Origin of the sequence: Flavobacterium sp., assembly GCF_965277525.1 — a bacterium.
Classification (GTDB): domain Bacteria; phylum Bacteroidota; class Bacteroidia; order Flavobacteriales; family Flavobacteriaceae; genus Flavobacterium.
In genome coordinates this window covers 288,357-344,495 of record NZ_CBDIDC010000005.1, presented here as the reverse complement: position 1 = coordinate 344,495, position 56,139 = coordinate 288,357, and the positions used below count along the sequence as shown (strand labels likewise).

The 56,139-nt window shown below is 34.1% G+C and carries 60 protein-coding genes, 2 tRNA genes and 1 riboswitch (2 of these 63 running past the window's edge); of the genes, 28 read left to right on the top strand and 34 right to left on the bottom strand.

What is annotated here, in order from left to right; genetic code table 11:
* The 4 genes from ACQY44_RS09890 to ahcY all read right to left on the bottom strand — a co-directional run.
* Window positions 1-227 carry the start of a WG repeat-containing protein gene (locus ACQY44_RS09890; protein ID WP_428230196.1) on the bottom strand. Its footprint begins 853 nt before the window's first position, so the window shows 227 of its 1,080 coding nt (coding positions 1-227); its start codon is at window positions 225-227; its stop codon lies off the left edge, out of view.
* A gap of 9 nt (window positions 228-236) precedes the next feature.
* Window positions 237-521: a hypothetical protein gene (locus ACQY44_RS09885; RefSeq protein WP_428230195.1), complete on the bottom strand. Its 285-nt coding sequence runs from the start codon at window positions 519-521 to the stop codon at window positions 237-239.
* 119 nt (window positions 522-640) lie between these two features.
* Complete coding sequence (locus tag ACQY44_RS09880) at window positions 641-1,201, bottom strand: hypothetical protein (RefSeq protein WP_428230194.1); 561 nt, start codon at window positions 1,199-1,201, stop codon at window positions 641-643.
* Between the two features lie 338 nt (window positions 1,202-1,539).
* The gene (ahcY, locus tag ACQY44_RS09875; RefSeq protein ID WP_428230193.1) at window positions 1,540-2,856 is read right to left on the bottom strand and encodes an adenosylhomocysteinase; all 1,317 of its coding nucleotides are present in this window, start codon (window positions 2,854-2,856) and stop codon (window positions 1,540-1,542) included.
* 314 nt (window positions 2,857-3,170) lie between these two features.
* On the opposite strand from ahcY, the gene ACQY44_RS09870 reads away from it, so the two are divergent.
* Window positions 3,171-3,821, top strand: a complete 651-nt coding sequence (locus tag ACQY44_RS09870) for a 4'-phosphopantetheinyl transferase family protein (protein WP_428230192.1) — start codon at window positions 3,171-3,173, stop codon at window positions 3,819-3,821.
* A gap of 319 nt (window positions 3,822-4,140) precedes the next feature.
* Here the strand turns inward: ACQY44_RS09870 and ACQY44_RS09865 are convergent, their stop codons facing one another.
* The 3 genes from ACQY44_RS09865 to ACQY44_RS09855 all read right to left on the bottom strand — a co-directional run bounded on the left by ACQY44_RS09865 (window position 4,141) and on the right by ACQY44_RS09855 (window position 5,501).
* Window positions 4,141-4,539, bottom strand: a complete 399-nt coding sequence (locus ACQY44_RS09865; RefSeq protein ID WP_428230191.1) for a group III truncated hemoglobin — start codon at window positions 4,537-4,539, stop codon at window positions 4,141-4,143.
* On the bottom strand, window positions 4,536-4,823 hold the full coding sequence (locus ACQY44_RS09860; protein ID WP_428230190.1) for a hypothetical protein: 288 nt from the start codon (window positions 4,821-4,823) through the stop codon (window positions 4,536-4,538). The genes ACQY44_RS09865 and ACQY44_RS09860 overlap by 4 nt, the downstream gene beginning before the upstream one ends.
* A gap of 81 nt (window positions 4,824-4,904) precedes the next feature.
* A complete protein-coding gene (locus ACQY44_RS09855) occupies window positions 4,905-5,501 on the bottom strand; it encodes a Crp/Fnr family transcriptional regulator (RefSeq protein ID WP_428230189.1) in 597 nt (198 codons plus the stop codon).
* Between the two features lie 81 nt (window positions 5,502-5,582).
* Between ACQY44_RS09855 and ACQY44_RS09850 the strand changes: the two genes are divergently transcribed.
* The 5 genes from ACQY44_RS09850 (at window position 5,583) to ACQY44_RS09830 (ending at window position 11,868) form a co-directional block, all read left to right on the top strand.
* The gene (locus ACQY44_RS09850; protein WP_428230188.1) at window positions 5,583-6,311 is read left to right on the top strand and encodes a geranylgeranylglyceryl/heptaprenylglyceryl phosphate synthase; all 729 of its coding nucleotides are present in this window, start codon (window positions 5,583-5,585) and stop codon (window positions 6,309-6,311) included.
* Window positions 6,312-6,334: 23 nt separating this feature from the next.
* Window positions 6,335-6,958 (top strand): nicotinamide riboside transporter PnuC, encoded by a 624-nt coding sequence (gene pnuC / locus ACQY44_RS09845; RefSeq protein ID WP_428230187.1) that lies wholly within the window; start codon window positions 6,335-6,337, stop codon window positions 6,956-6,958.
* Complete coding sequence (locus ACQY44_RS09840; protein WP_428230186.1) at window positions 6,919-9,033, top strand: DUF4301 family protein; 2,115 nt, start codon at window positions 6,919-6,921, stop codon at window positions 9,031-9,033. The genes pnuC and ACQY44_RS09840 overlap by 40 nt, the downstream gene beginning before the upstream one ends.
* Window positions 9,033-9,437: an alternative ribosome rescue aminoacyl-tRNA hydrolase ArfB gene (gene arfB / locus ACQY44_RS09835; RefSeq protein ID WP_428230185.1), complete on the top strand. Its 405-nt coding sequence runs from the start codon at window positions 9,033-9,035 to the stop codon at window positions 9,435-9,437. The genes ACQY44_RS09840 and arfB overlap by 1 nt, the downstream gene beginning before the upstream one ends.
* A gap of 256 nt (window positions 9,438-9,693) precedes the next feature.
* Complete coding sequence (locus ACQY44_RS09830) at window positions 9,694-11,868, top strand: TonB-dependent receptor (RefSeq protein ID WP_428230184.1); 2,175 nt, start codon at window positions 9,694-9,696, stop codon at window positions 11,866-11,868.
* A gap of 55 nt (window positions 11,869-11,923) precedes the next feature.
* Here ACQY44_RS09830 and ACQY44_RS09825 read toward each other — a convergent pair whose 3' ends face one another.
* Entirely contained in the window at window positions 11,924-12,337 is a 414-nt protein-coding gene (locus ACQY44_RS09825; RefSeq protein ID WP_428230183.1) for a Rieske (2Fe-2S) protein, read from the bottom strand.
* A 155-nt stretch (window positions 12,338-12,492) separates the two neighbouring features.
* On the opposite strand from ACQY44_RS09825, the gene greA reads away from it, so the two are divergent.
* Both greA and ACQY44_RS09815 read left to right on the top strand, forming a co-directional pair.
* Window positions 12,493-12,969, top strand: a complete 477-nt coding sequence (greA, locus tag ACQY44_RS09820; protein WP_056245179.1) for a transcription elongation factor GreA — start codon at window positions 12,493-12,495, stop codon at window positions 12,967-12,969.
* 69 nt (window positions 12,970-13,038) lie between these two features.
* Window positions 13,039-13,425 carry an HIT family protein gene (locus ACQY44_RS09815; RefSeq protein ID WP_428230182.1) on the top strand — a complete coding sequence of 129 codons (387 nt, stop codon included), beginning with the start codon at window positions 13,039-13,041 and terminating at the stop codon, window positions 13,423-13,425.
* 70 nt (window positions 13,426-13,495) lie between these two features.
* Here the strand turns inward: ACQY44_RS09815 and ACQY44_RS09810 are convergent, their stop codons facing one another.
* Window positions 13,496-14,644 carry a sensor histidine kinase gene (locus ACQY44_RS09810; protein ID WP_428230181.1) on the bottom strand — a complete coding sequence of 383 codons (1,149 nt, stop codon included), beginning with the start codon at window positions 14,642-14,644 and terminating at the stop codon, window positions 13,496-13,498.
* A gap of 163 nt (window positions 14,645-14,807) precedes the next feature.
* Here ACQY44_RS09810 and ACQY44_RS09805 point away from each other — a divergent pair, with 163 nt between their 5' ends.
* From ACQY44_RS09805 to aat, 3 genes are all read left to right on the top strand, one after another.
* On the top strand, window positions 14,808-15,683 hold the full coding sequence (locus tag ACQY44_RS09805) for a flavin reductase family protein (RefSeq protein WP_428230180.1): 876 nt from the start codon (window positions 14,808-14,810) through the stop codon (window positions 15,681-15,683).
* A gap of 29 nt (window positions 15,684-15,712) precedes the next feature.
* Window positions 15,713-16,084: a DUF3127 domain-containing protein gene (locus tag ACQY44_RS09800; RefSeq protein WP_121322382.1), complete on the top strand. Its 372-nt coding sequence runs from the start codon at window positions 15,713-15,715 to the stop codon at window positions 16,082-16,084.
* A gap of 102 nt (window positions 16,085-16,186) precedes the next feature.
* Window positions 16,187-16,828 carry a leucyl/phenylalanyl-tRNA--protein transferase gene (gene aat / locus ACQY44_RS09795; protein ID WP_428230179.1) on the top strand — a complete coding sequence of 214 codons (642 nt, stop codon included), beginning with the start codon at window positions 16,187-16,189 and terminating at the stop codon, window positions 16,826-16,828.
* Window positions 16,829-16,870: 42 nt separating this feature from the next.
* Here aat and ACQY44_RS09790 read toward each other — a convergent pair whose 3' ends face one another.
* The 12 genes from ACQY44_RS09790 to ACQY44_RS09735 form a co-directional block, all read right to left on the bottom strand.
* Window positions 16,871-17,581, bottom strand: coding sequence for a HesA/MoeB/ThiF family protein (locus tag ACQY44_RS09790; protein ID WP_428230178.1), 711 nt, complete (start codon window positions 17,579-17,581; stop codon window positions 16,871-16,873).
* A 67-nt stretch (window positions 17,582-17,648) separates the two neighbouring features.
* Window positions 17,649-18,770, bottom strand: coding sequence for a 2-iminoacetate synthase ThiH (gene thiH, locus ACQY44_RS09785; protein WP_428230177.1), 1,122 nt, complete (start codon window positions 18,768-18,770; stop codon window positions 17,649-17,651).
* Between the two features lie 98 nt (window positions 18,771-18,868).
* Complete coding sequence (locus ACQY44_RS09780; protein ID WP_428230176.1) at window positions 18,869-19,645, bottom strand: thiazole synthase; 777 nt, start codon at window positions 19,643-19,645, stop codon at window positions 18,869-18,871.
* Window positions 19,626-20,264, bottom strand: coding sequence for a thiamine phosphate synthase (locus tag ACQY44_RS09775; protein ID WP_428230175.1), 639 nt, complete (start codon window positions 20,262-20,264; stop codon window positions 19,626-19,628). The genes ACQY44_RS09780 and ACQY44_RS09775 overlap by 20 nt, the downstream gene beginning before the upstream one ends.
* A complete protein-coding gene (locus ACQY44_RS09770; protein ID WP_428230174.1) occupies window positions 20,254-21,009 on the bottom strand; it encodes a hydroxymethylpyrimidine/phosphomethylpyrimidine kinase in 756 nt (251 codons plus the stop codon). Before ACQY44_RS09770 ends, ACQY44_RS09775 begins: the two co-directional genes overlap by 11 nt.
* Window positions 20,976-21,566 (bottom strand): thiamine phosphate synthase, encoded by a 591-nt coding sequence (locus ACQY44_RS09765; RefSeq protein ID WP_428230173.1) that lies wholly within the window; start codon window positions 21,564-21,566, stop codon window positions 20,976-20,978. The genes ACQY44_RS09770 and ACQY44_RS09765 overlap by 34 nt, the downstream gene beginning before the upstream one ends.
* A 57-nt stretch (window positions 21,567-21,623) precedes the next feature.
* Window positions 21,624-23,447 carry a phosphomethylpyrimidine synthase ThiC gene (thiC, locus tag ACQY44_RS09760; RefSeq protein WP_428230172.1) on the bottom strand — a complete coding sequence of 608 codons (1,824 nt, stop codon included), beginning with the start codon at window positions 23,445-23,447 and terminating at the stop codon, window positions 21,624-21,626.
* A 167-nt stretch (window positions 23,448-23,614) separates the two neighbouring features.
* Window positions 23,615-23,821 carry a sulfur carrier protein ThiS gene (gene thiS / locus ACQY44_RS09755; protein ID WP_428230171.1) on the bottom strand — a complete coding sequence of 69 codons (207 nt, stop codon included), beginning with the start codon at window positions 23,819-23,821 and terminating at the stop codon, window positions 23,615-23,617.
* Window positions 23,822-23,886: 65 nt separating this feature from the next.
* Window positions 23,887-23,984: riboswitch (TPP riboswitch) on the bottom strand.
* An 87-nt stretch (window positions 23,985-24,071) separates the two neighbouring features.
* Window positions 24,072-24,632 carry a DNA-3-methyladenine glycosylase I gene (locus ACQY44_RS09750; protein ID WP_428230170.1) on the bottom strand — a complete coding sequence of 187 codons (561 nt, stop codon included), beginning with the start codon at window positions 24,630-24,632 and terminating at the stop codon, window positions 24,072-24,074.
* A gap of 7 nt (window positions 24,633-24,639) precedes the next feature.
* Window positions 24,640-25,092, bottom strand: coding sequence for a lipocalin family protein (locus ACQY44_RS09745; protein WP_428230169.1), 453 nt, complete (start codon window positions 25,090-25,092; stop codon window positions 24,640-24,642).
* 24 nt (window positions 25,093-25,116) lie between these two features.
* Entirely contained in the window at window positions 25,117-25,758 is a 642-nt protein-coding gene (locus ACQY44_RS09740; protein WP_428230168.1) for a hypothetical protein, read from the bottom strand.
* The gene (locus tag ACQY44_RS09735) at window positions 25,755-26,435 is read right to left on the bottom strand and encodes a queuosine precursor transporter (protein WP_428230167.1); all 681 of its coding nucleotides are present in this window, start codon (window positions 26,433-26,435) and stop codon (window positions 25,755-25,757) included. Before ACQY44_RS09735 ends, ACQY44_RS09740 begins: the two co-directional genes overlap by 4 nt.
* Before the next feature lie 168 nt (window positions 26,436-26,603).
* On the opposite strand from ACQY44_RS09735, the gene ACQY44_RS09730 reads away from it, so the two are divergent.
* Complete coding sequence (locus ACQY44_RS09730) at window positions 26,604-28,724, top strand: M3 family metallopeptidase (protein ID WP_428230166.1); 2,121 nt, start codon at window positions 26,604-26,606, stop codon at window positions 28,722-28,724.
* Between the two features lie 275 nt (window positions 28,725-28,999).
* On the opposite strand, the gene tsf is transcribed toward ACQY44_RS09730, so the two are convergent.
* From tsf to ACQY44_RS09700, 6 genes are all read right to left on the bottom strand, one after another.
* Window positions 29,000-29,962 (bottom strand): translation elongation factor Ts, encoded by a 963-nt coding sequence (gene tsf, locus ACQY44_RS09725; RefSeq protein ID WP_089353103.1) that lies wholly within the window; start codon window positions 29,960-29,962, stop codon window positions 29,000-29,002.
* Between the two features lie 138 nt (window positions 29,963-30,100).
* Window positions 30,101-30,904: a 30S ribosomal protein S2 gene (gene rpsB, locus ACQY44_RS09720; RefSeq protein WP_428230165.1), complete on the bottom strand. Its 804-nt coding sequence runs from the start codon at window positions 30,902-30,904 to the stop codon at window positions 30,101-30,103.
* Window positions 30,905-31,080: 176 nt separating this feature from the next.
* Window positions 31,081-31,467 carry a 30S ribosomal protein S9 gene (rpsI, locus tag ACQY44_RS09715; protein ID WP_428230164.1) on the bottom strand — a complete coding sequence of 129 codons (387 nt, stop codon included), beginning with the start codon at window positions 31,465-31,467 and terminating at the stop codon, window positions 31,081-31,083.
* A complete protein-coding gene (rplM, locus tag ACQY44_RS09710; protein WP_007808911.1) occupies window positions 31,467-31,922 on the bottom strand; it encodes a 50S ribosomal protein L13 in 456 nt (151 codons plus the stop codon). Before rplM ends, rpsI begins: the two co-directional genes overlap by 1 nt.
* Before the next feature lie 192 nt (window positions 31,923-32,114).
* A complete protein-coding gene (locus ACQY44_RS09705) occupies window positions 32,115-32,927 on the bottom strand; it encodes a ferritin-like domain-containing protein (protein ID WP_428230163.1) in 813 nt (270 codons plus the stop codon).
* A gap of 26 nt (window positions 32,928-32,953) precedes the next feature.
* A complete protein-coding gene (locus tag ACQY44_RS09700) occupies window positions 32,954-33,700 on the bottom strand; it encodes a ferritin-like domain-containing protein (protein WP_428230162.1) in 747 nt (248 codons plus the stop codon).
* A 497-nt stretch (window positions 33,701-34,197) separates the two neighbouring features.
* On the opposite strand from ACQY44_RS09700, the gene ACQY44_RS09695 reads away from it, so the two are divergent.
* Window positions 34,198-35,226: a LacI family DNA-binding transcriptional regulator gene (locus ACQY44_RS09695; protein ID WP_428230161.1), complete on the top strand. Its 1,029-nt coding sequence runs from the start codon at window positions 34,198-34,200 to the stop codon at window positions 35,224-35,226.
* Window positions 35,227-35,273: 47 nt separating this feature from the next.
* Here ACQY44_RS09695 and ACQY44_RS09690 read toward each other — a convergent pair whose 3' ends face one another.
* Complete coding sequence (locus tag ACQY44_RS09690; RefSeq protein ID WP_428230160.1) at window positions 35,274-36,416, bottom strand: hypothetical protein; 1,143 nt, start codon at window positions 36,414-36,416, stop codon at window positions 35,274-35,276.
* Window positions 36,417-36,473: 57 nt separating this feature from the next.
* A complete protein-coding gene (polA, locus tag ACQY44_RS09685) occupies window positions 36,474-39,314 on the bottom strand; it encodes a DNA polymerase I (RefSeq protein ID WP_428230159.1) in 2,841 nt (946 codons plus the stop codon).
* 315 nt (window positions 39,315-39,629) lie between these two features.
* Between polA and ACQY44_RS09680 the strand changes: the two genes are divergently transcribed.
* From ACQY44_RS09680 to ACQY44_RS09635, 10 genes are all read left to right on the top strand, one after another.
* The gene (locus tag ACQY44_RS09680) at window positions 39,630-39,848 is read left to right on the top strand and encodes a hypothetical protein (RefSeq protein ID WP_428230158.1); all 219 of its coding nucleotides are present in this window, start codon (window positions 39,630-39,632) and stop codon (window positions 39,846-39,848) included.
* 50 nt (window positions 39,849-39,898) lie between these two features.
* Window positions 39,899-40,096 carry a hypothetical protein gene (locus tag ACQY44_RS09675; protein ID WP_428230157.1) on the top strand — a complete coding sequence of 66 codons (198 nt, stop codon included), beginning with the start codon at window positions 39,899-39,901 and terminating at the stop codon, window positions 40,094-40,096.
* A 52-nt stretch (window positions 40,097-40,148) separates the two neighbouring features.
* Window positions 40,149-40,331: a hypothetical protein gene (locus ACQY44_RS09670; protein WP_428230156.1), complete on the top strand. Its 183-nt coding sequence runs from the start codon at window positions 40,149-40,151 to the stop codon at window positions 40,329-40,331.
* Window positions 40,332-40,384: 53 nt separating this feature from the next.
* Window positions 40,385-40,582: a hypothetical protein gene (locus ACQY44_RS09665; protein ID WP_428230155.1), complete on the top strand. Its 198-nt coding sequence runs from the start codon at window positions 40,385-40,387 to the stop codon at window positions 40,580-40,582.
* Window positions 40,583-40,635: 53 nt separating this feature from the next.
* Window positions 40,636-40,827 carry a hypothetical protein gene (locus ACQY44_RS09660; RefSeq protein ID WP_428230154.1) on the top strand — a complete coding sequence of 64 codons (192 nt, stop codon included), beginning with the start codon at window positions 40,636-40,638 and terminating at the stop codon, window positions 40,825-40,827.
* Window positions 40,828-41,018: 191 nt separating this feature from the next.
* A complete protein-coding gene (locus ACQY44_RS09655) occupies window positions 41,019-41,693 on the top strand; it encodes a response regulator transcription factor (RefSeq protein ID WP_428230153.1) in 675 nt (224 codons plus the stop codon).
* A gap of 11 nt (window positions 41,694-41,704) precedes the next feature.
* Complete coding sequence (locus tag ACQY44_RS09650) at window positions 41,705-43,042, top strand: sensor histidine kinase (RefSeq protein WP_428230152.1); 1,338 nt, start codon at window positions 41,705-41,707, stop codon at window positions 43,040-43,042.
* Window positions 43,043-43,146: 104 nt separating this feature from the next.
* Window positions 43,147-43,335 (top strand): hypothetical protein, encoded by a 189-nt coding sequence (locus ACQY44_RS09645; protein ID WP_065448131.1) that lies wholly within the window; start codon window positions 43,147-43,149, stop codon window positions 43,333-43,335.
* A 178-nt stretch (window positions 43,336-43,513) separates the two neighbouring features.
* Window positions 43,514-44,749: a metallophosphoesterase gene (locus ACQY44_RS09640; RefSeq protein ID WP_428230151.1), complete on the top strand. Its 1,236-nt coding sequence runs from the start codon at window positions 43,514-43,516 to the stop codon at window positions 44,747-44,749.
* 74 nt (window positions 44,750-44,823) lie between these two features.
* Window positions 44,824-45,126, top strand: a complete 303-nt coding sequence (locus ACQY44_RS09635; RefSeq protein ID WP_271337669.1) for a thioredoxin family protein — start codon at window positions 44,824-44,826, stop codon at window positions 45,124-45,126.
* A gap of 25 nt (window positions 45,127-45,151) precedes the next feature.
* On the opposite strand, the gene ACQY44_RS09630 is transcribed toward ACQY44_RS09635, so the two are convergent.
* Window positions 45,152-45,787: a polysaccharide deacetylase family protein gene (locus ACQY44_RS09630; protein ID WP_428230150.1), complete on the bottom strand. Its 636-nt coding sequence runs from the start codon at window positions 45,785-45,787 to the stop codon at window positions 45,152-45,154.
* Between the two features lie 92 nt (window positions 45,788-45,879).
* Window positions 45,880-49,161: a glycosyltransferase family 117 protein gene (locus tag ACQY44_RS09625; RefSeq protein WP_428230149.1), complete on the bottom strand. Its 3,282-nt coding sequence runs from the start codon at window positions 49,159-49,161 to the stop codon at window positions 45,880-45,882.
* A gap of 246 nt (window positions 49,162-49,407) precedes the next feature.
* On the opposite strand from ACQY44_RS09625, the gene ACQY44_RS09620 reads away from it, so the two are divergent.
* Window positions 49,408-49,478 (top strand) — tRNA-Gln (locus ACQY44_RS09620).
* Between the two features lie 97 nt (window positions 49,479-49,575).
* Window positions 49,576-49,646 (top strand) — tRNA-Gln (locus ACQY44_RS09615).
* 83 nt (window positions 49,647-49,729) lie between these two features.
* Here ACQY44_RS09615 and ACQY44_RS09610 read toward each other — a convergent pair.
* The 3 genes from ACQY44_RS09610 to ACQY44_RS09600 all read right to left on the bottom strand — a co-directional run bounded on the left by ACQY44_RS09610 (window position 49,730) and on the right by ACQY44_RS09600 (window position 53,035).
* Complete coding sequence (locus ACQY44_RS09610) at window positions 49,730-50,533, bottom strand: helix-turn-helix domain-containing protein (RefSeq protein ID WP_428230148.1); 804 nt, start codon at window positions 50,531-50,533, stop codon at window positions 49,730-49,732.
* A 66-nt stretch (window positions 50,534-50,599) separates the two neighbouring features.
* Complete coding sequence (locus tag ACQY44_RS09605) at window positions 50,600-52,015, bottom strand: aldehyde dehydrogenase family protein (RefSeq protein ID WP_428230147.1); 1,416 nt, start codon at window positions 52,013-52,015, stop codon at window positions 50,600-50,602.
* A gap of 195 nt (window positions 52,016-52,210) precedes the next feature.
* The gene (locus ACQY44_RS09600) at window positions 52,211-53,035 is read right to left on the bottom strand and encodes a universal stress protein (RefSeq protein WP_428230146.1); all 825 of its coding nucleotides are present in this window, start codon (window positions 53,033-53,035) and stop codon (window positions 52,211-52,213) included.
* A gap of 174 nt (window positions 53,036-53,209) precedes the next feature.
* On the opposite strand from ACQY44_RS09600, the gene rimP reads away from it, so the two are divergent.
* The 3 genes in view from rimP to infB are tightly spaced (at most 48 nt apart) and all read left to right on the top strand, a layout consistent with a single transcriptional unit that may run on beyond the window.
* On the top strand, window positions 53,210-53,674 hold the full coding sequence (gene rimP, locus ACQY44_RS09595) for a ribosome assembly cofactor RimP (RefSeq protein ID WP_428230145.1): 465 nt from the start codon (window positions 53,210-53,212) through the stop codon (window positions 53,672-53,674).
* A gap of 13 nt (window positions 53,675-53,687) precedes the next feature.
* Entirely contained in the window at window positions 53,688-54,935 is a 1,248-nt protein-coding gene (gene nusA, locus ACQY44_RS09590) for a transcription termination factor NusA (RefSeq protein ID WP_041516381.1), read from the top strand.
* A gap of 48 nt (window positions 54,936-54,983) precedes the next feature.
* Window positions 54,984-56,139 carry the start of a translation initiation factor IF-2 gene (gene infB / locus ACQY44_RS09585; RefSeq protein WP_428230144.1) on the top strand. 1,727 nt of this gene lie beyond the right edge of the window, so 1,156 of the gene's 2,883 nt are visible here — the first part of the coding sequence; the start codon lies at window positions 54,984-54,986; its stop codon lies off the right edge, out of view.

Below are 56,139 nucleotides of genomic sequence, written 5' to 3'. Positions count from 1 at the left end.
CTCTTCCAGCTTTCATTCACCTCTTCTGAAACAACAATGATATCATCAAACTTATTAGCAGATGTGAGCCCCATAAATTTTGGTGCTATTTTGACATTTCCGTTTTGATCTTTAAAACCAATATGTATAGAATCCTTATCCCAAAATGAAACCCAGGTATCTTTATTTTGTGCCAATAAGGTACAGTTTATAAAAAGCAATATATAAAGGATGATACTCTTTTTCATGGGGTTTATTTATCGGATGTGAATTTCTAATTCATTATTTTTTGCCTCATCAAAACAATCAGAGCATAGTATTTTAAAATCGGCTTTAGCTTGAAAAACGTCAGTCCATTCTTCGCCGTTATCCAGCAACCATTGTTCGCATTCTCCGCACCAGGCAATTTGAGGAAGATCTTCTTCGGCTTCTGAATAAAAAAAGCCAACTTTTTCTTTTGGGTCTATTGCCATTGCAATATGAATGCATGTAAAAGACATATCTTTTGAACCATGTTGTTCGCATAAAACTTTTTCAATCATATTTTTAATTGTTATCGATTTAATGAGATTTTCTAATCATTTTCAAAGATAATATATAAAAGAAAACCCTTACTATAAATTGATTATAGTAAGGGTTTGTTATATTCAAATAAATTGGTTTAATTTTTTTCCGCTTTCTTTTCTTCCTTCTCTTTTTCTTCTTCTTTAACCTTTTTTTCTTCTTCTTGCTTTTTAGATAGCTCTTCTTTTTCTGCTTTAGAGGTTTCAATTTGTTTTCTGAAATCTTCTATTTTTTTAGTACTAGATGCTAATTTTGTTTTGCTTTTGTTTAATTTTTCTTCAGACCGTGCTATTTTCTTTTCCGATTTCCCGATGTTTTTTTGAAGATCGGGATTGTTGTTATTTTCGGAATTGCGTTTAATATTGGCTAATTGATCTTGGTTTGTTTTTAGATTGGCATTGAGTTTATCTGTTTTTTTTTCTAGTTTCTGTCTGTTTTTTTCTTCTTTGGCTAATTTGCTTTCAGCACTCTGAATTTTATTTGTCTGAGACATCATGTTTCTCATTTGCCATTGCTGATCCGCTGTTCTGCGCTCACTTGCCCATTTTTGATTCTGGGTGTTCATTTGTTGTTGCATGGCCCTCGCCTGGTTGTTGAATTGTGCAGAAGCAAAAAAGGGAAACAGTATTAATAGCATTAAAATAAAGCGTGTTTTCATAGATTGGTTTTTAGGTTTGTTTTGGAATTCAAATGTATAGTATAATTTAAAAATTATTCAAAATTATCTGACTAATCTTTGCATTTCACTATTGTTAGCGTGGGGGATAGGAGCAATGCTACCGAAGTAGCCCGGATAGCCCGACAGCATTCCGATAAGAGGGCATGTCTGCACACAGTAATTTTGCCCTCTTATTGGAATGGTGGCACGCCCAGATAATTGTAGACTTAGATTTCTGATTTTAGATTAAAAAAAGAAAACCCGACAAGTTTTAAAAAACTGTCGGGTTTGAATATGTATTAAAAATCTAAGATCTACAATCTTAAATCTAAAATTATTTAGTATCTGTAATATTCTGGTTTGAAAGGACCTTCAACTGGAACACCAATATAAGCAGCCTGATCGTCACGTAACGTTTCCAATTCAACTCCTAATTTAGCTAAGTGTAAAGCAGCAACTTTTTCATCTAAATGTTTTGGTAACATATAAACGTCATTGTTGTAAGCAGTGCTGTTTTTCCATAATTCGATTTGAGCCAAAGTCTGGTTGGTGAATGAGTTACTCATTACAAAACTTGGGTGACCTGTAGCGCAACCAAGGTTTACTAAACGACCTTCAGCAAGAATGATGATGTCTTTTCCGGCAATAGTATATTTGTCAACTTGTGGTTTGATTTCGATTTTAGATGCACCGTGGTTTTTGTTCAACCAGGCCATATCAATTTCGTTGTCAAAGTGTCCGATGTTACAAACAACAGTTTTGTCTTTCATTTGCTCGAAGTGCTCTCCAAGAACGATATCTTTATTTCCAGTAGTTGTAATGATGATATCAGCATTAGCAATTACAGTGTTTAATTTTTTAACTTCGTAACCGTCCATTGCAGCTTGTAAAGCACAAATTGGGTCAATTTCAGTAACCGTTACAATAGATCCTGCACCTCTAAAAGAAGCAGCAGTTCCTTTTCCAACATCACCATATCCACAAACGATAACTCTTTTTCCAGCTAACATTAAGTCAGTTGCACGACGTACAGCATCTACAGCAGATTCTTTACAACCGTATTTGTTATCAAATTTAGATTTAGTAACAGAGTCATTAATGTTGATTGCAGGCATTGGTAAAGTTCCGGCTTTTACTCTTTCGTAAAGTCTGTGAACTCCAGTTGTAGTTTCTTCAGACAATCCTTTGATTCCAGGAACCAATTCAGGGAAACGGTCAATAACCATGTTCGTTAAATCTCCACCATCATCAAGAATCATGTTCAATGGTTTTCTGTCTTCACCAAAGAATAAAGTTTGCTCAATACACCAGTCAAATGATTGCTCATCAAGACCTTTCCAGGCATAAACCTGAATTCCTGCAGCAGCAATAGCAGCAGCAGCCTGATCCTGAGTAGAGAAAATGTTACAAGAAGACCAGGTAACTTCTGCACCAAGAGCGATTAAAGTTTCGATCAAAACTGCAGTCTGGATTGTCATATGCAAACATCCGGCGATACGAGCACCTGCAAGAGGTTGTTCGTCTTTATATTCAGCGCGAAGAGCCATTAAACCTGGCATTTCAGCTTCAGCTAATTCAATTTCTTTTCTTCCCCAAGCCGCTAGAGAGATGTCTTTTACTTTGAAAGCCACAAAAGGCGTAGTTGTAGTACTCATTTATAGTATATTTGTAATTGTAAAATTTTTGCAAATTTACGGAATAGGTTTTTAATTTTGACTACTTTCTAGAAGATTTGTGAAATGTTTAATTTCTTAATCTTTTGAACTTTAGCTAAATAATTTACTTGTTGTAAGATGATTTTGAAAATAAGGAGCTATTTCCTGCTGTCCGCTATATCTTTTCCTTGCTAAAGGAGCAAGAAAAAGGATATCGCTCCCATCAGGGCTAGAAAGACGAGACGTTAAATAAGAAGTTTCGTTTTAAAATCAGGAAAATAATTCATAACTTAAAACTCATAATTAAAAAAAGCATGCCTTTATCTGAAACCATACAATTCAACGCAACTACCAAAATCTTAGTTTGGCACATAACGGAATCTTTTGAGGAGTTATTGAGCAAAGTAGTCTTAAAAGAAAAAACGCAGCAAAGACTTAACGGAATGAAGTCACAAATGCACCAGCGCGCTTTTTTGAGCGTTCGTATGTTGATACAGGAAATGGGTTTTACCGATCATGAAATGCATTATGACGAGTTTGGAAAACCGTATTTTAATTGTCACAATCATATTTCGATTACACATTCGCATGATTTTGCAGCCATTATAATCAGCGATCAAACAGTAGGAATCGACATGGAATTGCAACGTGAAAAAATCCTCCGAATCGCCGATAAATTCGTAGATACCGAAACTAGTTACCTGAACACTCAAAATACGGTAGATTATATTAAGGAACTTACTGTAATTTGGGGTGCAAAAGAAGCCATTTTTAAAATTAGAAACGAAAAAGGAATCAGTTTTAAAGATCATATTAGAGTAAATGCTTTTTCGTTAGATAAAAATCTGGCAGAGGCTAGTTTGCATTTTAATGATTTAGTAATAGATTTTGATGTACATTATAAAGAGATCCAGTCAAGTACTTCTGGCCAGGACTTTACTTTGGTGTATGCTTTTGAGAAATAAAATTTCAATAAATTCCAATTTTAAAAAATCCAAATTCCAAATTCCAATACTCGTGACAATCTTGTCATTGCGATTTCTATGATAAAATCAAATTTTAGAAAGAGTTCCGGAGTAACGAAACATATTGTTGGGATGAATTTTAATCCATCCATTGAAGTATAATCACAATCTCTTGTCCTTGTGAGGTATGAAGCACAATCTTGTAATTTCGAATGATAATGAACAGACGATAGAAATAAGCAAAAAAACGCGATTCTTTTTCGTGCTGCGAGTACGATTTCTCCCTGCATCGAAATGACAAAAAATGAGACAAAAAGGACTAAGTTTCCGTCATCTTTTTTCGATGTTCAAACATACTCATAAATAAAAATGTTCCCATTTTTCGGGCACGTCTTTTCAGTGTTTCGACATTCTCACCTTCAAAATGCTCCTCTAAAGTCTGAAACCAATAGTTCAGCCAAATTCCAAATTCATTTGAGGTAATTTTACTTTCGAAATGAGCGTCAACTTCATTGTGTACCGCATGCGGATTACCTTTGTATTTTTTTACAGCAAATAAATTGGTTTCCCAAAAATCGGTTAGCTTTTCAAGATGTGCATCCCAATCTTTGATCATTGTATTAAAATAAAAGCCGATTTCCTGATCGGCTCTTATTTTAGCATAGAACTGATGCACTAAAAAGGAGATATCAGCTCTGTTTTCTATTGGTTTTCTCATAGTATAAAATTGTTCACGATTATAAAGATAACACTTAATAAAGTGCTTACAAGAATGAAGTTAAAAACCACTTTGTGTTTCATTTGGGCAAGGATAGAAGTGTTTGCAAGAATACAAGCCAGAACGATTATACCCAGTTGTATCATTTGTCCGATAGAAGTTCCGTGAGAAAGGATATACATTGCAGCAGCAGCACCTAAGCAGCTTTGACCAATTACAGCCATTGCTGCAGAACCCATATAATTTTTATTGAAATTTTCGAATGTTGTTTGATATAGTGTCATGATATTGAGATTTTTATACTACAAAGGTACATGCACTTTAGGTCTGCGTTTTATGATTAAAATCATAAAACAAGAACTATTTTATCGATATACTTTTCTGTTTATAATTTTTAGAATGCCCTTTTTTTCTAATGCCTTAATCGATCTAATGACAGTTTCTACCCGCAAACCGGTTAAATCTCCAATTTGTTGTCTGGTAAAATTGATGAGATAACCATTTTCGTCTTTCTTAAAATTAAAATATGCAATTCCGTGATCCATCAATTTTAAGATGCGATGTTCCGGTTCCTGAGTAGACATCTCTGCCGCCATAACAGATTTGTAATACAAACGCTGTGCTAAATTCTCGATTATTCTGATGCTCACGTTTGAATTTTCTTCCAGCAATCTCATAAAACAGCTTTTAGGCAGCAAAAGAATTTTTGCATTTTCAACAGCAATAGCATTGGCAGGATAATTTTGGTTTAAAAATAAAGGTGGCTCTCCAAAAGATTGGTTTTTATAGAAGATACCCTGAATAAATTCCCGACCAGCATCATTATAATTACTCATTTTTACTTCGCCGGAAATAATTTGGTAATAATGCGTTGGCAGATTGCCTTCTTCAAAAATAATTTCATTTTTATCGAAAGATTTTTTGAGAACGCCATATTTGTCCAACAGATCAATTGCAAACATAATTTTGTTTGGATATAACACAAATATAATTCATTCAAAATAGTTCTTCTACATTAAAAAACTTTTACTTTTACGGCCATTATGAGACAAAAAATACCCAATATACACCAGCAAATTTTGGAAGCTAAAAGTAATGGACGAAAATTATTGGCCATACTTTTAGATCCTGATAAAATTGTTTGGGAAAATTTAGATCATTTATTGCTTAAAATAAATCAGTCTCCTGCAACCCATATTTTTGTGGGAGGAAGCATTGTTGAATCTACAATCTTAGAGGATTTAATTGCCGCATTAAAGCAAAAAACAAATTTACCCGTTGTCATATTTCCGGGTAATCCGTCGCAAATTTCACCTCAGGCCGATGCTATTCTGTTCTTGTCTTTATTGTCTGGCCGAAACCCGGATTATCTTATAGAATATCAGGTTCAGGCAGCGCCAATTCTTAAAAAGACAAATCTCGAAGTTATTTCTACAGGTTATATTTTGATCGAAAGCGGCAATGAAACTGCCGTAGCAAGAGTAAGCAAAACAAAACCATTGAACAGAGAAAATTTTGATTTGGTTTTGGCAACGGCACAAGCCGGAGAAATGTTAGGTAATCAATTGATTTATCTGGAGGCAGGAAGTGGAGCAAAAAAACCGGTTCCGTTAGAAATGATACAGTTAATTGCTCAAAATATCAATATTCCTATTATTGTTGGAGGAGGAATTGTAGATTTGCACGGAATCCAAAATGCCTATAATGCTGGCGCTGATCTGGTAGTTATTGGAACTGCTTTTGAAAACGACAGTCAGTTTTTTGAATCATAATAACAACCAAAAATAGCCCTCCAATGATTGATTTCTTTTTAGAAAGTTACAAAAATGCCCCTTTATGGCACATTGCTTTAGAGTTTTTAGTTTTTGTTTGTGGAATTTTAAGCGTTTGGTTTGCTAAAAAAGAAAATATCTGGGTGTATCCCACAGGTTTGATTGCGACTGTAATATCTGTTTATCTATTATATATCGCAGGATATATTGGCGATATGATTATTAATGGATATTTTTCGATAATGAGTATTTACGGTTGGTATATGTGGGCAAAAGGAGGAACTGTAGAAGATAATTTGCCTATTACCCGAACAAACTTTAATGAAAAAATAATCGGAATTTTACTGTTCTTTGTAACTGTTTTCGTAGTTTTCGGAATTTATAGGTATTTTGATTATGAAATCAAAAAAGACAATTATGTCGATATGATTTCATCAGGAATATTTTTTGCAGGAATGTGGTACATGGCCAAGAAAAAGATCGAAAACTGGACACTTTGGATCATTGGCGATATTATTGTTGTGCCTCTTTATGCTTATCGTGGCTTAGGGATGCTGTCACTTCAGTATTTAATTTTTACAATTTTGGCTATTTCAGCTTATTTAGAATGGAGAAAAATCTTAGACAGCAAAAAACAGCTATCATAAAAATTGCCTTATTTGGACCTGAAAGTACAGGGAAGACCACATTGGCAAAACAACTTGCAGAATATTATGAAACTGAATGGGTTCCTGAATTCGCACGTGATTATTTGCAGAAAAAATGGGAAGAGAACCAACATATTTGTGTTGCAGACGATATGTTGCCTATTGCATACGGGCAAGTTGCATTAGAAAATAAAAAGCTTTCGTCAGCAAAAAAGTATTTGTTTTCGGATACTAATTTGATGGTTACCAAAGTTTTTTCTGAGGTATATTATGGTTTTTGTGATCCGCTTTTAAATGAAGCAGCATTAGAACATGAATATGATTTGTTTTTCCTTACGGATATAGATGTTCCCTGGGAAAAAGATGATATCAGAGATACACCCAATGGTAGGGAAACCGTGTTTTCAGTTTTCAAACAAACGCTGATTGATGCTAAAAAGCCATTTATAACGCTTTCTGGTAACAAAGAAAGTCGTTTGGCAAAGGCAATTGGTATCATTGATAATTTATCAATTGCAAAACAACATGGAATTTCATCGACAGATTTTGTTCAGATTTATAATCATGGAATTTCTTTTGATAATATTCTGAAACAATTAGAAATTTTTAAAAACGGAATAGCAAAAAGCAACTTAATTAGCCCGGCTACGATTAATAACGGAATTTTAAGTTTCACAGAATCTGAATTTGAAGAAAAAGCCCATTTTTTTGATCTCCAAAAAGAAAAACTAAAACTTAAGAAGTTTGTTCCGGCATCAGGTGCAGCAAGCAGAATGTTTAAATTTTTAAGTGCTTTTTTGAATGATTTTGATATTCAAAAAGAAACTCTAAACGCTTATATCAATAGAAAAAAAGACAGTGAATTGTCTATTTTTATCGTTGCAATGGATAAATTCCCATTTTTTAAAGCTTTGGATAAAAAGCTAAGAATGATTTATCCTGATTTTGAAATTCTGGAAAGAGATTATAAAAATTATTATTTTATAAAAACATTACTCGCTTCTGATTATTTTGATTTTGCCAATAAACCCAAAGCAGTATTACCGTTTCATCAATATAAAACTCATATTGCAAATCCAATAGAAGAACATTTGAATGAATGCGTTCATTATGCAACATCAAATCAGGTTTCTAATTTGCATTTTACAGTTTCTGAAGCACATCAAAATTTGTTTGAGAATGAAGTTGAGGTTCTTAAGAATAAAATTGAAGCAGATTCAGGAATTAAAATTGATATTGTGTATTCCTATCAAAATAAAAGCACAGATTCTATTTGTGTAGATGCCAAAAATAATCCTATTTGGGACAAAAACAACAATTTAGTCTTTAGACCAGGAGGACATGGTGCACTTATTGAAAATCTAAACAAACTTGAGTCAGATATTATTTTTATAAAAAATATTGATAATGTAATACAAAATCATATTGATAAAATTACATTGTATAAAAAAGCCCTGGCAGGTGTTTTAATTGAAGTACAACAAAAAGTTTTCTATTATTTAAGAGCAATTGATAACCAGGAAATAAATGAAAAGAATCTGGAAGAAATTGTTTCCTTTTTACTGCAGAAGCTAAATGTAGAAATGAGTAGTGATTTTAATAAGTTTACTTTCGAAAATAAAGTTAATAAGATTAAAGACTTATTAGACAGGCCAATTCGGGTTTGTGGAATGGTGAAAAATGAAGGAGAACCTGGTGGAGGACCATTTTGGGTAATGAATGCTAAAGGATCTGTTTCGTTACAAATAGTAGAAACGTCGCAGGTAGATTTGGCGAATAAAAAACAACAGGAAATTTTAGCAGAGTCAACTCATTTTAATCCGGTTGATTTAGTTTGCGGGATTAGAAACTATAAAAATAAAAAATTTGATTTACTACAATTTGTAGATCACAAAGCAGGTTTTATTGTGGAAAAAAGTGTGGAAGGAAAAATAGTAAAAAGCTACGAGTTACCAGGATTATGGAATGGTGCAATGGCGAATTGGCTAACTATTTTCGTTGCAGTACCTTTAATCACTTTTAATCCTGTAAAAACAGTAAATGATTTATTAAAAGCAGCACACCAGCCACAATAATGGATATCGAAAAAATTATATCAGAGTTAAGTTTTAAAGCTGTTCGAAGTAGTGGTGCAGGTGGGCAAAATGTGAACAAAGTTTCTTCGAAAGTAGTTCTGACTTTTGATATAAATACTTCTCAGGCTTTATCTGAAGAAGAAAAATTACTTTTGCTTACCAATATTGCGTCACGTTTAACAACTGAAAACATCTTAATTTTAAATTGTGACGAAGATAGAAGCCAGCTTAAAAACAAAGATATTGTCATAAAACGTTTTCTCGAAATAATCAAAAAAGGATTGTTTGTTCCTAAAGTTCGAAAAGCAACCAGAATTCCAAAATCTGTAATTAAAAAACGAATCAAAGACAAAAAGAATATTTCTGAGAGAAAGCAATCTCGCAGGAAACCAGATTTGGATTAATAGACGTTTTTGAATTTTAATTAATTTAAAAAATCTAATAGTCAAACAATCTAAATATCTAAAAATCTTTTCTAAATTTGCCCTGTCTCAAAGGGGTGCTCTAAATAACGAGCTGAGATCATACCCAAAGAACCTGAGCGAGTAATGTCGCTAAGGGAAATAAACGACAATTTTAGCGTGCACACTATATTTTGTCGTGAAACATTTATTAATTTAACAAAGAATAATTCCCCCTTTTATTCGTAATTCTTTACGAATGAAAACTTTTTTAAAAAGTGCTTTAAAAGCAACAAAGGCTCAAAGGTTCAAAGGCTCAAAGGTTCAAAAAATGGGCAGAACCAAATCTATTTTCTTTCTTCTTTCTTCTATTTTCTTTACACAATTTTCTTTCGCGCAGGAGCAGGATTCAACCAAAGTCAACAAGCTTGATGATGTATTAGTTTCAGCAGTTCGTGTGACTACAAAAACTCCGGTTACTTTTAGTAATATGGATAAAAAGGAAATTAAATTTAGAAATTTGGGACAGGATATCCCTGTTTTAATGAATTATCTGCCATCTGTTGTTACTACTTCTGATGCAGGAGGCGGAATAGGGTATACAGGAATCAGAGTTCGAGGAAGCGATGCTACAAGAGTAAACGTGACCATTAACGGGATTCCTTACAATGATGCAGAAAGTCAGGGAACTTTTTGGGTAAACATGCCGGATTTTGCTTCCTCTGTAGAAAGTCTGCAGTTACAGCGAGGAGTAGGAACGTCGACCAATGGTTCAGGAGCTTTCGGAGCAAGTTTAAACATGCTTACAGATAGTTATGCTTCAAAACCAACCGGAGAAATTTCCAGTTTTTACGGAAGTTTCAATTCCAATAAAAATACCGTAAAATTCAGTACAGGTTTACTAAATGATGATTTTGAATTAGCCGGGCGTTTGTCTACCATTAAATCTGATGGTTACGTAGATCGTGCCAGTTCTGATTTAAAATCATATTTTTTACAAGGAACCTATGTTGGAAAAACGACTTTAATTAAAGCTTTAGTTTTTGGAGGAACTGAAAAAACATACCAATCCTGGAACGGTATTGACGCTGAAACCTTAAATGCAGATCGTACTTTTAATTCTGCAGGAATGTATACAGATGAATCAGGAAATGTGCGTTTTTATGATAATGAAACGGATAATTACAAACAAGACCATTATCAATTACACTGGAGCGAATCATACTCAGATAAATGGAGCAGTACTTTAGCTTTTCATTACACAAAAGGAAAAGGATATTACGAAAATTACAAAGAAGAGGCTACTATGGCAGACTACGGTTTACAGCCTGTTGGTACAGTAACTACAACTGACTTAGTACGTCAGAAATGGTTGGATAATGATTTCTACGGAACCACATTCTCGGTAAAATATAAAGAAGAAAAACTGGATGTTATTTTAGGTGGAGGCTGGAATAAATATGAGGGTGATCACTATGGTAAAGTAATATGGGCGAGATATGCTTCACAGTCAGAGCCGGGAGATCATTATTATGATGATTCGTCAACTAAAACAGATGGAAACATTTTTGCAAAGGCAAATTATCAGTTTACAGAAAAATTAAGCTTTTATGGTGATTTACAATATAGAAAAGTAACATACAAAGCGAATTCTTATGAAACAGGAGTTGTTGATGATGACTTTAATTTCTTTAATCCAAAAGCAGGTTTAAACTACGAAATCAACAACAAGAATACACTTTATTTCTCTTACGCCAGAGCCAATCGTGAACCAAACAGAACTGATTACGAAGGAGGGAAGGTGAAACCGGAAAAACTAAATGATTTTGAATTGGGCTGGAGATTTAATTCGGAGAAATTTCAACTGACTTCAAATATATATTATATGGGATACAAAGATCAATTGATCTTAACAGGAAGACTTGATGATGTTGGATCGCCAATTCGTGCCAATACCGAAAAAAGTTACCGTTTAGGATTTGAATTAGATGCGACAATCAAACTTTCAGAGAAATTTATTCTAAGACCAAATTTTACTTTAAGCAGCAATAAAAATGTTGATTTGGCTGTCGAAGGGCAATATTATGGAACAACTAAAATAGCCTATTCTCCAGAAGTTATCGCAGGAAATATTATTGTGTATAGCCCAATTGAAAGTTTACACGTATCATTATTACAGAAATATGTTGGAGAGCAATACATGAACAATATCGAATTGCCTTCGGCCAAATTAGCGGATTACTTCGTAAACGATCTGAATGTTTCTTACGAAATCAAGCCAAAATCAATCTTTAAATCCATTATGATTACCGGTTTAGTGAATAATATTTTAGATAAAAAATATGTTTCAAACGGAGCAATGTATGATATATATCCATACTATTACCCGCAAGCAGGAATTAATTTTTTAGCCGGACTGACATTGAAATTCTAGAAGATTCAAAAAATATAAAAAAGCCTGAAAATGTAAACTTTCAGGCTTTTTTATTTTAATTATATACGTGAATCACAGTTCCGCTTACTTCAACTCGGTATTGTTTTAAGGGATATTCTTTGCCGCCAAGTCCGGTAAATAAACTGTATTCTGATTTATCGCAAGAACAAACAGCATTAATTCCGTTTATAGTCATAGCAATACATGAAGTTAAAGCCTGATTTGGACAAGCAGCATCAAATGCATTATAACCACTGCCGGCATTAAAAATAATAATTCCTTTTGCACCATAATTTGGAATAATAACACCATTACTGACAAATTTAAGATTGGAGTAAGCAGGTAGATTCATGTCGACAGATAAGTTAACAGAATAATTTGGTATGTTAGGATTTTTGTTGCTGACACCGTTATCACTACAAGAGAAAAGGATAGAAACAAACGCGATTAAAAACCAGAATTTTTTCATTATTTTAATAAGAATTAGTGAAACAAAAATAAATTATTTAGATTTGATTTTTATATGATTAACATATAATTATGTACTATTAAAAATAATAGTATATTTGTAATACAAAATCCCGTCCCGATGGGATTTTTTGTATTTATATAAACGACGAAGTTATGAGTAAAGTATCTTATTATACAGCAGAAGGATTAAAAAAATTAAAAGATGAGTTGGAGCATTTAAAAAGTGTAATGCGTCCAAAGGCATCTCAAGATATAGCAGAAGCAAGAGACAAAGGTGATTTATCTGAAAACGCCGAATATGATGCAGCAAAAGAAGCGCAAGGTTTGTTAGAAATGAGAATTGCTAAAATGGAAGAAGTATATTCTAATGCAAGATTAATAGACGAATCGCAATTGGATGTTTCGAAAGCATTGGTACTCTCTAATGTGAAGATTAAAAACCAAAGCAACGGAATGGAAATGAAATATACGCTTGTTGCTGAAAGTGAAGCGGATTTGAAAACGGGAAAAATCTCCGTAACGTCTCCTATTGGAAAAGGCTTACTAGGAAAATCTGTTGGAGAAGTAGCTGAAATTACAGTGCCAAACGGAGTTTTGAAATTTGAAATATTAGAAATTACAAGAGACTAAATAGTTTTAAAAGTTTAGCCGGTTATTTGTTTAATCGGTTAAACGGATAAATGATTAAACAAATAAACAATGTCAATATTTACCAAAATAGTAAACGGAGAAATTCCTTCTTATAAAATTGCTGAAGACGATAATTATTTGGCTTTTTTAGATGTAAATCCAAATGCTAAAGGACACACGCTTTGTATTCCGAAACAAGAAATCGATAAGATTTTCGATCTCGATGATGAGTTGTATTTAGGTCTAATGAAGTTTTCTAAGAAAATTGCAATTGCTTTGGAGAAAACCGTTTCTTGCAAAAGAGTCGGAATGGCAGTTGTAGGTTTAGAGGTTCCTCATGCACATGTTCATTTGATTCCGTTAAACGAAATGGATGAAATGCGTTTTCATAATAAAGTGTCACTTTCTAAAGAAGAATTTGAAGCTTTGGCTAAAAGTATTCAGACGAATTTGTAAAACATCATGTCAGGCTAAGCGAAGTCAAAGTCCCCGACAAAAAAATAAAGTGTAGTAAGAGTAATTTTTGCTACACTTTTTTATTTAATAAAATCTGAAATGTAGTTCCTTTTCCAATTTCAGAATTCAGAACTTTTATTTTTCCGCTATGGTATTCTTCGACGATTCGTTTGGTTAACGAAAGTCCTAATCCCCAACCTCTTTTTTTGGTAGTAAAACCAGGTTCGAAAATCGTTTTGAATTGCTTTTTAGAAATTCCTGTTCCGGAATCTTTCACATTTATTTTTACATGATGCGCATCTTGTTCAATTTGAAGATCTAAAGTTCCTTTTCCCTTCATGGCATCAATGGCATTTTTTATTAAATTTTCAATCGTCCAGCTGTGTAACGTTGGATTTATCAGAACTAAAACAGGTTCTTTGGGACCATGATAAGAAAAAGTAACTTGTTTAGAAAAACGGGACTGCAAATATTCATAAGTATTCAAAGTCTCAGCAACAATATCTTGCTCTTCTAAAACGGGAACAGAGCCAATTTTAGAAAAACGATCTGTAATAGTTTGTAATCGTTCAATGTCTTTTTCTATCTCTAAAGTGATTGATTGATCGATTTCTTCCGTTTTTAATATTTCAACCCAGCCAATTAAAGAAGATAAAGGCGTCCCGATTTGATGTGCGGTTTCTTTTGCCATTCCTGCCCAAAGTTTGTTTTGGGTGGCCATTTTGGTAGTTTTGTAGAAATTGTAAATCAAGGCGCCAAACAAAAAAATGATGAGTAATAACGCAACAGGATAATATTTGAGTTTATTGATTAATGCAGAATTTCCATAATAAACTTCCTGATGTTTCCCCGGCGCGTATTCAATAACGATAGGTTCATTTTCATTCTTTAAATTATTTAAATAGGACATTGATTTCTTTTCGTCAGCCAGAATTTCGTCAGGAACATTCACGGAGCTAATCACCTTATCATACATGGTAAGCATGACAGGGACAGAGGTATTGTTGTTTAAAATATTAAGCGGTAAATCTAAATCGGTATTTTCATCGGCATTAATTAAAGTCTTTTGTGCATTGGCCCAAAGGTTCATCTTTAAACGTTCTTCGTTTTTGAAAATCTGGAAAAAAGTATAGGTATTCCAGAGAATCAGAGAAATGATTAAAAAGGAGACGGAAATAATAATCCAACGAGTTGTATTTCTACTTTCAGAAAAACGCATAAACTAATTTTTGTGGTATAAATATAACGAAATAAACACATTTAATATTTTGTAAAGCTTTAAAGATTTTTTTGTTTTTAAGTCCTAAAGTATTTCTTTGGCACAAACGATTTCTATACTTTTGTAGTTGCCGAAATGAGGTTCGGTTAAAAAGAGAAATTCTATGATTAGTATCGATCCTAAGGAAATTACAACGGTAAAATTGCAAGGTTATTTGCAAAGTGCTGTGGGGCCAAGGCCTATTGCTTTTGCAAGTACGATAAGTACAAAAGGAATTCCAAATTTATCGCCTTTTAGTTTCTTTAATGTGTTCAGTGCCAATCCGCCAATTTTGGTTTTTTCGCCAGCGCGTCGTGTTCGTGACAATACGATAAAACACACTTTGATCAATGCCGAAGCAACTCGTGAAGTAGTGATTAATGTAGTCAATTATGATATGGTACAGCAAACATCATTAGCCAGTACCGAGTATGGAGAGGGTGTAAACGAATTTATCAAAGCCGGGTTAACACAGATTCCGTCAGATTTTGTAAAACCATATCGTGTAAAAGAGTCTCCGGTGCAGTTTGAATGCAAAGTTACGCAGATTATTCCGCTGGGAAATGAAGGAGGAGCGGGGAATTTAATACTTTGTGAAGTGGTAAAAATTCATATTCATGAATCGATTTTAGATGAAAATGGAGCTATTGACCAGCATAAAATTGATCTGGTTTCAAGACTGGGAAGTAACTGGTACTCAAGGTCGAATCAAGGACTTTTTGAAGTGCCAAAACCACTAACAACATTAGGGGTTGGTGTAGATGTAATTCCGAACAATATCAAGGAAAGCAAGGTTTTTAACGGAAATGACCTCGGAAAATTAGGTAACATTGAAGCCTTGCCTACAAAGGAAGAAGTTAGTATATTTGTGAAAGAAAATTTTTCGGTAAAAGGAGTATTAAGTTCCGATGATCAGGAAAAGGTACATTTAGAAGCCAAAAAATATTTGAATAACGATGATATTTCTTCGGCATGGAAAGTACTTTTAGCAAAAAAATAGAAAAGAAACAATAATTAATATAGAAGAAGATGGAAGTTACAGGAAAAGTAAAAGTGGTGAACCCAGAGCAACAAGTTAGTGCTGCATTCAAAAAAAGAGAGTTGGTTGTTACCACAGATGAGCAGTATCCACAGCATATTTTGATCGAATTTACACAAGATAAATGCGATTTATTAAGTAGCTACAAACAAGGAGAGGCAGTAAAAGTTTCTATCAATTTAAGAGGAAGAGAATGGGTTAATCCACAAGGAGAAACCAGATATTTCAATAGTATTCAAGGTTGGAGAATCGAAAGACTAGCACCGGAAGGACCTGGACAAACTCCAGCAATGCCAGCTGCAGAAGCTTTTGCACCAGCGACAAACTTAAACGAAGACGAACCGGACGATTTACCTTTCTAAGAAGTAAATAAAGGGTAAAATCTTAAAAAGTAAATTCCAAATTCCAATTCATAAAATGTGCAATTGGAATTTGGAATTTTTTATATTGGAATTTTTTAAAAGATGTATTACGTATTCAACGATTTATTTTTTCCTCCAGTTTCAGAAGCCGATGAAGAAGGCATTCTGGCAATTGGCGGTGATTTAAAATCAGAAAGATTGAAATTGGCGTATCAAAGTGGTATTTTTCCCTGGTTCAACGAAGGAGAACCCATTCTTTGGTGGTCACCGGATCCCAGAATGGTTTTATTTTTAGATGAATTGGCAGTGTCTAAAAGTATGCGTAATATCCTGAATCGAAATCAGTTTAAAGTTACTTTTAATCAAAATTTTAGAGATGTAATTTCAAATTGTCAAAAAATAAAACGTGAAGGTCAAAACGGAACATGGATTTCAAACGAAATGATCGATGCTTATTGTAAACTCAATGAGCAAGGTATTGCAAAATCTGTTGAGGTTTGGCAAGATGAGGTTTTAGTTGGAGGTTTATACGGAATCGATTTGGGACATGTTTTTTGTGGAGAAAGTATGTTTTCAAAAGTCTCAAATGCATCAAAAATAGCTTTTATTGCTTTGGTGAATTATTTGAAAAAAGAGAATTATAAACTTTTGGATTGCCAGGTTTATAATCCGCACTTAGAGAGTCTGGGTTGTCGCGAAATTAATCGTGAAGAATTTATTTCTATTTTAGAAGACAAAAGATGATCAGAATCATCGTGTTCTGTTGGAATTGGAGAGAAAATTTTTCTAGAAATTCAATTTTATAAAACTGTAATTCAGTGTATTAAAAAGAACGAGTTCATTTTTTAAGGTTGGTAATTCCAAAATTAATTTTAGGGTTTCATGTGCCATCATAGTTCCTATAATTCCGGGTAAAGTTCCCAGAACACCATTCAAATTACAATTCGGTACATCTTTCGGATCAGGCATTTCAGGAAATAAATCACGTAAATTTTTACTTCCGTTATGATTAAAAATGGCGATTTGTCCTTCAAAATTTAAAATGCTTCCGTAAACCAATGATTTTTGTAAAGCAACACAAGTATCATTGACCAGATAACGTGTGGTAAAATTATCTGAACCATCTACAACAATATCATATTGCTGAATAATTTTTGATGCATTTTCAATAGTCAGTTTTTCGCGAATGGCAATTACTTCGATCAATGGATTTAGCTTTGAAACGACTTCTTTAGCAACGAGAGCTTTTTCCTGTCCAATTTCATTTTCCGTATATAAAATCTGTCGGTGCAAGTTGTGAATTTCGATAGTATCAAAATCCATAATCCCTATAAAACCTACACCTGCAGTAGCAATATACTGCAGAATCGGGCAGCCCAATCCTCCGGCACCAATTACTAAAACTTTGGTTTTTTTGAGTTTTTCCTGACCTTCGTCGCCAATTTCAGGTAAAATGGTTTGTCTGTTGTAACGGAGAAATTCTTGTATAATGCTCATTTTTTAAATTGTAAAGGGTAAAATGTGATTTGTTAAATTTGAAACCTGAAATCCGAAACTTTAAATGTTAAACTTGATAACTAAAATTTTTGTTCCAATCCTTCCAAACGGGTTCGTAACCTGAGTTTGTTATAATTTGCGCGATTTCTTTGGCTGAACGTTCGTCGCTGATTTCAAATTGTTCCAGAGATTGCGGATCAACAACATAACCTCCAGGATTGGTTTTAGAACCGGCACTCATACTCGTAACTCCAATTGGGATAATGTTGTTTCTGAATTTTTCATTTTCTCTTGTTGAAATTGAGATTTCTAAATCTTCATTCCATAAACGATAGACACAAATAAGTTGTGTTAAATCCTTATCATCCATAATAAAATTGGGTTCGATAATACCTTCTGCCGGACGAAGCCTCGGAAATGAAACGGAATATTTGGTTTGCCAATATTTCTTCTGAAGATAATCGAGATGTAAGGCATTAAAGAAACTATCTGTTCGCCAATCTTCTAAGCCTAACAAAACACCCAGTCCAATTTTGTGAATTCCTGCAGTTCCAATTCGGTCTGGAGTTTCTAGCCTGTAATCGAAATTTGATTTTTTACCTTTTGTATGGTATTTTTTATAGACTTCCTGATGATACGTTTCCTGATACACTAAAACGGAATAAACACCAGCTTCGTGCAATCGTTCATAATCTTCTGTCGAAAGTGGCTGAACTTCAACAGAAATAATCGAAAATTGTTCTCTTATTAAAGCAATGGCATTTAGAAAATAATTAATGTTTACGGTATAATTTGCTTCTCCGGTTACCAATAGAACATGATCAAAACCAGTATTTTTTAAAGCTTCGACTTCGAGTTTAATTTCAGCATCTGAAAGTGTTTTTCGTTTGATTTTATTGTCTAAACTAAAACCGCAATAGGTGCAGATATTTTGACATTCATTGCTAAGATAAAGCGGCGCATACATTTGGATCGTTTTTCCGAAACGTTTTTTAGTGATTTCGTGGCATTCTTGTGCCATTTGCTCTAAATAATTTTGTGCAACAGGAGAAATTAAAACCAAAAGGTCATCAAGATTGCGTTTGGTTTTAGACAAAGAACGCTCTACATCTTTTGATGTGGTTTGATATATTTTTGATTGAATAGTATCCCAATCGTATTGTTCAAAAACCGACTTAAATGTTTTCATAGTTTTTTAACCGCAAAGAGCGCGGAGATTTACGCAAGGTTAGCAAAGCTTTGTGTTGTTAGCGCTTTTCTTTGCGGACTTTGCAGTTAAATTATTTATTAGTCATATAAAAAAGACGTTAGCGGACTAGAAGCAATTCCATAATTTTGTTGATGAGCAATTTTAGCCTCAAAAGCTTTTCGTCCTGCAATAACAGCTTCTCGAAAAGCTTCTGCCATTAGTTTTGGATTTCCGGCTACGGCAATTGCAGTATTCACCAAAACAGCATCGGCACCAATTTCCATGGCTTTTGCAGCGTCAGATGGGGCACCTATTCCTGCATCTACGATTACCGGAACATTGCTTTGTTCGATTATAATCTCAAGAAAATCTATTGTTTTTAAGCCCTTATTACTTCCAATTGGTGAACCTAAAGGCATTACGGCAGAAGTTCCTGCATTTTCCAAATGTTTGCACAAAACAGGATCAGCGTGAATGTAAGGAAGAACAATAAAACCAAGTTTAGCTAGTTCTTCTGTGGCTTTTAAAGTTTCGATCGGATCCGGCATCAAATATTTTGGGTCAGGATGAATCTCTAGTTTTAGCCAGTTGGTTTCTAAAGCTTCTCTTGCTAATTGTGCAGCAAAAACAGCTTCTTTGGCATTTCTTGCTCCGGAAGTATTGGGTAATAAATGAATGCTGGGATGCTGTAAATGCGATAAAATAGCATCAGTTTCTGTTTCTAAATCGATGCGTTTTAGGGCAACGGTAACCAATTCGCTTTCAGAGGCTAAAATAGCTTCCTCCATTTGTTGATTCGAACCAAATTTTCCGGTGCCTAAAAATAGTCGGGAGGTTAGAATTTTGTCTCCAATTTTAAACAATGACGTTTGCATATAACTTTTCGTTTAGTTGTTGAATTAGTTTCTTTTTTTGATCACTATTTGTGATTATTCCGGAAACGGCGATTCCGTGAATTCCGGTTTCCATTAATGGATTTATATCTTTTAGTGTAATGCCTCCAATGGCATAAACGGGAATCTCTATTTTGTTGCTTTTTAATTTTTGAAGAATTTCGTAATAACCTGACAAACCTAAAATTGGGCTTAATTTTTCTTTTGTGTCCGTAAATCTAAAAGGTCCTAAGCCAATATAATCGCAACCATTTTTTACATGATCCCCAATATCCTCATAGGTATTCGCAGTGCCTCCAATGATTTTTGCAGGGCCTAAAATCGTTCTGGCTTCATCGATTTTCATATCTGATAAGCCTAAGTGTACGCCGTCTGCAGCTACTTGCTGGGCAAGATAGAGATTATCATTTACAATGAAATTGGCAAGATATTCTTCGCATAAAAATTTTACTGCTTCGGCTAAGGCAAAAGTATCTTTGGCGGTTTGGTTTTTAAATCGCATTTGTACCAAATCACATCCTGCATCTAACGCCTGATGAATATTGTATAACTGTTCTTTGATTGTTTTTCCTTGTGAGATGTATTGCAGTTTATGGTACATAATGATATCCGATTAAATTTGTAGTTGAACTCAGGTATTTTTCGATGTAGTTTTTAGCATTTTTGCATGCTTCGATTAGAGGAAAATTCAAAGCTAAATTTGCTGTAATTGCAGATGATAATACACAGCCGGAACCGTGTTTCTCAAAACATTTTTCTTTAGACGGAAGCAAGTCAATGATTTCATTTTTAAGAAATAAACGATCTGTTCCTGTTTCAGAAGGATTGTGTCCGCCTTTTAGTAAAACAGAAGTTGGAATTTGGTTTTGTAGCCAAAGTTTCTCTGAAATAAAACCCGGAAATAATACTTCTATTTCATTATAGTTGGGCGTAATCAGGTCGATTTTGGATAAAATTGTATTCAATTCTAATTGATCTGTGATCGTCATAAATTCGAATTTTGTGGTTGATTTTAAAACAGGATCCCAAACGATTTTAGTTGTTGGAGATAATATTTTTATTACTGAAAGAATTTGGTTTAAATAATCTAAAGAGGGGACAATTCCAATTTTGACAGCTTTGATTTCATAGCTTTTAAATAAAGTTTCAATAGATCGAATTACAAAGTTCAAATCCGTCCATTCAATTTCAAAAAACTTATTTTCAGTCTGAATGGTATTGGCGGTTGTTATCGCAAATCCGATAACCTGATGTTGCTCAAATGTTTTGATGTCAGCCAAAACACCGGCGCCACCAGTAGGGTCAAAACCTGCTATACTGAGTACGAAAGGACGATTTGTTGACATAATTTGAATTGTTTTATTGGGTTTTCATTATTCCAGATACTTCCTAAAAGAGCCACATCATCAAAACCATTTTCAAGTGCTTTTTGAATGTTTTTAGAGTCAATTCCGCCTAAAGCGATTACTTTGGCATTATTGTTTGTTCTTAAATTTAAAGCTTCAAAAAGATTTGTATTTGGATGATAATCTTCTTTAGAGATACTTCTAAAAACAGGACTTAAAAAAGCATAATCAAAATCATTTTCTAAAGCATTAAAACCTTCAATAGCATGTGTTGATGTTGAAAATATCTTCTCACTATAATCCATTAAAAAACTATGTTTCCTTTCCTTTTCGGAAAAATGAATACGATTAATTCCAAAATCTTCAGCTAAATCGTGATGATTGTGTAATACCAGTTTAGATCGATCTTCCTGTTTGATCTGATAAATAAATTGAGCCATTTCGAAAGCAGAAAAATCAGGTTTCCGAATATGAAGCAAAGACAATCCTTCTTCAAATAAAGAATCAATAATGCTGATTTCATTTGCAATAGCAGAAGGATTTGTAATTACGATCATAGTCTTTCCTCTTTATTCTTTCTTCTATTCTCTTTGTTCTTTTCTCTATCCTCTTCCTTAAATATAAATCTCTTTCCCTTGCTCAATAAACTCTTCTGATTTCTCCTGCATGCCTTTTTCGGCAGCAGCAACATCACGAATTTCCTGAGATATTTTCATCGAACAGAATTTTGGTCCGCACATCGAACAAAAATGTGCCACTTTTGCACCATCAGCCGGAAGTGTTTCATCGTGAAATTCTCGTGCTGTATCCGGATCTAATGATAAATTAAACTGATCTTCCCAACGAAACTCAAAGCGGGCTTTGCTCAATGCATTATCACGATATTGTGCTCCCGGATGTCCTTTGGCTAAATCAGCCGCATGTGCTGAAATTTTATAAGTAATAACACCATCTTTTACATCTTTTTTGTTAGGCAAGCCAAGGTGTTCTTTTGGCGTAACATAACATAGCATTGCACAACCGTACCAGCCAATCATAGCGGCTCCGATGGCAGATGTAATATGATCATAGCCTGGTGCAATATCAGTTGTTAATGGGCCTAAAGTATAAAATGGCGCTTCATGACAATGTTCCAATTGTTTGTCCATGTTTTCCTTAATCATGTGCATCGGTACGTGACCTGGACCTTCTATAAAAACCTGAACGTCATGTTTCCATGCAATTTTAGTCAGTTCGCCTAATGTTTCTAATTCAGCAAATTGTGCAGCGTCGTTGGCATCTGCAATAGATCCCGGACGCAAACCATCTCCTAAAGAAAATGCCACATCATATTGTTTCATGATTTCGCATATTTCTTCAAAATGCGTGTATAAAAAGTTTTCTTTATGATGAAATAAACACCACTTTGCCATGATCGATCCGCCACGGGAAACGATTCCTGTAACACGATCAGCTGTTAAGTGAATGTAGCGTAATAAAACTCCTGCATGAATGGTAAAGTATGAAACGCCTTGTTCTGCCTGTTCGATTAAAGTATCGCGGAAAACTTCCCAGGTTAAATCTTCAGCAATTCCTTTTACTTTTTCCAAAGCCTGATAAATAGGGACAGTACCAATTGGAACCGGAGAATTACGAATAATCCATTCTCTGGTTTCATGAATGTTTTTTCCTGTTGATAAATCCATGATAGTATCTGCGCCCCAACGGCAAGCCCAAACTGCTTTTTCAACTTCTTCTTCGATACTTGATGTTACAGCACTGTTACCGATATTGGCATTTATTTTTACCAGAAAATTACGCCCGACAATCATCGGTTCGCTTTCAGGATGGTTGATATTATTTGGGATGATGGCCCTTCCGCAAGCCACTTCACTACGAACAAATTCCGGAGTGATCTTGCTTTTCGGAGTGTTTGCCCCAAAGCTATGTCCGCTATGCTGACATTTCATGGCGCTGGTTTGTTCGTTTAAAAGCTCAATGCGCTGGTTTTCACGAATCGCAATATATTCCATTTCCGGAGTTATAATACCTTGTTTAGCGTAATACAATTGTGTGACATTTGCACCTTTTTTAGCCCTTTTTGGCTGATGTAAATATTCAAAACGAAGATGATCTAAACTTTCATCTTTTAGTCGGGTTTGTCCGTAATCTGATGTGATTACGTTGAGGATCTCGACATCATTTCTGTTTAAAATCCAACTTTCGCGTAAGCGTGGTAAGCCTTTACGAATGTCAATTTCGATGTTTGGATCTGTATATGGTCCTGAAGTATCGTAAATTGTTACAGCTGGATTTTTTTCGATTCCGCCATTAGAAAGTTTGGTATCACTAAGAATTACTTCGCGCATTGCTACTTCTATTGGATGAATTTCGCCTTTTACGTATACTTTTTTGGAGTTTGGAAAAGGGGTTCTGGAGATTTTTTCTTCGTTAGTCATAAAGGGAAGTTTAAAAGTTTTGTTTCAAGTTTCAGGTTTCAGGTTTTGATCTTGATTATAGATTTGCTTATGGTTTTTCCGTAGAGATGCACAGCAGCGCGTATACGTTGTTCTGTACGAATTTGGAATTTTGAAAAATTTGGAATTTATCCCGGTAGTTATCGGCACTATCCCCCCTGTGTGGCTGAAATGATTAAAATTTCGTCAGTTTCGGATACAAGATGTTGGTTCCAATTGATTCTTGGAACAACGGTATTGTTAATGGCAACGGCGATTCCGTTTTGTTTATTTGGAATTTCGAGATCGAGCAATGATTGAACGCTTAGCGATTCAGCATTGAATTGTTTGATTTGTTGGTTGATTTTTAGTTCCATTCCTTTTGAATTTAGTATATAGTTATACTTTAGGAATGGCTACAATTACGCATAAGAATGCGCGCAGAAGTCATCTTACTTTTCCCTACGCTAGTATGAACTAGATCAGGTTCAGAGGGTAAAATCTCAGCCTACTTATTAGTAGACACCCCTAAAGTGTGAAGCAAATGTAATATATTTTTGTTTGAAAGTTGAAAAAAAAATCAAGTTTCAGGTTTCAAGTTGTTGGAAAACTTAAAATTGCGAATGTTTACTTAGTTCTTGTCCAGCAATCTTCGATATGATCATTGACCATTCCGGTGGCTTGCATATGGGCATAAATAACGGTTGAACCTACGAATTTAAAGCCTCTTTTTTTTAAATCTTTACTAATTTCATCTGAAAGTGGAGTAGTGGCGGGAACATCTTTTGATGTTTTTGGATGGTTGATGATAGGTTTTCCGTTGGTGAATTTCCAGATATATTTAGAGAAAGTTCCAAATTCTTCCTGTACTTTCATAAAGGCCTGTGCGTTTGAAATTGTAGCGCGGATTTTTAGTTTATTCCGAATAATTCCACTGTCCAGCAATAACGATTCTATTTTTCCCTCAGGATAATTGGCGATTTTTTTATAATCAAAATGATCAAAAGCTACTCTGAAATTTTCTCTTTTGTTTAAAATAGTGATCCAGCTTAATCCAGCCTGAAAAGTTTCTAAAATTAGAAATTCGAACAAAGAGGGATCATCGTAAACCGGAACTCCCCATTCGTCGTCATGATATTTTTTATATAAATCGCTGGCAGAGCACCAGCCGCATCGTATTGGATCCATTTTTAAACTATATTTTTTTAAATATCGAAATTTCTGAAACTGTTTCCTTTTCTATTTGAGATGTAATTCTAATCTTCAGACTACTTTTATTTAACAGTATGATTTCTGAATTTGCTGGTTCCAGGTTTTCTATATTCCCTTTTTTAAGAGAAAGAATTGATCCGTTTTTGGTGTATTTTCCATCGTCTTCCATCGTCACACATTTTCCGTTATCTTTTTTAAATAGTACAATTTTATATGTTCCATCAGATAGAAATTCCATATAATCTTTGCCACACTCTGTTATATTGGTACGGTCTGTAAAAATTTCTTTACCAACAGGCCCAATTCCATATTGTGAGAACTCCCACTTGCCAACAATTGATGCATTGTTTACGGTACTACTGTCGTCGTTGCTACAGCTTGTAGAAATTACTCCTATTGTTGTTAAAAATAAAAAGAGAGTACTTAGTTTTTTCATTTAGTGATTGATTTCTTTTGTGATTTATTTTCCTATTTTCCAATGATAGCCTTTTACAGAAGGAATGTAAGCCGAAGTACCTATGATGATTAGGTCATTATAGATCTTTTTATTGTATTTAATTCCGATTGCTTTTCCGGAAGTGTACATTTTATTGGCTTCAAATTTAATCTTCATTCGGGCATCTGTAAATTTTGCATCGGATATTTTCTCAACAAACCAGGTCGATTTCCATTTGATGTCGATTTCATCTTCAGCAGTTTTAGTGATGCTTTTAATTAGTTTAACGCCTTCTTTTGGAATGTTATGTTCTTCGATTAGTTCTTTCTGGGTTAATGTTTCTCCCATTTTACAAGTAGATAGTATTTTTTTTAAATAGCTAAAGCCTTTTAGTTTTTCAGGGTCTAAAGTTCCTGCTTCTGTACTGTCTTTTGCAGTAGTTGCTTCTGCTGTAGTCGTTTTATTGTTACTGGTTTTTTTATGTAATATTGTTTTGGCAATAGAATCTTTTACTGCTGATATAGTTTCAACGGTGCTTTTTGAAATGCTTTTTATTTTTTCTGAGATATTTGTAGTAGATTGTAACAACTGCTCACGATCCGTTTTATTACAGCTAATCCCACAGCCTAAAATGAGAATTAACAAAACTATTTTTCGATTTTTCATTTGATTTTTTGTTCTTTTTTCTCAGCAACATGGTCTTCTTCGAGATATTTTTTTATCAAATGATGTCCGGCATAAATTAGTGGTGTTAATAAAATGGCTATCGCTAATTTGAAGGTATATCCAATTAAAGCAGAGGAAAGAAAGGTGTCAAAATTAATTTTTCCGGGTAACCAAAAGGCAACTCCAAGAACAATAAAGGAATCAAACAATTGTGAAATTACAGTGGATCCTGTTGTTCTGAGCCATATTTTCCTTTCTCCGGTTTTTCTTTTGAAAAACCAGAATATCCACACGTCAATTAGCTGAGAGGCCATAAAAGCAATTAAACTACCTACAATGATCCACATACTTTGTCCAAAAACAGCTTGAAATTGTTCGTCATTGACAGGACTAATTCCTTTGGCAGCCGGAATTACAATGGCCATAAATAAGATTAAAAAAGCATAAGCAATTAAACATGCCGTTATAAAAGACAGTTTTTTTACGCCTTTTTCGCCAAAATACTCATTGATCAAATCAGTAGTTAAGAAAACTACTGGCCAGGGCAGAATACCAATACTCATTACAAATGGTCCAACTTGAATTAATTTTCCTCCAATAAGTTCAGCGACAACGGCATTAGTGATAAAGATGCCAGCCAGAATTACAAAAACAATTTCTTTTCGGGTTTTAAACATATGTGTGGTAAATGATGTGCCAAATTTAAACTATTTCTCTATAACTTGTAAATGATAATTTTAAATTAAAGTAACGTTTATAGATTATCTGAAAGTTAAAATTTTCTTTTGAATGCTGATTTTTAGTTACATTTGGAACAATAACATATTTAAATCAAATTAATGATAATGAAAAAATTAATGACAATTTTTCTCATGGGAACAACTTTATTTGCGGCCAACGCACAAACGACTTCCGATAATCCATTACTGAAAAAATGGACAGGACCTTATGGAGGTGTTCCTGCCTTTAATGAGTACAAGGTTTCGGATTTTAAACCTGCACTTCAATTTGCGATTCAGGAAAAACTAAACGAGGTTGATGCTATTGCAAACAATCCAAAAGCACCAACTTTTGATAATACGATTGCTGCTTTAGAGCGTTCGGGTAAAACAATATCCCGAATTTATACTGTTTATGGTATTTACGGTTCTACGTTAAGTACTCCGGAATTTAATGCTGTAGAAACAGAAATGTCTCCAAAATTATCTGAGTTTAATGACAAAATTTTACAAAACAAAAAACTGTTCACCAGAATAGAAACTTTGTATAACTCAAAAGAAAGTAAGAAGCTTACCAGTGAACAACAACGTTTGATTTGGTTGTACTACACTGATTTTGTTCGCGAAGGTGCTAAATTAAATGAAAAAGACAAGGAAAAAGTAGCTAAGATCAATCAGGAATTGGCAAGTCTTTTTACAAAATTCAGTCAGAATTTATTAGCAGAAGAGCACAATCAATATGTAGCATTAAAAACAGAAAGTGATTTTGATGGTTTACCGACTGAAGTAAAAAATGCTGCAATTGCTGAGGCAAAAAGCAGAAAATTGGATGTTATGGGCTGCGTAGCAAATACGCGTTCGTCTATTGAGCCCTTTTTAACTTTTTCTACTCGTAGAGATTTAAGAGAGAAAGCATTTGATATTTTTGTAAAGCGTGGTGATAATGGTAACGCAAATGATAACAATACAACGCTTGTTTCTATTTTGCAATTACGTACTGAAAAGGCAAAACTATTAGGTTTTCCTACCTTTGCTGATTGGAGTTTGTCTAATAAGATGGCAAAAGATCCTAAGAAAACATTAGATTTAATGATGTCAGTTTGGGAGCCTGCTGTAGAAAAAGTGCACCAGGATGTTGCTGAAATGCAAAAAATTGTGGATGCCGAAGGAGGTAAATTTAAAATTCAGCCTTGGGATTATCGTTATTATGCTGAAAAAGTTAGAAAAGCAAAATACGATTTAGATCAAAACGAAGTTAAGCCTTACCTGCAGTTAGAAAATTTACGTGAAGGTATGTTTTGGGTTGCTGGTGAATTGTTTAATTTAAGCTTTAAGCAAATTACAAATGTTCCGGTTTATCATCCTGATGTACGTGTTTGGGAAGTTAGTAATAAGATTACCGGTAAAGTAGTTGGACTGTGGTATTTTGATCCTTATGCACGTACAGGAAAACGTTCCGGTGCATGGATGAATGCTTACCGTGATCAACAAAGAATGGATGGAGAAGTATTAACTATAGTGTCTAATAATTGTAATTTTATTAAAGGAACTGCAAATGAGCCGGTTTTGATTTCATGGGAGGATGCAACCACATTATTTCATGAATTTGGACATGCGCTTCACGGATTATGTTCTAATGTAACGTATCCAAGTTTAGCAGGAACATCTGTTGCGAGAGATTACGTAGAGTTTCCGTCTCAATTGTTAGAGCACTGGCTGGCTACTCCTGAGGTGTTGAATAAGTTTGCTTTGCATTATAAAACAAATCAACCATTGCCACAATCATTAGTAGACAGAATTGAAAAAGCGGCTAATTTTAATGAAGGTTTCTCTACTGTAGAAACGATTTCAAGTTCATTAATTGATATGAAATTGCACTTGGCTACAGAAACTATTGATCCTCATAAATTTGAAAAAGAGACTTTGGATGCACTTCATATGCCATCAGAAATTGTAATGCGTCATAGAATTCCACAATTCGGACATATTTTCTCAGGAGATGGATATGCTGCGGGATATTATAGTTATTTATGGGCTGATGTCATCAATGCAGATGCTTATGAAGCTTTTACAGAAGGAAAAGGACCATATGATAAAGAAGTTGCGAAGCGTCTTTACGATAATGTTTTCAGTGTTGGAAATACTATTGATCAGGAGAAAGCGTATGAAAACTTTAGAGGAAGAGCGCCTAAATCGGATGCGTTAATGCGTGCCAGAAACTTCCCTATTATAGAGAAGAAAAAATAATAAGAAAAGATTCTAATTAAGGTCCCCGGATAATGTATAATTATTCGGGGATTTTTTTAGCCACAGATTTTAAAGATTTAACAGTCTTTATTATATTGATGATAAAAGATTTAATGGCTAAAGTATTAAGTTACTGATTTGCTAAGTTTGTTTTTAAGCTTTAAATTACTACACCTTGATTAATCTTATAAACCTACGGACGATAAGAAATTAAAACGAAAAAAGCCCTGAATAAATGAATATTCAGAGCTTTTTTATATTGAAATAATAGTATATTAACCTAAAGTAACTCTTTTGAAACCTGTAATTTCAACATTGAATCCTTTAACATAATCACCAACTTTTTTGCTATCATCTTTGATAAAGTTTTGATCTAGTAAAGCTTTCTCTTGGTCTAAAGTAGTGTTGTCAGAGATAAAACGTTGCACTTTTCCTGGGATAATTTTGTCCCAAATTTGCTCTGGTTTACCTTCAGCTTTTAATTCAGCTTTAGCATCTTCTTCCGCTTGTTTTAAAACTTCTTCAGTTAATTGAGAGAAAGAAATGTATTTAGGAACATTTTTTAAAGTTTTTCCTAAACGTTTTGCTTCTTCATTATCCTTTTCGATTACAGCAATACGAGCAGCAAGTTCAGATTCAACGAAAGCAGGATCAAAATCTTTGTAAGATAATGTATCAGCTCCCATAGAAGCAACTTGCATAGAAACATCTTTAGTTAAAACGTCAGCGTTAGGAATTGCAGCAGAAATTGCAGTTAATGCAGCAATTTTGTTAACGTGAACATAAGATCCAACAAAAGCACCTTCTAAAATTTCAAAACCACCGATTTCGATTTTTTCACCAATAACTCCAGTTTGCTCGATTAATTTTTCAGCAACAGTAATTCCGTTGAAATCTGAAGCTAAGAATTCTTCTTTAGAAGAGAAGTTGATCGCTCTTTCTACTAATTCTTTAGCCAAAGTTACGAAAGCCTCATTTTTACCTACGAAATCTGTTTCGCAGTTTAAAGTGATGATAGCTCCTTTAGTTTTGTCAGCATTAACAAAAGAAACAGCAGCTCCTTCAGAAGACTCACGGTCAGAACGGTTAGCAGCAACTTTTTGTCCTTTTTCTCTAAGGTTTTGTATAGCTTTATCGAAATCTCCATCAGCTTCAACTAAAGCTTTTTTACAGTCCATCATTCCGGCACCTGTAGTTTGTCTTAATTTATTTACGTCTGCAGCAGTAATTGTTGCCATAATATTTTGAATTTTAATGTTAAAAGTAAAAATTCCATCTTCTAAATCCCAAACTCCAATTTTATTAAATTATCAACATAACGTTTTTAATTTTGTATTTGGAATTTGGAATTTAAAATTTGGAATTTAAAATTTGATTTATTCTTCAGTTGCAGCAGGAGCAGCAGCTTCAACAGCTGGTGCAGCAGGAGCAGCTTCTACAGCAGCAGGAGCCGCAGCTTCTTCTGTTGTAGTCTCAGTTTCTTTGTCAGAACCTCTGTCAGAAAGACCGTCGATTACAGCAGCAGTAACTAAAGATAAAATTTTGTCAATTGATTTAGAAGCATCATCATTTGCAGGAATAACGTAATCAACCTCTCTTGGGTCAGAATTCGTATCAACCATTGCGAAAACTGGAATGTTTAATTTTTGTGCTTCTTTTATTGCGATATGTTCAGCTTTGATATCTACTACGAACAATGCAGCTGGTAGTCTAGACATGTCAGCGATTGAACCTAAGTTTTTCTCTAATTTAGCACGTAGACGATCAACTTGCAAACGCTCTTTTTTAGATAACGTCATGAAAGTACCATCTTTCTTCATTTTATCAATAGAAGACATTTTTTTAACTGCCTTTCTGATAGTTACAAAGTTAGTTAGCATTCCGCCAGGCCATCTTTCAGTGATGTAAGGCATGTTTGCAGCTTTTGCTTTTTCAGCAACGATGTCTTTTGCTTGTTTTTTGGTAGCTACGAATAAGATTTTTCTACCTGATGCAGCGATTTTTTTCAAAGCTTCATTAGCCTCTTCAATTTTTGCTGCAGTTTTATATAGATTGATAATGTGAATACCATTACGCTCCATATAAATGTATGGGGCCATATTTGGGTCCCATTTTCTAGTCATGTGTCCAAAGTGAACACCTGCTTCTAGTAAGTCTTTTACTTCTATTTTGTTTGCCATTTTTGTACTAGTTTACGTTCTGTTGATTAGCAATGCATAAATGGCGGTTTCCCAGGCTTTATACATTTAGATGCTAAACTATTTCCTACCTCGGTAGGAGAGCAACAACAACTGTGTTTTTTAATTTCAATAAATAATTGATCATGTCTTGTCCTAATTGAACAAGACAGGTAATATTAACGTTTAGAGAATTGGAATCTCTTACGAGCTTTCTTCTGACCGAATTTCTTACGTTCAACCATTCTTGGATCTCTTGTTAATAAACCTTCTGGTTTTAAGATAGCTCTGTTTTCAGCATTTACTTCACACATAACGCGTGCTAATGCCATTCTTACAGCTTCTGCCTGACCAGTTGACCCACCTCCGTAAACGTTTACTTTTACATCAAAGTTAGTTACATTTTCTGTCATAGACATTGGTTGTAAAACTTTGTATTGTAAAGTTGCAGTTGGAAAGTAAGTTGCGAATTCTTTTTTGTTTACAGTGATTTTTCCTGTTCCTTCAGAAACATATACACGTGCAACAGCGGTTTTTCTTCTACCGATTTTGTGAATAACTCCCATTACTTAAGATCGTTTAGGTTAACAGTTCTAGGTTTTTGAGCTCCTTGTTTGTGCTCAGAACCTACAACAACATTTAGATTTCTAAAAAGTTCAGCTCCTAATTTATTTTTAGGTAACATTCCTTTTACAGCTTTTTCTACTAATAATGCAGGGTTTTTAGATTGCAATACTTTAGCAGTTAAAGTTCTTTGTCCTCCTGGGTAACCTGTATGACGCATGTAAATTTTGTCATTCATTTTTGTACCTGTAAGGTTAATTTTTTCTGAGTTGATAACAATTACGTTATCTCCACAGTCAACGTGCGGTGTGTAACTTGGTTTGTACTTACCTCTTAAGATCATTGCAACCTTTGAAGCAAGACGACCTAAGTTATGACCTTCAGCGTCTACAACAATCCACTCTTTAGTAACAGTGGCTTTGCTTGCTGAAATTGTCTTGTAGCTTAATGCGTCCATAATATTATTTTAATTAAACATTCCATCCCCAATAAAGGGGATGCAAAAGTACAATTAATTATTTTAAAACCAAATACCTGAAAAGAATATTTTATCTGCTGAAAATCAGGGTGTCAGTTTTATATTTAAAACAATAAAAAAAAACCACCTTCACAATAACGCGAAGGTGGTTCAATATTTAGAATTGTTTTGTTAAACAATAAATAAATTTGCAATGTCAACGACTTGTTGTGTCGTAAGTGGCTCATCGTAAGCTTCTGATCCTGCAGCGGCTCCAAATGCAGTGGAAGTATTAAATCCTGCCTGTACAGTAACTCCTTCACCATTATAAACAGCTTGGGTAGCATCAGGCATTCCTGCGCCTCTTTCACTGTTAGAAATCCATCCTTTTAATCCTCGTAATCTACGTACTTCAGAGGCATGACGTGCTTCTACAGAATGTATTTGTAATGCAGCAGTTAATAAATCCGGTGTCGTAATTAAATTTGCTGCCTGACCTTTGTAAGCTCTTACCCCCGTATCTTCAAAGGCTTGAGCCAGGGCTAAAAAGGTTGGATAATCATGAAACGGATCAAATGCACCTCCAACAGTAAAATCAAAAGTAGGTTTTGCAACAAAATTAGCACTTGCTGGTCCGCCGAGTCCTGCAATTAAAAATTTAACATGATCTGACTCATGTAATGCTATCTGTTGAAAAACTTTTAAATCACGCCCGCCATTTTCTGATGCAGGAATTACACCTGAATCCAATGCCATGGCATAAAATTCGTTTTCAAGGTATTCTAATGTAAGAGCAAATTGCAAAGCTCCAATTGGAGTTGCCGGTGTGGCAGTAATATCTTTTGCGAATGCTTTATTTGCCATTGCAGATAATCCGAATGGGATTGATGCATATGCCAGTGTTTTTCCTATGTTTCCAAACTGATTAAAACTATCTCTTCGAGAGCTGGTGCTTCTCATTAAGCTATCATCAGTAAATGTTTCTATAAATTTTAAAATATTCATAATTTCTAAGTTTTAGCTAGTTAAGATTAAGGTAAATATTTGGCAGTAAATTTTGTAGTGATAAATCCACCTGCAATTGGCAGGATTTTAGAAGGATCTTTAGCAACATCCAATCCTGTTGTTGCGTTTACAACGTCATCACCTGCAAAATCCTTAGAGTTAGGATTGATTAAACTTCTAATAGCTGACGCATGTCTCGCTTCTACCGAAACAATTTTTCCGGCTAATAGTAAATAATCAGCACTTTTGATCAATTTTCCAGCTCCGTTATAAGCAGCAACTCCCGTGTCTTCAAGTGCTTTTGCTGTTGCAAGAACATCGGTACGGCTATTGAAATTCAAAGCTCCATAGTTAAAAGCTAACGTAGGAAGCAATTGTGTGCTCGGATTAGGAAGTGCTCCTGTTAAAGCAGCTTTAAAAAAGTCCCTGTGAATTACTTCGTGATGATATAAATCAGTTAGTACCTGACGCTCAATATCGTTAAAAGTGCTGTTGAATGCTGATGAATTTACAACTTTAGTATAAAAATCAGCTTCTAGTTGCTCTAAGGCGTAAGCATATGTTAATACACCAAAATCTCCGGAGCCTAAGTCAAAGACACCATTTCGAACTCCTGGAAGCGATGTGTCTTCTGGCTCGTTATCATCGTCATTGTTGCTGCAACCAGCGATTACCAGACCCGCGCTTGCCAATGCCAAGCCACTGAGCTTTAAGAAGCTCCTTCTGTTATTCAATGAGCGGTCAACTTCATGAATTTTAACTTCGTTTTTCATAATTTAATTCTTTAAAGTGTTATTAATAGTAATTATAATTATTCCGTAAATAGATATAAACGAGATTTTTAGGTGTGCGGTTTTTGATTTTTGGCTTTTTATTAAGTTTTTTTTGGCTTTTCTAATAAAGATAGGTAATTACATCATAATTAATTTTAATTATGATGTAAAATTCTGTTATTTAATGCTTTGAGAATATTTTTAATAAAATATTTTTTATTAAAAAGTGTTTAATTCCTTGGGGTTGGCGGAATTTGTAGGGTAAATTTTATTATTTGAATAATAAAAAATAAAGGTAAGTAATTTCTTTAAAATATTTTATATTCGTAGCAAAAACTTTATGGAAGCTAATTTTGCAATTTATTTTTCTGTCATTTTTTCTACCTATTATAAAGGAACAGTATAATTAATTAAAAATTTCACCTAAGTATGACATGTTTTTGTTATAATTTGCCCAATTCAACTATATTTGTATCAATTCAATAAAATTATCTTAAATGAAAGCTAAAGCAACTTTAAAGCAAATCGCAAAAGAACTCAATGTTTCTGTGTCTACAGTTTCTAAAGCACTTAATGATAGTCCGGAAATTAGTGAGCAAACGAAGGTAAAAATTAAGGAGTACGCCAAACTCAAAAATTATAAGCCTAATGTTATAGGCCTTAACTTGAAGAATCGTAAAACGAAAACGATTGGCGTAATTATACCTAATATATTAAATTCCTTTTTTGCTAAGGTTTTTAGCGGTATCGAAAAGGTAGCCGATAAAAAAGGATACAATGTAATTACCTGTATTTCTAACGAATCTTTAGAGAAAGAAATTCATACGCTAGAAATGCTGAGCAACGGAACCATTGATGGTTTTATTTTATCAGTTTCTGAAGAAGCGCAAAAATTACACGAATTCAGTCATTTCTCAGCCATTATAAATGATGGAACTCCTATTGTAATGTTTGATCGTATTGCAGATGAAGTAGAATGTGACAAAGTGGTTGTAGATGATTTTGATTCTGCTTTGAACTCAACACAACATCTAATCAATTTAGGATGTAAAAATATTGCCTTAATTTCTTCTGTTGATAATTTAAGCGTTGGAAAATTAAGAGCTGATGGATATCTAAAAGCTTTGGCAGATAATAATATTCCGGTAAACGAAAAAATTATTCTTCGTACTGATTCTGAAGACGATATGAAAGCTAAGATTGATGCTATTTTTGATCATAAAATTGATGCGATTTTTGCTCTAGACGAAAATGATTCCGTTGCCGCTTTACGTGTAAGTCTGAAAAAAGGGTATAAAGTTCCCGAAGATATATCAATAATTGGTTTTGCCGATGGAATTTTAGCGTCGAGACGTTTATCTCCAAGTTTAACAACGGTTAGTCAACACGGAATCGAAATTGGAGAAGTTGCTGCCAAACAACTGATCAAACGTCTGGAAGAATCGGAAGAAGAAACTTCGGATTATGAAACCATCGTCATCAAAACAAAATTGAAAGAACGAGAATCGACAAGAAAAAAAGCTTAAAATAAATAAACAAAAAAAAACATTCGCCAACGAATGTTTTTTTTTGTTTATAAGTGAGGCTTTATTTTCTTAACAAGATATAAATGGCTCTCTTTCTTATCGTGGATAAAAGTAAAATCTAAATTGGGATTCGTATAAAAGCCATATTCTGATTTTAAACGATCTTCCATTTCTTTTTGTTTGTCTCTTATCGTATCATATATCGATTTTGCTTTATTGTCATGATCATCAAGAAAAACGTCTTCTCTTTTAAATTTTAAAGTGTCATTTGCGAAAAGGATATTAACATAGGCAATCCCATCCCAATAATAGTAAGTGTAATTAGCGTGAGATTCAGTGCGTCCCATTACATTTGAATTGTAATCTAATTTTTGAAAGTATCTAAAAAGTATCTTGTTATCAGGTATTTTGCCAAATGCATTTTCGTTAATGACTTTTTTATTGTGTTTAGCGCTTTCAATTTGAGCCTCATTAGATATTTTAGATCCTACACCATACAATACGTACCATTGATTATTGGTGAAATACATTATTGATTCTCTTTTATCAACAGGTATTGATTTGTCTCTCCAGGCGTAAAAATTGTCTAAGTAGGTACAATTAGGTAATATAGTGTCGTAATAATATTTTGATAGTTTTTCAGTATCCCAAGTGAAATCTTTGTTTATGGGGATAAAATCTTTTTTTGTTTTGTTTCCGTCAGTTGGCCAGCTTTGATAATATAGCAGATCTTTGTTTACTATTTGTTTGTTAAGTAATACAATGTCGCCAAACTCTGATTGATTCGAAGAAGAAGTTTTATAATTAAGGGTATCTGAAATGTTTCCTAAAGAATCCATTTTAAATAATGTGTTAAAAAAAAGATCACCGGTATTTCCTCCTCCATGATCATACGGTTCTGTTTTGGTGATAACTTTGAGTATGATTTTTTCTTTAGAAATTGCAAGTACCTGACAATATGAATTTGGATTATACTTTTCTCCCTTATGAAATAATACTATAGTGTGATTGCTAAAGTTTTTAATTTCAGATAATTTTTTATAATTCGCAAACTCCTTAGGTACCTCTTTCTTGGGCAAAAGATTGATAAAAAAAGTATCCAAACCCAAAGCCAGACTAACATTAGCGGTATATACCAAAAATAGAATAATGGCTATTGATAAGAAATATATCATTGATTTTTGTTTCATCTGTTATCTTATGGGTTTGGTCAATTTTATATAGAAAATCGATGCAATAGAAAAATTCTAATGCGCTTCCAGCCAGTCTTTACCAAGGCCAAGTTCAACATCTAAAGGAACGCTCATCATAAACGCATTTTCCATTTCATGTTTAATCATGGGCTGAATTTTCTCGAGCTCATCGTTGTGAACATCGAACACAAGCTCATCATGCACCTGAAGCAACATTTTTGATTTCCAGTTTTCTTCTTTTAGTTTTTTGTGGATGTTGATCATGGCAATCTTGATCACATCGGCAGCACTTCCCTGAATTGGTGCATTTACAGCATTTCTTTCGGCTGCACTTCTAACCACAGCATTTGCTGAGTTGATGTCTTTTAGATAACGACGACGCCCTAAAATAGTTTGTACATATCCTTTTTCGCGGGCAAATTCTATTTGCTCGTTAATATAAGATCGTAATCTTGGGTATGTTTTATAGTAAGCTTCGATCAAAGCGGCACTTTCACTGCGGGATAACGAAGTCTGATTGCTTAATCCGAAAGCAGAAACACCATATATAATCCCGAAGTTTACGGTTTTGGCATTGCTTCTTTGTTCGCGGGAAACTTCATCTAAAGGAACATCAAAAACTTTTGAGGCTGTTGCTTTGTGAATATCTTCTCCGTTTCTGAAAGCGGCAATCATATTTTCTTCGCCACTTAAAGCGGCAATAATTCTTAGTTCTATTTGCGAGTAATCGGCAGATATTAAAGTGTGGTTTTCATCGCGAGCGACAAAAGCTTTACGTATCTGACGACCTCTTTCAGTACGAATCGGAATGTTTTGCAGGTTTGGGTTGTTCGAACTCAAACGCCCTGTAGCTGCAACAGTCTGCATATAATCGGTATGAACGCGTAATGTTTTTTTGTCTACTTGTTCCGGCAAAGCCAAAATATAAGTACTTTGTAATTTTACCATTTGACGCCAATCCAGAATCTGTTTTACGATTGGGTTGTCATTGGCTAAATAAGTCAAGACTTCTTCGCCAGTCGCATATTGACCTGTTTTGGTTTTCTTTTGTTTGGCTCCGCCAATTTTTAATTTATCAAATAAGATATCTCCTAATTGTTTTGGAGAGGCAAGGTTAAATTTCTCGCCAGCGGTTTCATATATTTTTTCTTCTAAAGATTTAATCTCGATGTCCATTTCTTTAGACATGATACTTAGAAATTCAACATCTAAACGAATTCCTTCTGTTTCCATGTCGGCTAAAACACTTACTAATGGAATTTCAATTTCATTAAATAACTTTTTAGTTTCGGATTTGTCTAATTCGGCGGTGAAAATTTCTTTTAATTGGAATGTTATATCAGCATCTTCAGCCGCATATTCCTTAATTTCTTCAAGAGCTACGTCACGCATTGTGATCTGATTTTTACCTTTTTTACCAATTAAAGTTTCAATTGATTTAGGCGAATATTTCAAATACGTTTCTGCCAGAATATCCATGTTATGGCGCATATCCGGATTAATCAAATAATGCGCAATCATTGTGTCAAAAAGTTTTCCTTTTACGGTTACGCCATAATTAGAAAGAATCTTTAAGTCATATTTTAAATTCTGACCAATCTTTTCGATATTTTCATTCTCAAAAAACGGCTTAAATTTATCAACTAGCATTTGACTTTCTTCCTGGCTTTCCGGAAAAGGAACGTAAAATGCTTTTCCTTTTTCATACGCGAAAGACATTCCGACTAATTCAGCGTGCAAAGCGTCTAAACCTGTAGTTTCGGTATCAAAACAAACAGAAGTTTGTTTTTGTAAATTCTGCAAAAGTAATTTAATTCCTAAATCGCCTTCAACAGCCTGATAGGAGTGAGGTGTATTTTCTAAAGTATTATAAAATGAAGTTCTTTCTTCAGTGGTTTCATCTGTAGTTGCACCGCCACCAAAAAGATCAAACTGATCGTCATTTTTAGGTTGTGGTTTTTTGTATAATTTAGCTTCATCAGCTTTGTTTGCCAATTCATTTCCGCCGCCAACTTTAAATAAGTTGTCAAATTGCTCTGCCATTCTTCTGAATTCCAATTCCTGAAAAATAGCATCGGTTTTTTCAATATCAGGACGCGAAAGTTCGTAGTCATCTTCATTAAAAACCACATCACAATCGCATATAATAGTAGCCAGTTTTTTCGATAAGATTCCTTTTTCTTTATTGGCTTCGATATTTTCCTTCATTTTACCTTTCAGTAAATGCGTATTTTCTAAAAGATTTTCCATCGAACCAAATTCTTTCAGAAACTTTTTGGCAGTAACTTCGCCAACGCCCGGTAATCCCGGGATATTATCTACGGCATCTCCCATCATTCCAAGGAAGTCAATTACTTGTTCCGGTTTTTCGATTTCAAATTTTGCCAAAACTTCCGGAACACCCCAAATTTCAATACCATTTCCCATTCGGGCCGGCTTGTACATGAATATATTTTCAGAAACTAATTGGGCAAAATCCTTATCAGGAGTTACCATATAAACTTTGTAGTTCTCTTTTTCGGCTTGTTTGGCAATAGTTCCAATTAAATCGTCGGCCTCGCAGCCTTCTATTTCAATAATAGGAATGTGCATTGCTTTTAGTAAATCCTGAATATAAGGTATAGCAATTTTAATCGCTTCTGGTGTTGCATCGCGATTGGCTTTATAATCAGTAAACATTTCGCTTCTCACATGACTTCCGCCTTTGTCAAAAGCTACCGCCAAATGATCTGGTTTTTCACGTTTAATAACGTCTAAAATCGAGTTCATGAAACCCATGATCGCAGATGTGTCCATTCCTTTTGAATTGATTCTCGGGTTTTTTATAAAGGCATAATAACCACGAAATATTAAAGCGTAAGCATCGAGAAGGAAAAGGCGTTTTTGAGTTGACATAAAAAAAATATTAGTCTGTAAAAATAAACAATTGGGTCTCAAAAAATAATCAAAAAAGGAATTTTTTACCTTATAAGTAATATAAGTTCATTTTAGCAGCGCGCACAACGTAGAGATGCACCCGCAGTGCGTCTAATTATCATGGGTGCTAAATATTTAAATGAGCTTATTATTATTTATGGTGCAAAAAAAACGTACCAATCGTTAATGTCAAGTTAAAATATTTATGTAGGAGGTTTTCTTCATTTTGTCTTCATATTACAGGGGTACATTTGATCTATAAAATAAGAGATACCAATTTAAATACCAGAAATCATGAAAAATTCATTAATGTTATTAGCAGCGGTTTTAGGAACAAGTATAATGGTTTCGGCAGCTCCAACTCCAGTGAAAAAAGCAGCAGTAAAAGAAGTTAAAACTACTCCTGTAAAAGAAGTTAAAGCTACAAAAAATGCTAAAGCCAAATCTGATAAAAAAGCAAAATCAGAAAAAACGATGGCTGCAAAAGCAGAAGCTCCAAAAGTCAAAAAATAAAACAAACATTGTTATAAAATAAAAGTTATTAATTTAAAATATTAGAAATTATGAGAAATTTATTGATGTTACTAGTAGCAGTTTTAGGAACAAGTGCAATGGTAAGTGCGTTTCCTGCAAAAGAGGTAAAAGCAGCTCCTGCAAAAGAAGTGAAAGCGACAAAGCATCCTAAAAACAAATCTGATAAAAAAGCAAAATCAGAAAAAACTGTAGCTCCAAAAGTGGAAGCTCCACAAGTGAAAAAATAAGGAAAAAGGTTATTATAAAATAAAAGGTTAACTAATTTAAAACTTAAAAGTCATGAAAAATTTATTTATCGCATTAGCAGCAGTTTTAGGAACAAGTGTAATGGTAAGTGCTCAAACAACTCCAACTCAGGCTGCACCTGCAAAAGAGGTTAAAGCAACAAAACACCATAAAAATAAAGCAGACAAAAAAGTAAAAGCAGAAGCTCCAAAAGCAGAAACTCCAAAAGTAAAATAAGAATATAAGTTCTTATAAAAATAATAAGGTGAACTAATTAAAATTTAAAAATCATGAAAAATTTATTTATAGTATTAGCAGCAGTTTTAGGAACAAGTGTAATGGTAAGTGCTCAAACCACTCCAGCTCAGGCTGTACCTGCAAAAGAGGTTAAAGCAACAAAACACCACAAAAATAAAGCAGACAAAAAAGTAAAAGCAGAAGCTCCAAAAGCAGAAACTCCAAAAGCAGAAACTCCAAAAGTAAAATAAGAATATAAGTTCTTATAAAAATAATAAGGTTAACTAATTAAAATTTAAAAATCATGAAAAATTTATTTATCGTATTAGCAGCAGTTTTAGGAACAAGTGTAATGGTAAGTGCTCAAACCACTCCAACTCAGGCTGCACCTGCAAAAGAGGTTAAAGCAACGAAACACCACAAAAATAAAGCAGACAAAAAAGTAAAATCAGAAAAAAGTGAGGCTCCAAAAGCGGATGCAACCAAAATGAAATAGTATAAATTGTTTTTGTTCTGCTTTCGGGGAATTGTCAGAACAGCAAAACAAAAAGAATGATTATGGAGAATGCTGGTGGAGAAAGCTGATAAAGAAATTTATCAGCTTTTTTTGATTCATTATATTTTTTAATAATTTGCAACAAGGCTTTTTATATTTGCTTAAATTTAGTTGCGCTTAAACGCTGTATTATGAATATTTTAATTGTTGAAGATAGTAAAGAGCTCGCTGTCGAGGTTTATGATTTTTTATGTAACGTAGGTTACGTTTGTAAAATTGCTCATAATTGCAGTGATGCTTTAGAAGAGGTGAGTAGTAATGATTATGATGCAATGCTTCTTGATCTTGGTTTGCCGGACGGAGATGGTTTTGATGTTTTGAAAACTGTTCGAAAAACAAAATCAAAAATGGCTGTAATTGTACTTACGGCCCGAGGCGAGTTAGATGACAGGATAAATGGTCTTCATCTTGGTGCTGATGATTATTTGACAAAGCCTTTTGCCTTGACAGAACTTAGTGCGCGATTGTTTGCTGTAATTCGCAGAATTCACGGATTTACTTTAAATAATTTAAGCATACATGGCTTTTTGTTACAGCTCCAGGATTATAAGGTGAGTTATAATGACATTCCACTTAGTTTAACAAAAAAAGAGTTTGATATTTTTCAATATTTGGTGCTGAATAAAAATAGGGTAATTACCAGATTGCAACTTACAGAACATATTTGGGGAGATATTCTCGAGGTTAATTCAGATTCTAATTTTATAGATGTCCATGTTCGAAACCTTCGAAAAAAACTGGATAAGCATACTAATATAGATTGGTTTGAAACGGTTAGAAATGTCGGTTATCGTATTAATGAATAAATAGAAGTATTGTGAAGATAAAACACCAGTTGGCTATTTTTAATGCGCTGACAAGATTGTTGGTAATTTTGATTCTGTGGTTAATGTTGCCAATTTTGGTTCAGGATGTGGTCTACAGACATATCAATAATGGATTGCTGGAAAAAAAGAAGAAATTTATTGATCATTTAGATCGAAATGAAATTAATGATTTTATCGAAAATTCAGATGATTCAACAGAAACGTATTCACAATTTTCTACACTGCACAGTGAGTTTTTGGTGCTTTCAAAATCTCCGGTAAAACCAAATCAGAAGAAGGATATTTTTACCAATGAATATCGCATTATTGAAGGCGAAGAAAATGAGTACAGAATCCTGCAATATCATTTTACGTTCGATAATCAGGGCTATCAGCTGGAAATAGGAAGTAACCTTGGCGAGGTAAAAGATCTTACTTTTATTATTCGGTTTTTTATTATAATTGTTTTTGTAGTCATTCTTTTGATCACTTTTTTGGCAGATACTTTTTATATCGAATATTTGCTGAAGCCCTTTTATAAAATTATTGATACAAAAATAAGGCGGGTCAACGAACCGGAAGCTTTTGATCATACGCCCATAAAGGCAAGATCAAGGGATTTTAGAGAACTTGATTTTGTTTTGAATCAGATGATGGATCGTATAGCAGAACTTTTCAAAAAAGAAAAACAATTTATTTCGAATGTTTCTCATGAATTGCTTACGCCAATTGCTTTGCTTAAAAACAAGTTCGAGAACCTGCTTCAAAATGATTCTTTAGATGATAATGCTTTTGATAAAATTGCGGGTTCACTAAGAACACTCGATATGCTCAAGAAAATCATCAATAATTTATTGCTGATTTCGAGAATCGAGAACAATCAGTATGAAGCAAATGAATGTGTTAATTTTCATGAGCTTGTTACGGATCTTCAGGAGGATTTGCAAGACAGGATTGAAGATAGAGAAATTCAGTTTTTGAATAAAATGGAGCATGATTTTGTTTTTACAGGAAATAAAACGCTCATTCATATTCTAATTTATAATTTGGTAACCAATGCTATAAAATACAATAAGCCAAAAGGAAGCATTGAGATTACAGATGGTTTTTTAGAGAGCAATTATTTTATTTCGATAAGCGATTCCGGTATTGGAATGAATGCTTCTCAGATAGAAAAGATTTTCAATCGCTTTGCCAGAATCAGTTCAGATCAGGATGGGCAAGGCTTAGGGCTTGCAATTGCAGATAGTATAGCTTCTTTTCATCATATCGAAATAAAAGTTACTTCAAAGATAAATGAAGGTACAACCTTTGTTTTATTGTTTCCGGAAGCATTAAAACACAATTAAATGTTAATTTTTTTCTAGTAGCTCAATCTTCATTTAATCTTCATTTAACAGATATACATTTGAGGTATAAATAAATCAAAATAATAATCATAAAAACAACAATCATGAAAAAATTAGTAATGTTAGCAGTAGCTGTTTTAGGAACAACTGCAATGGTAAGCGCTCAAACAACTCCAGCACAAACAACTCCGGCAAAAGAAGCAAAAGCTCCTAAAAAAGAGAAAAAAGCAGACAAAAAAGCTAAAAAAGCGGAAGTAAAAGCTGAAGCAGCAAAACCAGAAGCTAAAAAATAAAACGACATAAGTTTACGAATGTAAACTGTGTTGTGGATTATAAAGGTTTTAAAAAAATTTGGTAGAGAAAAGCTGGTAGAGAAATCTATCAGCTTTTTGCTGTTATTTGAGTTAAATTTTTGATAATAGAAAGCCATACAATTTCCATTCTTTGTTACTTTGTTTAAAACTATAAATAATGATATTACGTTTTTTAATGCTATGTGCTCTTTTTTTGTTTATTGAGTTCTATTCTTACCAGGCCTTCCGTACTTTAATTAAATTAAGATGGGTTTTGGTGAGTTACCAAATTATAAGTGTACTGCTTTTAATTTTTATCATTTACTCTTTTACACAGTTTGATCGTTCAGTTGGGCAAACCAAGCAAACCATGTTTACAATGGGGTTGATGTTGTTGGTCTATGTTCCGAAAATAGTTTTAACACTTGTGATGTTTGGAGAAGATATTTTTAGAATAGGGGCAAGTATCCTGAATTATTTTATGTACAATGCTTCTCGTTCAGAAATGATGCCAAACAGACGAAAGTTTGTGAGTCAGATTGCATTAGGTTTAGCTGCTGTTCCTTTTTTATCTTTGATTTACGGAATTTTTGAAGGCAAGTATAATTTTAAAGTTTTTAGGCAAACAATATATTTTCCTGATTTACCGGATGCTTTTGATGGTTTTAAAATTACTCAGATCTCAGACGTTCATAGCGGAAGTTTTGATAATCCGGAAAAGATAAATTATGCAATTGATTTGATAAATGAGCAAGAGGCCGATATGATTTTGTTTACAGGAGATATTGTAAATACTCATGCTAAAGAAATGTATCCTTGGCTGGAGACTTTCAATAGAATAAAACAATATAAATATGGGAAATTTTCCGTTTTGGGAAACCATGATTATGGCGAATATGTGACGTGGCCTTCTGAAAAAGAAAAAGACGAGAATTTCGCGGCGATTAAAAATCTTTACGGACAAATTGGTTTTGAGCTTTTATTAAACGAACATACTTATATTCAAAAAGGCGATGATAAAATTGCGCTAATTGGAGTAGAAAACTGGGGACAGAATTTTAAAAAAGCAGGAGATTTAAATAAAGCTTCTCAAAACGTGCATCAGGACGATTTTAAGGTGCTAATGAGTCATGATCCGAGTCATTGGGAATATGAGATTAAAAATCATCCTAAAAACTTTCATTTAACATTAGCAGGTCATACGCATGGAATGCAATTTGGAATAGAAATTCCAGGGTATTTTAAATGGAGTCTTGCGCAATATATTTACAAACAATGGGCTGGATTATATGAAAATGTGGGCCGATATGTATATGTAAACAGAGGGTTTGGTTTTCATGCTTATCCTGGAAGAGTGGGTATTATGCCCGAAATAACAGTGATTGAACTAAAAAAAGGGAACAATGTGGCTTAATTCGTTAAAAATGCTACATTTGTATATCATTATCTCTTTTTAACAGAATAAAAAAGAATTAAATTTTTGGTTTTATGTCAAAATTTGGAGAACTTATAAATGCTCAGGTTCCAGTGTTAATTGATTTTTACACAGATTGGAACGAATCATCTGTATCGATGCATCCTGTTATTAAGGATGTTGCGGCTGCGCTAGGCGATAAAGCCAAAGTGATTAAAATTGATGTGGATAAAAATCAGGAATTAGCAGAAGCATTACGCATCAAAGGACTTCCTACTTTGATGATTTATAAAGAAGGGCAAATGATCTGGAGACAATCGGGTGAGTTGGATGCTAATACAATTATCGGAATTGTCCAGGAGCAATTCGATTTATAAATTACTTCTTCTTTGTTGATGTTGTTTAATGAATAATATCAAATGTATATCCGTTTTCCTTTAAGAAGTGTAAAGTTTTAGGCAAGGCAAATTTTAAATTTGGAGAAGCCTTAATACTGTCATGAAATACAATTACGCTTCCGGATTTTACGTTTTTTGTAACGTTTTCAAGACACTTTTCTGGAGTAATGCTCTGATCAAAGTCTGCGCTTAAAACATCCCACATGATGATTTTGTATCCTAATTTTCGTAGGATCTTAGATTGTGCTTTTTTTATCTTACCATAAGGAGGGCGAAATATGAGGTTGCATGTCTTTTCTTCTTCCAGAACAGCAGCACAATTCTTTACATTTTCAATATAGTCGTTGTTGTTGCTTTTCCATCCATTAACATGGTTCATGGTATGATTTCCTATCGAATGTCCTTCGGTAATTAACTTTTCGAATAAAGATAGATTGGCTTTTATGTTTTTGCCAATACAGAAGAATGTAGCTTTTGCATCAAATTTTCTCAATTCAGATAAAACCCAATCTGTGATCTCCGGAGTTGGGCCATCATCAAAAGTGAGGTATATTTTCTTTTCGTTGTTTGGGATGTCCCAACAATATTTAGAAAATACCCTTTTGATGAATGAATTTGTTTTTACCCAGTAAAAGCTCATTTTAAATTGATTTACAGATATGTAAAAATAAAAAATGCAGCGCTATTTATCAAATCGCGCTGCATTTTTTTAATTGCTATGTTTTTCGTATATTATTCTTTTTCTCTCCCAAAACGCTCGAAAACATTTACATAAGTATTAAATGTTACTTTGTGTTTCTCATAGAAAGCAAGATCATTATTGTCTTTCATAACTTGCAATAAACTTCTGTATCGCTCAATATCAGTAATAATATCAATTGCTAAGTCTGTTTGGTCGCCAGGCGTTAATGTCGCATAGTAGTTAAGGTCTTCTTTATATTTCTGAACCAGTTTGTTTAGCAAATCATGGGCTTTAGCGGTTTCTCCAACTTTATAGTATCCCCCTGCAAATGGTTCTACAAGCGAATAGTAGCCAAATTTGTCTAAAGGCATTTTTGTCATCGCTAAGTTGATAATATTCTTCGCTTTATCAATTTTGCCTTCTGCGATAAGCTGATCCATTAAACGGGATAAATTTGTACGGTAGGTGATGCTGTTTCTTCTGGTTTCCGGATCATGATAAATTTTATCGCTATCACTATTACCCCAATCCCATTTCATTACAATGTCGTACATTTTATCGGCATCAATTTGGCCCATATCCATTGGTCCGCCATCTTTTGAAGGTTTGTTTTTGATAGGTACTAATTTGTAAACCATTCCGTCTAACTGCAGGTAATCTTTTAGCCATAAGTAGTCTTCATCGTCAAAAGCGCCTCCACTAAAGTAAATAGGTCTTTTCCAGTTGTTGTTGGCTAATATGTCCAGCATCATTAAGCGGTTTTTGTACAATGCGCTTCCTTTGATGTCAATATCCATATAAGGAACAATAGAATCGTTGTATTTTGGATTAACGACTTTGTTTTTGATGATAATATCTTTATCAACGTTAACCCTGATTTTATTGGTTGGATAAAAATGAATGGTTTGCCCGTTTTGTAAACCTACAGTTGATTTTGGATTTTTAATAAAATCAATAAAATCAATAATATTCCAACGTGTTTCAATTTTAGGAATGTGAGCTACATAATCCAGGTTATCACCCACATACTGATCGTGTGTGAAAGATATTGGTAAAGGATCAGATTCGTATGCCTTTGCTTTCATTTGATCGATATACCAATCTGTCATAAATAAACTTGTATTTACAATTTTAACATCGGTTCTGATGCCTTCAATTTCCTGAGCATACCATAGCGGGAAAGTGTCATTGTCCCCAATGGTGAATAAAATGGCATTTTTATCGCAGGAATTCAAATAAGCTTTAGCCATTGCTACGGCAGTATATCTTCCTGATCTGTCGTGGTCATCCCAGTTTTGAGAAGCCATTAAAACAGGAGCAGCTAATAAACTTGCGGCAATAATAACTGGGCCGGCAATTTTAGGTGCAATATATTTCTGGATGCTTTCGTACAGCGAATAAACTCCAAAGCCTATCCAGATTGCAAATACATAAAAGGATCCTACAAGTGCATAATCTCTTTCTCGAGGTTCGAAAGGTCGCTCGTTCAGGTATATTTTCAATGCAATTCCGGTAAATAAAAACAAAGCCAGAAGCACATAAAAGCTTTTAAGATCTTTATTGGCGTGATACATTATTCCGATAACCCCTAAAATGAAAGGCAGGAAAAAGTAAACATTTCTTCCTTTATTGTTTAAGACATCTGATGGTAAATTATCTTGAGAGCCAAGATGTAAGGAGTCAAGTACTTTGATTCCGCTAATCCAGTTTCCGTCCAGATTATCATATTTCCCCTGAACATCACTTTGGCGTCCAACGAAATTCCACATCAAATACCTCCAGTACATATATCCAAATTGGTATTCGAACATAAAACTGAAATTGTCAACAGCTGATGGTTTTTCGATAATTAAATAATCGCCATAGCTTTTTAAGAATTTAACGTAGCCTTCGTTGTCAATTTGTTTTTGCGCGTAAGCTTTTCTGAATTCAGAAACTGTTTTTTCAACTTCATTACGCAATTGCGCAGTTGCTTTGTTATATTCTTCTTCGCTTAACTGACTTGCATCAATTCCGTATTTCCCTAAATCCTGTTCGTAATCATAATTAGGATTTATCTTGAATTTAGGAGGATTTGTAAAGCTGATATAGTTTTGAATGTGTCCTGTTTCAGTGCTCCACATTCTTGGTAAAAATGCTTTTTGATTATCATCAGTATTTTGACTGGCATTTTTAAAATTATTGGTAATGATGTATTTGCCCGTTTTATAATCTCTTTCGTAATTGGGTTTTTTGTCTGAATACGGATTTTTTGCATCAAGACCGGCAAAAACTTCTGTGTATTGAGGTCCGTAGAATAAAGGATTTACTCCATATTGTTCACGATTATAGTATGCTAATACCTCTGCAGCATCTGATGGTTTATTCTCGTTGATTACAGGGTTGGCATTAGCGCGAACAGGTAGCATCATCCAGGTTGAGAAACCTATGAAAATAAATAAGATGCAAAGTATTATGGTATTATAGAAAATGAGTCCTTTTTGTTTGGTGTATTTTAGACCAAAATAGAAGAAAGCAACTAAGAGTAGTGCAACAAATATGGTTCCGGAGTTAAAAGGTAGTCCAAAATTATTTACCATGAAAACCTCAGTATCAGCAAATGCTGCCATTGTTAACGGTAGTAATAAAATGAAAATAAACAACAAAATACCAATTACGGCAACATTGGCAATAAGAAAGTTTTTAATGGTAACTTTTTCATAATGTTTAAAGTAATACAGAAATCCTATTGATGGTATGGTTAACAAAGCCATAAAGTGAACTCCAAATGAAAGTCCGATAACAAGTGAAATAATTAACAACCATTTATTTCCTTTAGGTTTATCCATGTCTTGTTCCCAACGAAGGCCTAGCCAGAAAAGTAATGCAATTAATAAAGATGCCATTGCATAAACTTCGGCTTCCACTGCATTAAACCAGAAACTGTCAGAGAAAGTATAAGCTAGCGCTCCAACAAAAGAACTTCCTAATATAACAATTGAATTGTTTTGATTGATTTCTGAAAAACGTCCAACAATTTTTTTCAAAATCATAGAAGAGGACCAAAACATAAACAGAATGGTAAAGGCACTTGAGAAAACAGACATCATGTTGACCATTACAGCAACATGTTGTGCATCAATAGCAAACATGGCAAAAAATGCGCCCATCATCTGGAACAAAGGAGCTCCGGGTGGGTGACCAACTTCTAGTTTAGCGGCTGTGGCAATGTATTCGCCACAATCCCAAAAGCTCATAGTAGGTTCGACAGTTAATGTATAGGTAATTAAAGCGATTGCAAATGCAAACCAACCAATAATTGTATTCCATTTATTGAAATTGAATTGTGCCATATTTAGGTGTTAAAATTTTGTATGTTTTTAATCTTACAAAGAAAATGTTTTTTTGTTTAAAGAAACGTGCATTAACAAAAAATTCTATAAAAGTATTTGGTTAAAGTAATGTGTTGTTTGTGAAATACTTGTGAAATTATTATGGGTTTTGATGAAGAAAAAATGAAAAAAAATGATTTTTTTTTATCAAAAAGTTTGTGCAAACTAAAAAAAGCTTTAAATTTGCACTCGCTTAACCGCTTTTACTGGTCTATGGTGTAATGGTAACACAACTGTTTTTGGTGCAGTCTTTCAAGGTTCGAGTCCTTGTAGACCAACAAAAAAGCCTCTCAATCGAGAGGCTTTTTTTATGCAAAAAAAATTTGCGCAAACTAAAAAAAAGTTTTAAGTTTGCGCTCGCTTAACCGCTTTTACTGGTCTATGGTGTAATGGTAACACAACTGTTTTTGGTGCAGTCTTTCAAGGTTCGAGTCCTTGTAGACCAACAAAAAAAGCCTCTCAGTCGAGAGGCTTTTTTTATGCGATAAATTTTGGATTTGGTTTTTTGGATTCTCTGATTTCTGAATTGTTATTTTGTGAGTAAAGAGGAGGGAGCGACTCCGAATTTTTTCTTAAATGAAAAGGAGAAATGGGATAAATCTTCAAAACCAACTCCTGTGTAAACTTCTGATGGAGATTTTCCCTGATTGATTAAATAATAGGCTTCTTGTAGTCTTTTATTTAGTAGCCATTTTCCGGGTGCTTCTTCGAATACTTTTTGAAAATCTCTTTTAAAAGTGGCTAAACTTCTGCCGGTGAGATAAGCAAAACGAGTAAGATGAACATTGAAATGAAAATTCTTATTCATGAAAGCTTCCAGGTCGATTTTGCCGGGTTCGTTAAAATCAAATAAAATATCTTTTAATTCGGGATTTACTTTAAGTAAAAGATGTACGGCTTCTTTTATTTTTAAATTGAATAAAGCTTCGTTGTTTTCTTGTTCTACTTCCAGGTAAGATATAAGTGATTCCATGAAGGATTTATAAAGCGCATTTGCGGCTAATGAAATCATGGCTTTAGAATCTGATCTTTTGTTGATTTTAAAATCGTATTCGGTGCTTATTTCATGCAGGATTTTCTGATCTAAGAAAAGTGATATGGTTTTGAATTCGCCTCCTTCGGGTGGGATTTTGACAAATTTGGCTAAATGATTTCTTTTGCTAAAACGAAAATCACCTTCTTTTGAAATGTAGGTATTCTTGCTGTCAGAAGCGATCATTTCTCCGGAAATCTGATAGCTAAACACGTGTTCCGGTATGAAATGTTCTCCTTTGTGGCTACGGGCAAAATAGCAGGAGTAGAGTATCTTTGGTTTTGTTGTTTTTGTTGTCATAGTGTAAATTTACTAAAAGATCCGTAAAATCTTTGGGTAAGATTTTACGGATTTTATTGTGCTTGTTTATTTAATCAAGGCTTTTGGCTCAAGATAGGCTTCGAGTCCAATCGTGCCAAATTCGCGGCCAATTCCTGATTGTTTGAATCCTCCAAAAGGAGCCATTGGATCATGGCCAATTCCGTTTATTTGTACACGTCCTGCGTTTATTTGTGAAGCAACTTTATGGGCTCTTTTTTCGTCTGATGAGCTTACATAAGCTTGTAATCCGTAAGTGGTGTCATTGGCAATTTCGATGGCTTCTTCTTCTGTTTTGTATGTTATAATAGATAAAACAGGGCCGAAGATTTCTTCTCTTGCAATTCGCATTTGATTATTTACATTTATGAAAACAGTTGGTTTTACAAAATTTCCTTCTTCTAATCCTTCCGGTTTTCCTAATCCTCCAATTAGTATTTCTGCTCCTTCATTAATGCCAATCTGAATGTAGCTTTGAACGCGTTCGTATTGTTTTGTGTTGACCATTGGTCCAACTGCTGTTGTTGCGTTTTTTGGGTCGCCAACGATTGTTTTTGTTACTATTTCTTTTACGAGTTCTTTTACTTTGTTCAGGCTGTTCTCCGGAACTAGTAATCTGGTTCCTGCAATGCATGCTTGTCCGTTATTCATATAAGCAGCAATTAAGGCAAGTGGAATTGCTTGGTTTAAATTTGCATCGTCAAGAATGATGTTAGGTGACTTTCCTCCAAGTTCCAGGGTGACACGTTTCATGGTTTCTACGGCTTCTTTTGCGATTATTTTTCCAACATTTGTAGATCCTGTAAAAGAAATTTTTGAAATATCCGGATTACGGCTTATTTCTGCTCCAACTATTTCTCCTAGTCCGTTAACAATATTAAAAACTCCTTTTGGTAAACCGGCTTCGTGCAGGCATTCGCTAATTAATTGTGTTTGTTGTGCGCTCATTTCGCTTGGTTTTATTACGGAGGTGCATCCTGCTGCTATTGCGGTGGATAGTTTGCTGCAGATAAAACCATTGCTTGAGTTCCATGGGATTATAATTCCAACTACGCCAAGTGGTGTCATTTGTACTTCAGATTCTCCCATGATTTTGGTAAAATCGTAAGTGTTTAGTAGATCAATGATGGAGTCGAAGCCTTTTAGCATAAAGTCATAGCTCATTGTTGCGAATTGAAGTGTTCCTCCGTATTCTTCGACCATTACATCGATGAATTCGCTTTTTCTTTTTTCGATAGCAACTTTGATGTTTTGTAAATATTGAATTCTTTCCTCTGTTGTGGTTTTAGAGAAAGTTTTAAAAGCTTCTTTCGCTGCGGCTATAGCGTTTTGTGCGTCTTTTTGATTTCCTAAAAGTACTTTTCCTAGTTTTTTATTTGTTGTTGGGCTTATGAGATTAAAGTACTCTGTTCCTTGTGGAGTGATAAATTCTCCGTTAATGTAAATTTTGTCTATTGTTTTCATGTTGTAATGTTTAAGAATTTTATTTGACAAAGATCCGGATTAAGAAGGTTGTTGGCTTTGTTGAAAAGCTCAATGTGACTTTGTTGGAAAGCTCATTAAGAATTATTTTCTAATAAAAGAGATGTATTTGTGATCTATAAAAAAAAACCTCTCGATGGAGAGGTTTTGTGTGATGAAACTTGAGTGAAAGTGTTTTTAAATTTTAAATGTTATAACAGGCTTTACGGAGTGATTGACCAGGCCTTCGCTTATACTGCCGTTGAAAAAGTGGGCAAAACCAGTTCTTCCATGCGTGCACATTCCGATAATATCTGCGTCTATACTGTTTGAAAAGTTGATAATCCCTTTCTCTATGTTGGTGTCATTGTAGATATTTGTTGTGTAATTTGTAAGGTTAAATTCGTTTGCGAAATTGGTCATTGCTTTTTCTGCAACGTGAGTTGGTTTGAAGCTGTTTGGTGTGCAAACTGTAACCAAATGTAATTTTGATTCGAAGGATTTAGTGAAGTTTAAAAGCTTTTTGAAAGGTTTTTTTGTTTCGGCTGAGAAATCAGATGCAAATACAATATTGGTCGCATTAAAATTAGAAATGTCTTTTTTTATAACTAAAACCGGAATTTCAGAATTACGGACCACTTTTTCGGTATTGGAGCCAATTAATAGCTCTTCAATGCCGGAAGAACCGTGTGATCCCATTAGAATAAGATCAATATCGTAATCTTTGCTTACTTGCGAGATGCCGTGAATTGGCTTGTCCATTTTTACAATTTCGATTACTGGTATTCCATTCAGATAAGGTCGTGATGAAATTTCGTCCAGCGTTTCGTTGGCTTTTTTTATGAAAAGCATGGTTTCCGGAATACTTGCGCCTCCCAATACGGCATCATTCATTTGGCTTGGTAATTCAAGCATGTGCAGGATGATAATTTCGGAGTTGTTTTTTGTGGCAATTTGTGCAGCGGCTTTTAAGGCGTTTTCTGCATGTTCAGAGAAATCCGTAGGTACTAGAATTCGTTTCATGTTTTTGGTATTAAATAAAGTGAAATTCTGTTGAATTAATGCTCTCATAAAGGTAAGAATTATTTTTAGAGCAATCTATTTATTTTGATTTATAAAAAAAACACTATATTTGCACCGTTATTTATTAAAATCTAAATAATGAGGGGACTAAGTGTCCCCTCTTTTTATAAAATTATGACATTTAAAGAAAAAGTAAACGGATTAATAGCGGAGGCTCTTTTGGAAAAGCCATCAATTTTTTTGATTGATCTGTCTATTTCAGACTCTTTCAAAATTAGTGTAGGTTTAGACGGGGATAATGGAGTGGCGTTGCAGGATTGCATTGATGTGAGTCGTGCGATCGAGAATAATCTGGATCGTGAAGAACAGGATTTTTCGCTTGAAGTAGCATCGGTTGGAGTAGGATCACCATTGAAAATGATAAGGCAATACATCAAAAATATTGGTAGAACATTGATTGTTACTACAAATAATGAAAAAATTGAAGCAGAATTAGTGGAAGCTAACGATGTTTTTATAATTTTGTCTTGGAAAGCAAGAGAACCGAAAAAAGTAGGAAAAGGAAAAGAAACAGTTCAAAAAGAGCAACAAATACCTTATACAGAAATTAAAGAGGCAATTGTTACAGTAACATTTTAATTAAAGAATTCGCATGGAAAATTTAGCATTAATCGATTCATTCTCAGAGTTTAAAGATAATAAACTTATTGATCGTGTAACGCTTATGGCAATTTTAGAGGATGTGTTTAGAAATGCATTGAAGAAAAAATACGGTTCTGATGATAACTTTGACATCATTATAAATCCTGATAAAGGTGATATGGAGATTTGGAGAAGAAGAGTGATCGTTGCTGATGAAGATCTGGATTTTGAGAACGAAGAAATTACCTTGACTGAAGCAAGAATGATCGAAGCGGATTTTGAAATTGGTGAAGAGGTTTCTGAAGAGGTTAAATTGATTGATCTGGGAAGAAGAGCTATATTAGCTTTGCGTCAAAACTTGATATCTAAAATTCACGAACACGATAATACGAATCTTTATAAACAATTTAAAGATATTATTGGTGATATTTATACTGCAGAAGTGCACCATGTTCGCCCAAGAGTTGTAATTTTGGTGGATGATGAAGGAAATGAAATTGTGCTTCCAAAAGAAAAACAAATTCCATCTGACTTTTTCCGTAAAGGAGATAATGTTCGTGGAATCATTGAAAGCGTTGAATTGAAAGGAAATAAACCTCAAATTATTATGTCCAGAACTTCTGAGAAGTTTTTGGAGAAATTATTTGAACAAGAAATTCCGGAAGTTTTTGACGGTTTAATTACAGTTAAAAATGTAGTGCGTATTCCAGGTGAAAAAGCAAAAGTAGCTGTGGATTCTTATGATGATAGAATTGATCCGGTTGGAGCTTGTGTTGGTATGAAAGGATCTCGTATTCACGGAATTGTACGTGAGTTAGGAAACGAAAATATTGACGTTATCAACTATACAAGTAATATTCAATTGTTTATTACAAGAGCATTAAGCCCTGCAAAAGTTTCTTCAATCAAAATTGATGAAGAAAATAAAAGAGCTGAAGTATTCTTGAAATTAGAAGAAGTTTCTAAAGCAATTGGTAGAGGTGGTCATAATATAAAATTAGCGGGTCAGCTAACAGGTTACGAGCTAGATGTTATCAGAGAAGGTGATGTTGCTAGTGGCGAAGATGATGACGTTGAATTAACAGAGTTTTCAGATGAAATTGAAGGCTGGGTTATCGAGGAATTTGCAAAAATTGGTTTAGATACAGCTAGAAGTATCTTAAAGCAAGAAGTAGAAGATTTAGTAAGAAGAACAGATTTAGAAGAGGAAACTATTCTTGATGTTATGAAAATACTAAAAGAAGAGTTTGATAGCTAGTTATCTGCTCTAACAACACAACGAAAAAGGTAATAATAAAAAGGTTATATGTCTGAAGAGAGAGTAATAAGAATAAACAAGGTTTTAAGGGAATTAAATATTTCGTTAGAAAGAGCTGTTGATTATCTAAAAGATAAGGGAATTGCTATTGATGCAAATCCGAATGCGAAAATTTCTGATAGCGAATTTAATATCCTACAAAGCCAATTTGCGGGCGATAAGGGGAACAAAGAAGCTTCTAAAGAAGTGGGGGAAGAGAAAAGAAAAGAAAAAGAAGCTTTGCGTGTAGAACGTGAAAAAGAAATTGAAGACAAACGCAGACAAGACGAGGAACGTCAAAAACAACAAGAGATTATAAAAGCGAGAGCTGTTGTAACTGCTCCTGTTCAAGTTGGTAAAATTGATTTAAATCCGAAGAAACCTGCAGTTGTTTCTCCTCCTGTTGAGGAGCCGGCTAAAGTTGAAGAGCCGAAAGTTGTTGTTGCTCCAGCTCAACCAGAAAAACCTGTTCAACCTGTTCAAAAAGAAATTGTACAGCCTGAGCCTGTGGCTCCTGTAGTTTCTGAAGAGAAAAAGGTGGAAAAACCTATTATTACAGAGAAAAAAGAAGTAAAAGTAGAAGCTCCAAAAGTGGCGCAAGAACCAGTTGTTTCAACGGATCCTGCAACTGCTGAGGAGACTATCACTACACAATATCAAAAATTATCTGGAACCACTCTTACAGGTCAGACAATTGATTTGTCTCAATTTAATAAACCTAAGAAAAAGAAAGAAGATCCAAAGATAACTCCTAATAAACCAGGAGCTCCGGGAGCCGGAAACAACGCTAATAAAAATAAGCGTAAAAGAATTGCGCCTAAACCGGGAACTCCGGGTGCGCCAAAACCGGCTACACATGCACCGGGAACTCCAAATCCTAATAAGATTACACCAAATACTGGTGGTGGAGGCTTTAATGCAAACAGAAGTGCAAGGCCTGGTTTTGTAAAAGGAAACCGTCCTGCAATTGTTGCTAAAGTTGAGCCTACTGAAGAGGAAGTAAAAAACCAAATTAGAGAAACTCTTGAAAAACTTCAGGGTAAAGGCGGGAAATCAAAAGCAGCTAAATACAGAAGAGATAAAAGAGATACGCACCGTCAGAAATCTGATGAAGAGCAAAGGGCACTTGATGAAGGAAGTAAAACTATTAAAGTTACTGAGTTTG

Excerpts from the sequence above, each read along its gene's own strand:
- tsf (WP_089353103.1), bottom strand. The coding sequence starts at position 29,962 with ATGGCAACAATTACTGCTGCAGACGTAAATAAATTAAGACAAACTACA.
- ACQY44_RS09870 (WP_428230192.1), top strand. The coding sequence starts at position 3,171 with ATGCCTTTATCTGAAACCATACAATTCAACGCAACTACCAAAATCTTA.
- ACQY44_RS09770 (WP_428230174.1), bottom strand. The coding sequence starts at position 21,009 with ATGTCAACAAATCGTCCTTTCGTACTCAGTATAGCAGGTTTTGACCCT.
- ACQY44_RS09610 (WP_428230148.1), bottom strand. The coding sequence starts at position 50,533 with ATGACAACAAAAACAACAAAACCAAAGATACTCTACTCCTGCTATTTT.
- ACQY44_RS09635 (WP_271337669.1), top strand. The coding sequence starts at position 44,824 with ATGTCAAAATTTGGAGAACTTATAAATGCTCAGGTTCCAGTGTTAATT.
- ACQY44_RS09660 (WP_428230154.1), top strand. The coding sequence starts at position 40,636 with ATGAAAAATTTATTTATCGTATTAGCAGCAGTTTTAGGAACAAGTGTA.
- ahcY (WP_428230193.1), bottom strand. The coding sequence starts at position 2,856 with ATGAGTACTACAACTACGCCTTTTGTGGCTTTCAAAGTAAAAGACATC.
- ACQY44_RS09880 (WP_428230194.1), bottom strand. The coding sequence starts at position 1,201 with ATGAAAACACGCTTTATTTTAATGCTATTAATACTGTTTCCCTTTTTT.
- ACQY44_RS09865 (WP_428230191.1), bottom strand. The coding sequence starts at position 4,539 with ATGAGAAAACCAATAGAAAACAGAGCTGATATCTCCTTTTTAGTGCAT.
- rpsI (WP_428230164.1), bottom strand. The coding sequence starts at position 31,467 with ATGGGAGTTATTCACAAAATCGGTAGAAGAAAAACCGCTGTTGCACGT.
- ACQY44_RS09780 (WP_428230176.1), bottom strand. The coding sequence starts at position 19,645 with ATGCAAACGTCATTGTTTAAAATTGGAGACAAAATTCTAACCTCCCGA.
- thiH (WP_428230177.1), bottom strand. The coding sequence starts at position 18,770 with ATGAAAACATTTAAGTCGGTTTTTGAACAATACGATTGGGATACTATT.
- ACQY44_RS09740 (WP_428230168.1), bottom strand. The coding sequence starts at position 25,758 with ATGAAAAATCGAAAAATAGTTTTGTTAATTCTCATTTTAGGCTGTGGG.
- thiS (WP_428230171.1), bottom strand. The coding sequence starts at position 23,821 with ATGGAACTAAAAATCAACCAACAAATCAAACAATTCAATGCTGAATCG.
- ACQY44_RS09640 (WP_428230151.1), top strand. The coding sequence starts at position 43,514 with ATGATATTACGTTTTTTAATGCTATGTGCTCTTTTTTTGTTTATTGAG.
- ACQY44_RS09750 (WP_428230170.1), bottom strand. The coding sequence starts at position 24,632 with ATGGATCCAATACGATGCGGCTGGTGCTCTGCCAGCGATTTATATAAA.
- ACQY44_RS09670 (WP_428230156.1), top strand. The coding sequence starts at position 40,149 with ATGAAAAATTTATTTATCGCATTAGCAGCAGTTTTAGGAACAAGTGTA.
- ACQY44_RS09840 (WP_428230186.1), top strand. The coding sequence starts at position 6,919 with ATGGAGAAAAATCTTAGACAGCAAAAAACAGCTATCATAAAAATTGCC.
- rplM (WP_007808911.1), bottom strand. The coding sequence starts at position 31,922 with ATGGACGCATTAAGCTACAAGACAATTTCAGCAAGCAAAGCCACTGTT.
- greA (WP_056245179.1), top strand. The coding sequence starts at position 12,493 with ATGAGTAAAGTATCTTATTATACAGCAGAAGGATTAAAAAAATTAAAA.
- pnuC (WP_428230187.1), top strand. The coding sequence starts at position 6,335 with ATGATTGATTTCTTTTTAGAAAGTTACAAAAATGCCCCTTTATGGCAC.
- ACQY44_RS09695 (WP_428230161.1), top strand. The coding sequence starts at position 34,198 with ATGAAAGCTAAAGCAACTTTAAAGCAAATCGCAAAAGAACTCAATGTT.
- ACQY44_RS09850 (WP_428230188.1), top strand. The coding sequence starts at position 5,583 with ATGAGACAAAAAATACCCAATATACACCAGCAAATTTTGGAAGCTAAA.
- ACQY44_RS09600 (WP_428230146.1), bottom strand. The coding sequence starts at position 53,035 with ATGAAACGAATTCTAGTACCTACGGATTTCTCTGAACATGCAGAAAAC.
- ACQY44_RS09885 (WP_428230195.1), bottom strand. The coding sequence starts at position 521 with ATGATTGAAAAAGTTTTATGCGAACAACATGGTTCAAAAGATATGTCT.
- ACQY44_RS09605 (WP_428230147.1), bottom strand. The coding sequence starts at position 52,015 with ATGAAAACAATAGACAAAATTTACATTAACGGAGAATTTATCACTCCA.
- ACQY44_RS09645 (WP_065448131.1), top strand. The coding sequence starts at position 43,147 with ATGAAAAAATTAGTAATGTTAGCAGTAGCTGTTTTAGGAACAACTGCA.
- ACQY44_RS09665 (WP_428230155.1), top strand. The coding sequence starts at position 40,385 with ATGAAAAATTTATTTATAGTATTAGCAGCAGTTTTAGGAACAAGTGTA.
- ACQY44_RS09680 (WP_428230158.1), top strand. The coding sequence starts at position 39,630 with ATGAAAAATTCATTAATGTTATTAGCAGCGGTTTTAGGAACAAGTATA.
- ACQY44_RS09705 (WP_428230163.1), bottom strand. The coding sequence starts at position 32,927 with ATGAATATTTTAAAATTTATAGAAACATTTACTGATGATAGCTTAATG.
- ACQY44_RS09735 (WP_428230167.1), bottom strand. The coding sequence starts at position 26,435 with ATGTTTAAAACCCGAAAAGAAATTGTTTTTGTAATTCTGGCTGGCATC.
- ACQY44_RS09765 (WP_428230173.1), bottom strand. The coding sequence starts at position 21,566 with ATGATCGTAATTACAAATCCTTCTGCTATTGCAAATGAAATCAGCATT.
- arfB (WP_428230185.1), top strand. The coding sequence starts at position 9,033 with ATGGATATCGAAAAAATTATATCAGAGTTAAGTTTTAAAGCTGTTCGA.
- ACQY44_RS09655 (WP_428230153.1), top strand. The coding sequence starts at position 41,019 with ATGAATATTTTAATTGTTGAAGATAGTAAAGAGCTCGCTGTCGAGGTT.
- rpsB (WP_428230165.1), bottom strand. The coding sequence starts at position 30,904 with ATGGCAAACAAAATAGAAGTAAAAGACTTACTAGAAGCAGGTGTTCAC.
- ACQY44_RS09690 (WP_428230160.1), bottom strand. The coding sequence starts at position 36,416 with ATGAAACAAAAATCAATGATATATTTCTTATCAATAGCCATTATTCTA.
- ACQY44_RS09625 (WP_428230149.1), bottom strand. The coding sequence starts at position 49,161 with ATGGCACAATTCAATTTCAATAAATGGAATACAATTATTGGTTGGTTT.
- ACQY44_RS09630 (WP_428230150.1), bottom strand. The coding sequence starts at position 45,787 with ATGAGCTTTTACTGGGTAAAAACAAATTCATTCATCAAAAGGGTATTT.
- ACQY44_RS09810 (WP_428230181.1), bottom strand. The coding sequence starts at position 14,644 with ATGCGTTTTTCTGAAAGTAGAAATACAACTCGTTGGATTATTATTTCC.
- thiC (WP_428230172.1), bottom strand. The coding sequence starts at position 23,447 with ATGACTAACGAAGAAAAAATCTCCAGAACCCCTTTTCCAAACTCCAAA.
- ACQY44_RS09775 (WP_428230175.1), bottom strand. The coding sequence starts at position 20,264 with ATGTACCATAAACTGCAATACATCTCACAAGGAAAAACAATCAAAGAA.
- rimP (WP_428230145.1), top strand. The coding sequence starts at position 53,210 with ATGACATTTAAAGAAAAAGTAAACGGATTAATAGCGGAGGCTCTTTTG.
- polA (WP_428230159.1), bottom strand. The coding sequence starts at position 39,314 with ATGTCAACTCAAAAACGCCTTTTCCTTCTCGATGCTTACGCTTTAATA.
- ACQY44_RS09800 (WP_121322382.1), top strand. The coding sequence starts at position 15,713 with ATGGAAGTTACAGGAAAAGTAAAAGTGGTGAACCCAGAGCAACAAGTT.
- ACQY44_RS09790 (WP_428230178.1), bottom strand. The coding sequence starts at position 17,581 with ATGAGCATTATACAAGAATTTCTCCGTTACAACAGACAAACCATTTTA.
- ACQY44_RS09675 (WP_428230157.1), top strand. The coding sequence starts at position 39,899 with ATGAGAAATTTATTGATGTTACTAGTAGCAGTTTTAGGAACAAGTGCA.
- ACQY44_RS09805 (WP_428230180.1), top strand. The coding sequence starts at position 14,808 with ATGATTAGTATCGATCCTAAGGAAATTACAACGGTAAAATTGCAAGGT.
- ACQY44_RS09730 (WP_428230166.1), top strand. The coding sequence starts at position 26,604 with ATGAAAAAATTAATGACAATTTTTCTCATGGGAACAACTTTATTTGCG.
- ACQY44_RS09745 (WP_428230169.1), bottom strand. The coding sequence starts at position 25,092 with ATGAAAAAACTAAGTACTCTCTTTTTATTTTTAACAACAATAGGAGTA.
- ACQY44_RS09815 (WP_428230182.1), top strand. The coding sequence starts at position 13,039 with ATGTCAATATTTACCAAAATAGTAAACGGAGAAATTCCTTCTTATAAA.
- ACQY44_RS09860 (WP_428230190.1), bottom strand. The coding sequence starts at position 4,823 with ATGACACTATATCAAACAACATTCGAAAATTTCAATAAAAATTATATG.
- ACQY44_RS09700 (WP_428230162.1), bottom strand. The coding sequence starts at position 33,700 with ATGAAAAACGAAGTTAAAATTCATGAAGTTGACCGCTCATTGAATAAC.
- nusA (WP_041516381.1), top strand. The coding sequence starts at position 53,688 with ATGGAAAATTTAGCATTAATCGATTCATTCTCAGAGTTTAAAGATAAT.
- ACQY44_RS09825 (WP_428230183.1), bottom strand. The coding sequence starts at position 12,337 with ATGAAAAAATTCTGGTTTTTAATCGCGTTTGTTTCTATCCTTTTCTCT.
- aat (WP_428230179.1), top strand. The coding sequence starts at position 16,187 with ATGTATTACGTATTCAACGATTTATTTTTTCCTCCAGTTTCAGAAGCC.
- ACQY44_RS09855 (WP_428230189.1), bottom strand. The coding sequence starts at position 5,501 with ATGTTTGCAATTGATCTGTTGGACAAATATGGCGTTCTCAAAAAATCT.
- ACQY44_RS09830 (WP_428230184.1), top strand. The coding sequence starts at position 9,694 with ATGAAAACTTTTTTAAAAAGTGCTTTAAAAGCAACAAAGGCTCAAAGG.